Origin of the sequence: Dietzia natronolimnaea (assembly GCF_002289575.1) — a bacterium.
GTDB classification, from domain to species: Bacteria; Actinomycetota; Actinomycetes; order Mycobacteriales; family Mycobacteriaceae; genus Dietzia; species Dietzia natronolimnaea_A.
On the sequence record NZ_NTGA01000028.1, the window covers coordinates 1 to 57671 of the forward strand.

General features: G+C 69.7%; 49 protein-coding genes (1 of these 49 running past the window's edge). 21 read left to right on the top strand and 28 right to left on the bottom strand.

Going from position 1 to position 57671, the window contains the following annotated elements; translation table 11 throughout:
- Positions 1-59: 59 nt before the first annotated feature.
- Positions 60-596 carry a nuclease-related domain-containing protein gene (locus CEY15_RS14830; protein WP_245847643.1) on the bottom strand — a complete coding sequence of 179 codons (537 nt, stop codon included), beginning with the start codon at positions 594-596 and terminating at the stop codon, positions 60-62.
- Positions 597-1294: 698 nt separating this feature from the next.
- Between CEY15_RS14830 and CEY15_RS14835 the strand changes: the two genes are divergently transcribed.
- Both CEY15_RS14835 and CEY15_RS14840 read left to right on the top strand, forming a co-directional pair.
- Complete coding sequence (locus CEY15_RS14835) at positions 1295-2545, top strand: LLM class flavin-dependent oxidoreductase (RefSeq protein WP_095719083.1); 1251 nt, start codon at positions 1295-1297, stop codon at positions 2543-2545.
- On the top strand, positions 2542-3243 hold the full coding sequence (locus CEY15_RS14840; RefSeq protein ID WP_095719084.1) for a CE1759 family FMN reductase: 702 nt from the start codon (positions 2542-2544) through the stop codon (positions 3241-3243). The genes CEY15_RS14835 and CEY15_RS14840 overlap by 4 nt, the downstream gene beginning before the upstream one ends.
- Before the next feature lie 54 nt (positions 3244-3297).
- Here the strand turns inward: CEY15_RS14840 and CEY15_RS14845 are convergent, their stop codons facing one another.
- From CEY15_RS14845 to mca, 7 genes are all read right to left on the bottom strand, one after another.
- Positions 3298-4350: a beta-mannosidase gene (locus CEY15_RS14845; RefSeq protein ID WP_095719085.1), complete on the bottom strand. Its 1053-nt coding sequence runs from the start codon at positions 4348-4350 to the stop codon at positions 3298-3300.
- 82 nt (positions 4351-4432) lie between these two features.
- Positions 4433-6061, bottom strand: a complete 1629-nt coding sequence (locus CEY15_RS14850) for an ABC transporter (protein ID WP_245847644.1) — start codon at positions 6059-6061, stop codon at positions 4433-4435.
- 14 nt (positions 6062-6075) lie between these two features.
- Positions 6076-7542: a glycosyltransferase gene (locus CEY15_RS14855; protein WP_095719087.1), complete on the bottom strand. Its 1467-nt coding sequence runs from the start codon at positions 7540-7542 to the stop codon at positions 6076-6078.
- Positions 7527-8864: a hypothetical protein gene (locus CEY15_RS14860; RefSeq protein WP_095719088.1), complete on the bottom strand. Its 1338-nt coding sequence runs from the start codon at positions 8862-8864 to the stop codon at positions 7527-7529. Before CEY15_RS14860 ends, CEY15_RS14855 begins: the two co-directional genes overlap by 16 nt.
- Entirely contained in the window at positions 8864-10780 is a 1917-nt protein-coding gene (locus CEY15_RS14865) for a hypothetical protein (protein ID WP_095719089.1), read from the bottom strand. The genes CEY15_RS14860 and CEY15_RS14865 overlap by 1 nt, the downstream gene beginning before the upstream one ends.
- A gap of 98 nt (positions 10781-10878) precedes the next feature.
- Positions 10879-11193, bottom strand: coding sequence for a hypothetical protein (locus CEY15_RS14870; RefSeq protein ID WP_176475138.1), 315 nt, complete (start codon positions 11191-11193; stop codon positions 10879-10881).
- Positions 11190-12113, bottom strand: a complete 924-nt coding sequence (gene mca / locus CEY15_RS14875; RefSeq protein ID WP_095719090.1) for a mycothiol conjugate amidase Mca — start codon at positions 12111-12113, stop codon at positions 11190-11192. Before mca ends, CEY15_RS14870 begins: the two co-directional genes overlap by 4 nt.
- Positions 12114-12228: 115 nt before the next feature.
- On the opposite strand from mca, the gene CEY15_RS14880 reads away from it, so the two are divergent.
- The 6 genes from CEY15_RS14880 (at position 12229) to CEY15_RS14905 (ending at position 19413) form a co-directional block, all read left to right on the top strand.
- The gene (locus CEY15_RS14880) at positions 12229-12681 is read left to right on the top strand and encodes a DUF4307 domain-containing protein (protein ID WP_017835773.1); all 453 of its coding nucleotides are present in this window, start codon (positions 12229-12231) and stop codon (positions 12679-12681) included.
- Between the two features lie 122 nt (positions 12682-12803).
- Positions 12804-13301, top strand: coding sequence for a transcription elongation factor GreA (gene greA / locus CEY15_RS14885; protein ID WP_017835774.1), 498 nt, complete (start codon positions 12804-12806; stop codon positions 13299-13301).
- A gap of 90 nt (positions 13302-13391) precedes the next feature.
- Positions 13392-15632 carry an AAA family ATPase gene (locus tag CEY15_RS14890; RefSeq protein WP_095719091.1) on the top strand — a complete coding sequence of 747 codons (2241 nt, stop codon included), beginning with the start codon at positions 13392-13394 and terminating at the stop codon, positions 15630-15632.
- On the top strand, positions 15629-16972 hold the full coding sequence (locus CEY15_RS14895) for an McrC family protein (RefSeq protein WP_095719092.1): 1344 nt from the start codon (positions 15629-15631) through the stop codon (positions 16970-16972). The genes CEY15_RS14890 and CEY15_RS14895 overlap by 4 nt, the downstream gene beginning before the upstream one ends.
- The gene (locus tag CEY15_RS14900) at positions 16969-18165 is read left to right on the top strand and encodes an SGNH/GDSL hydrolase family protein (protein WP_095719093.1); all 1197 of its coding nucleotides are present in this window, start codon (positions 16969-16971) and stop codon (positions 18163-18165) included. Before CEY15_RS14895 ends, CEY15_RS14900 begins: the two co-directional genes overlap by 4 nt.
- Before the next feature lie 27 nt (positions 18166-18192).
- On the top strand, positions 18193-19413 hold the full coding sequence (locus CEY15_RS14905; protein ID WP_017835778.1) for an acetyl-CoA C-acetyltransferase: 1221 nt from the start codon (positions 18193-18195) through the stop codon (positions 19411-19413).
- A gap of 631 nt (positions 19414-20044) precedes the next feature.
- Here CEY15_RS14905 and CEY15_RS14910 read toward each other — a convergent pair.
- On the bottom strand, positions 20045-20908 hold the full coding sequence (locus tag CEY15_RS14910; RefSeq protein WP_095719094.1) for a Bax inhibitor-1/YccA family protein: 864 nt from the start codon (positions 20906-20908) through the stop codon (positions 20045-20047).
- 250 nt (positions 20909-21158) lie between these two features.
- On the opposite strand from CEY15_RS14910, the gene CEY15_RS14915 reads away from it, so the two are divergent.
- Positions 21159-21893, top strand: a complete 735-nt coding sequence (locus CEY15_RS14915; RefSeq protein ID WP_217987107.1) for a PadR family transcriptional regulator — start codon at positions 21159-21161, stop codon at positions 21891-21893.
- A gap of 81 nt (positions 21894-21974) precedes the next feature.
- Here CEY15_RS14915 and CEY15_RS14920 read toward each other — a convergent pair whose 3' ends face one another.
- From CEY15_RS14920 to CEY15_RS14940, 4 genes are all read right to left on the bottom strand, one after another.
- Positions 21975-22802: a hypothetical protein gene (locus CEY15_RS14920; protein ID WP_095719095.1), complete on the bottom strand. Its 828-nt coding sequence runs from the start codon at positions 22800-22802 to the stop codon at positions 21975-21977.
- Positions 22799-23515 (bottom strand): ABC transporter ATP-binding protein, encoded by a 717-nt coding sequence (locus tag CEY15_RS14925; protein WP_245847645.1) that lies wholly within the window; start codon positions 23513-23515, stop codon positions 22799-22801. The genes CEY15_RS14920 and CEY15_RS14925 overlap by 4 nt, the downstream gene beginning before the upstream one ends.
- A gap of 1 nt (position 23516) precedes the next feature.
- Positions 23517-23912 carry a GntR family transcriptional regulator gene (locus tag CEY15_RS14930; RefSeq protein WP_095719097.1) on the bottom strand — a complete coding sequence of 132 codons (396 nt, stop codon included), beginning with the start codon at positions 23910-23912 and terminating at the stop codon, positions 23517-23519.
- Positions 23913-24337: 425 nt separating this feature from the next.
- The gene (locus CEY15_RS14940; protein WP_095719099.1) at positions 24338-24874 is read right to left on the bottom strand and encodes a hypothetical protein; all 537 of its coding nucleotides are present in this window, start codon (positions 24872-24874) and stop codon (positions 24338-24340) included.
- Between the two features lie 121 nt (positions 24875-24995).
- Between CEY15_RS14940 and CEY15_RS14945 the strand changes: the two genes are divergently transcribed.
- The 4 genes from CEY15_RS14945 (at position 24996) to CEY15_RS14960 (ending at position 29640) form a co-directional block, all read left to right on the top strand.
- Positions 24996-26354, top strand: coding sequence for a flavin monoamine oxidase family protein (locus CEY15_RS14945; RefSeq protein ID WP_095719100.1), 1359 nt, complete (start codon positions 24996-24998; stop codon positions 26352-26354).
- Positions 26355-26406: 52 nt separating this feature from the next.
- The gene (locus CEY15_RS14950; RefSeq protein ID WP_217987108.1) at positions 26407-27426 is read left to right on the top strand and encodes an AraC family transcriptional regulator; all 1020 of its coding nucleotides are present in this window, start codon (positions 26407-26409) and stop codon (positions 27424-27426) included.
- Positions 27427-27523: 97 nt separating this feature from the next.
- A complete protein-coding gene (locus CEY15_RS14955; protein ID WP_095719102.1) occupies positions 27524-28756 on the top strand; it encodes a hypothetical protein in 1233 nt (410 codons plus the stop codon).
- On the top strand, positions 28753-29640 hold the full coding sequence (locus CEY15_RS14960) for an SDR family oxidoreductase (RefSeq protein ID WP_176475139.1): 888 nt from the start codon (positions 28753-28755) through the stop codon (positions 29638-29640). Before CEY15_RS14955 ends, CEY15_RS14960 begins: the two co-directional genes overlap by 4 nt.
- A 360-nt stretch (positions 29641-30000) precedes the next feature.
- Here the strand turns inward: CEY15_RS14960 and CEY15_RS14965 are convergent, their stop codons facing one another.
- Complete coding sequence (locus CEY15_RS14965; RefSeq protein ID WP_095719104.1) at positions 30001-31209, bottom strand: sterol desaturase family protein; 1209 nt, start codon at positions 31207-31209, stop codon at positions 30001-30003.
- A gap of 75 nt (positions 31210-31284) precedes the next feature.
- Positions 31285-32838 carry an MDR family MFS transporter gene (locus CEY15_RS14970; protein ID WP_095719105.1) on the bottom strand — a complete coding sequence of 518 codons (1554 nt, stop codon included), beginning with the start codon at positions 32836-32838 and terminating at the stop codon, positions 31285-31287.
- A gap of 173 nt (positions 32839-33011) precedes the next feature.
- On the opposite strand from CEY15_RS14970, the gene CEY15_RS14975 reads away from it, so the two are divergent.
- From CEY15_RS14975 to CEY15_RS14995, 5 genes are all read left to right on the top strand, one after another.
- On the top strand, positions 33012-33890 hold the full coding sequence (locus tag CEY15_RS14975) for a helix-turn-helix transcriptional regulator (protein ID WP_245847646.1): 879 nt from the start codon (positions 33012-33014) through the stop codon (positions 33888-33890).
- Between the two features lie 320 nt (positions 33891-34210).
- A complete protein-coding gene (locus tag CEY15_RS14980) occupies positions 34211-35245 on the top strand; it encodes an iron-siderophore ABC transporter substrate-binding protein (protein WP_095719107.1) in 1035 nt (344 codons plus the stop codon).
- 56 nt (positions 35246-35301) lie between these two features.
- Positions 35302-36303 carry a FecCD family ABC transporter permease gene (locus CEY15_RS14985; RefSeq protein WP_095719125.1) on the top strand — a complete coding sequence of 334 codons (1002 nt, stop codon included), beginning with the start codon at positions 35302-35304 and terminating at the stop codon, positions 36301-36303.
- Complete coding sequence (locus CEY15_RS14990; protein WP_217987109.1) at positions 36303-37412, top strand: FecCD family ABC transporter permease; 1110 nt, start codon at positions 36303-36305, stop codon at positions 37410-37412. Before CEY15_RS14985 ends, CEY15_RS14990 begins: the two co-directional genes overlap by 1 nt.
- Complete coding sequence (locus tag CEY15_RS14995; RefSeq protein WP_095719108.1) at positions 37409-38254, top strand: ABC transporter ATP-binding protein; 846 nt, start codon at positions 37409-37411, stop codon at positions 38252-38254. The genes CEY15_RS14990 and CEY15_RS14995 overlap by 4 nt, the downstream gene beginning before the upstream one ends.
- 242 nt (positions 38255-38496) lie before the next feature.
- Here CEY15_RS14995 and CEY15_RS15000 read toward each other — a convergent pair whose 3' ends face one another.
- Positions 38497-40485 (bottom strand): hypothetical protein, encoded by a 1989-nt coding sequence (locus tag CEY15_RS15000; protein ID WP_095719109.1) that lies wholly within the window; start codon positions 40483-40485, stop codon positions 38497-38499.
- Between the two features lie 92 nt (positions 40486-40577).
- The gene (locus CEY15_RS15005; protein ID WP_245847647.1) at positions 40578-41876 is read right to left on the bottom strand and encodes an ATP-grasp domain-containing protein; all 1299 of its coding nucleotides are present in this window, start codon (positions 41874-41876) and stop codon (positions 40578-40580) included.
- 221 nt (positions 41877-42097) lie between these two features.
- Between CEY15_RS15005 and CEY15_RS15010 the strand changes: the two genes are divergently transcribed.
- Positions 42098-42826 (top strand): hypothetical protein, encoded by a 729-nt coding sequence (locus CEY15_RS15010; RefSeq protein ID WP_095719110.1) that lies wholly within the window; start codon positions 42098-42100, stop codon positions 42824-42826.
- A gap of 397 nt (positions 42827-43223) precedes the next feature.
- On the opposite strand, the gene CEY15_RS15015 is transcribed toward CEY15_RS15010, so the two are convergent.
- The 8 genes from CEY15_RS15015 to CEY15_RS15050 all read right to left on the bottom strand — a co-directional run bounded on the left by CEY15_RS15015 (position 43224) and on the right by CEY15_RS15050 (position 53523).
- Positions 43224-44387 carry a Wadjet anti-phage system protein JetD domain-containing protein gene (locus tag CEY15_RS15015; RefSeq protein ID WP_095719111.1) on the bottom strand — a complete coding sequence of 388 codons (1164 nt, stop codon included), beginning with the start codon at positions 44385-44387 and terminating at the stop codon, positions 43224-43226.
- Positions 44387-47773 (bottom strand): ATP-binding protein, encoded by a 3387-nt coding sequence (locus tag CEY15_RS15020; RefSeq protein ID WP_095719112.1) that lies wholly within the window; start codon positions 47771-47773, stop codon positions 44387-44389. Before CEY15_RS15020 ends, CEY15_RS15015 begins: the two co-directional genes overlap by 1 nt.
- The gene (locus CEY15_RS15025) at positions 47766-48341 is read right to left on the bottom strand and encodes a DUF4194 domain-containing protein (RefSeq protein WP_017835802.1); all 576 of its coding nucleotides are present in this window, start codon (positions 48339-48341) and stop codon (positions 47766-47768) included. Before CEY15_RS15025 ends, CEY15_RS15020 begins: the two co-directional genes overlap by 8 nt.
- Entirely contained in the window at positions 48338-49771 is a 1434-nt protein-coding gene (locus CEY15_RS15030; protein WP_095719113.1) for a DUF3375 domain-containing protein, read from the bottom strand. The genes CEY15_RS15025 and CEY15_RS15030 overlap by 4 nt, the downstream gene beginning before the upstream one ends.
- Positions 49772-49883: 112 nt before the next feature.
- Entirely contained in the window at positions 49884-50240 is a 357-nt protein-coding gene (locus CEY15_RS15035; protein WP_095719114.1) for a HepT-like ribonuclease domain-containing protein, read from the bottom strand.
- On the bottom strand, positions 50237-50566 hold the full coding sequence (locus CEY15_RS15040; RefSeq protein ID WP_095719115.1) for a nucleotidyltransferase family protein: 330 nt from the start codon (positions 50564-50566) through the stop codon (positions 50237-50239). The genes CEY15_RS15035 and CEY15_RS15040 overlap by 4 nt, the downstream gene beginning before the upstream one ends.
- Positions 50567-50759: 193 nt before the next feature.
- The gene (locus CEY15_RS15045) at positions 50760-52028 is read right to left on the bottom strand and encodes an alpha/beta hydrolase family protein (RefSeq protein ID WP_141244273.1); all 1269 of its coding nucleotides are present in this window, start codon (positions 52026-52028) and stop codon (positions 50760-50762) included.
- A gap of 112 nt (positions 52029-52140) precedes the next feature.
- On the bottom strand, positions 52141-53523 hold the full coding sequence (locus CEY15_RS15050; protein ID WP_095719117.1) for a cytochrome P450: 1383 nt from the start codon (positions 53521-53523) through the stop codon (positions 52141-52143).
- Positions 53524-53681: 158 nt separating this feature from the next.
- Here CEY15_RS15050 and CEY15_RS15055 point away from each other — a divergent pair, with 158 nt between their 5' ends.
- Positions 53682-53957 carry a hypothetical protein gene (locus CEY15_RS15055; RefSeq protein ID WP_095719118.1) on the top strand — a complete coding sequence of 92 codons (276 nt, stop codon included), beginning with the start codon at positions 53682-53684 and terminating at the stop codon, positions 53955-53957.
- A 22-nt stretch (positions 53958-53979) separates the two neighbouring features.
- On the opposite strand, the gene CEY15_RS15060 is transcribed toward CEY15_RS15055, so the two are convergent.
- From CEY15_RS15060 to CEY15_RS15070, 3 genes are all read right to left on the bottom strand, one after another.
- Positions 53980-55218, bottom strand: coding sequence for a methyltransferase (locus tag CEY15_RS15060; protein WP_095719119.1), 1239 nt, complete (start codon positions 55216-55218; stop codon positions 53980-53982).
- A gap of 156 nt (positions 55219-55374) precedes the next feature.
- Positions 55375-55587, bottom strand: a complete 213-nt coding sequence (locus CEY15_RS15065) for a hypothetical protein (RefSeq protein ID WP_141244274.1) — start codon at positions 55585-55587, stop codon at positions 55375-55377.
- A gap of 71 nt (positions 55588-55658) precedes the next feature.
- Positions 55659-55880 carry a hypothetical protein gene (locus CEY15_RS15070; protein WP_176475140.1) on the bottom strand — a complete coding sequence of 74 codons (222 nt, stop codon included), beginning with the start codon at positions 55878-55880 and terminating at the stop codon, positions 55659-55661.
- A gap of 545 nt (positions 55881-56425) precedes the next feature.
- Here CEY15_RS15070 and CEY15_RS15075 point away from each other — a divergent pair.
- Positions 56426-57671, top strand: partial view of an AMP-binding protein gene (locus CEY15_RS15075; RefSeq protein WP_095719122.1) — the 5' portion only. The gene runs 1751 nt beyond the window's last position; 1246 of the gene's 2997 nt are visible here — the first part of the coding sequence; it begins with the start codon at positions 56426-56428; its stop codon lies off the right edge, out of view.

The following is a 57671-nucleotide window of genomic DNA, read 5'->3' on the forward strand; positions in this document are numbered from 1 at the left end:
CTCACCAACCCACCCGGCGCCCACCGCCCCCACCCCGCCTGACAGGGTCCTGATCGGGTTCAGCGTTGCCACGTCGTGGATCGTCTGGCGACCTCGTGGATCGCGTCGATCTCGCGCAATCCCAGTCGCTGCGGCTGCGATGTGAGATATCGCCTGATGCCGCGCCTGGTCACCACCGTCACAGCGCCATCTCTCGGCTGGTTCTTCACGGTGAATCCCCGGCGTGCTCCCACCACCGCAATCACTCCGGTGACCGGCACCGGAAAGCCGACATGCTCCGCCAGCAGACGGGATGCGCGCCTTGCCTCATGCCGACTGTTGCGGATGTACGGAACCCGACTGCCATTGACCATGAAGGTGTCGCCGCCCACCCAGATCGAGGCTTTGGGGTGATTCTTGGAGTTCACGGTGAACACGCCACCCGGTCCGATCACCACGTGGTCGATATCGGCACCCCGCTCCCCCACGCGCACGGCGTGCAGGATTCTCCACCGAGCATCCAGTGCGGCCAGCTGGTCACCGACCGCCTGCTCACCATCAGCACCTATGCGCCACGCGCGCTCGTCCGTCTTCGCATCGAAGACCCGGGCGAACATGTGGCGCACCATTCCCTGCGCCTCCCGTTCGGCGAGAGCCCGCTCGCGGGCGGCCGCCCCCGCGCGAGTGCCCGAGAGATCGTGCCACCTCAGCCCGGATCCGGTTGACGGCGCTGTGGTCAGAGGCGGCGCTGTGGTCAGAGGCGGAACCGGGGCGGTCGCCGCGACCGGCCCCGGCGACAGTGACAGCGGCGTCGGGGATGGCGGTGTCGGGAGCGTCGGTGGCGCCGCTGGGGTCCCGGCTGAAGACGCCGTCGGTGCACCGTTCCCCTGAGGTCGCCGGTCCAACTCTCGCACTGACCTCCCGTCCGGCCGGGCGTCCATGTGGTCCTCGATCGCCTTGCGCAACAGCGGCAGGTTGCTGAGGTCGTCGGAGTGGTAGCGGCCGGTGGCGAGATCGAGGTATCCCAGGTCGGTTCCGCCCGGGGTCGCGGCGTAGAGCCTGTCGTGGCCGAAACGGACCCACCTTCGGACGATCCACTCGGTCACGGCGCCTCCTGTTGCCAGTCGCAGAATCCTCACACCCCGACGCCCCGGTTCGTGGCGGAACGTGCGATTCGTCAAGCCCCCCGAGTGATGTCAAGCCCCCCGAGTGATACGGAATACTCCGCACCCCCCTGCTGTTTGACATGTCAGCAAGTTAGGATGGAACGCACCAACAAGATGGAACGCACCAACAGACTGAAAGGCTCGCCGTCATGCAGTTCGGGATCTTCTCCATCGCAGACATCACCCCCGACCCCCACACCGGGCAGGTGTCCACCGAGCACGAGCGCCTCGAAGCGGTAGTCGAGTACGCGATTCAGGCTGAGCAGGTGGGCCTGGACGTCTTCGCGCTGGGCGAGCACCACAACCCGCCCTTCGTGACGTCCTCCCCCACCACCACCCTCGGCTACATCGCGGGGAAGACCTCGGACATCATCCTGTCCACCGCCACGACGCTCATCACCACCAATGACCCGGTGAAGATCGCCGAGGATTACGCCATGCTCCAACACCTGGCCAGGGGCCGGGTCGACCTGACGATGGGGCGCGGCAACACCGGACCGGTCTACCCGTGGTTCGGTCAGGACATCCGGCAGGGACTGCCGCTGGCGATCGAGAACTACGAGTTGCTCCACCGCCTGTGGCACGAGGACGTGGTGGAGTGGGAGGGCAAGTTCCGGACCGCCCTCCAGCAGTTCACCTCCACCCCGCGCCCGCTCGACGGGGTCGCACCCTTCGTCTGGCACGGGTCGATCCGCTCGCCGCAGATCGCGGAGCAGGCCGCCTACTACGGTGACGGGTTCTTCCACAACAACATCTTCTGGCCGATCCACCACACCAAGCAGATGGTCGAGCTCTACCGCCGCCGCTATGAGCACTATGGCCACGGCGCGGCCGATCAGGCGATCGTGGGCCTGGGCGGTCAATTCTTCGCGCGCCCCAACAGCCAGGACGCCGTGGACGAGTTCCGCCCCTACTTCGACAACGCACCGGTGTACGGCCACGGCCCGTCGCTCGAGGACTTCACCGCCCAGACCCCGCTGACCGTGGGCTCCCCACAGCAGGTCATCGACCGCTACCTGACCATGCGCGAGCACGTGGGCGACTACCAACGCCAGATGTTCCTCATCGATCACGCCGGGCTGCCCCGCAAGACCGTCCTGGAGCAGATCGAGATCCTCGGCACCGAGATCGTGCCGGTCCTGCGCCGGGAACTCGACGCGAAGCGGCCGGCCCACGTGCCGGACGGACCGACCCACGCAGCCCGGGTCGCCGCACGCGACGCCGCACTGGCTGCCGAGGGCGAGCCCGCCTACTCGGACGCCTACCGGTTCGGCACCGGGGACAACTGGACCGGCCTGACGGTCGAGGGCGGACAGCGCGCGCAGGAGCAGTCGCTGGCGCGCGCCCGCCGCACCGAGTCCCGTCTCGCGCAGGCACCGGCCGGAAGGAGCAACAAGTGACCCCCACCCACTCGCCCGACGCCCGCCCGCTGCGGCTGGTCGTGGTCTCGGCCGGCACCTCGGTGCCGTCGAGCACCAGGATGCTGGCCGACCGGCTGACCTCGGCCACCCGTGAGGCCCTGAAGCGTCACGGTCAGGACGTCGACGTGACGGTCCTCGAGGTCCGGGGGCTCGCCCACGAGGTCGTCGACGCCACGCTCACCAGGTTCCCCGGTGACACCCTGCGCGCGGCTCTCGAGGAGATCGGCCGCGCGGACGGGGTGATCGCGGTGACGCCGACCTACAACCAGTCGTTCTCGGGCCTCTTCAAGTCATTCTTCGACGTCATCGACCCCGGAACGCTGGCGGGCGTCCCGGTCGCGCTGGGGGCGACCGGCGGCACCGTCCGGCACTCGCTGGCGATCGACTTCGCGCTGCGCCCGATGTTCGCATACCTGAAGGCCGACGTGGTGCCGACCACGGTGTTCGCGGCGTCCGAGGACTTCGGGGCGGTCGCCCCGGGTGGCGAGGGCGAGTCGCTGTCCACCCGCGCGCAGCGCGTCGGCACGGAACTGGCCGACTACATGCTGCGGTTCGCCGGGGTGGCCCCCGGTGCGGTGGCGCCGACCCGGTCGGATGCGGGCCGGGGCAGGAGGAACGACGACGACGAGTTCGGCGACTTCGTCCCGATGGGCGATCTGCTCGGTGGGGCGAACTGATCCCGTGAGGCTGCCCTGTCTCGCCGGTGCACCCGGCCCCGTGGCGCGCGAGACCTAGTTCCGCGCGATCTGGGGCAGCGCCCGGATGGGGTCATCCGGGCCGATGTCGTAGGTGCACTCGTTCGGCCTGGGGTCGGGCACGAACGCCCACAGCATGGCTCCCGCGGCGCCCATCGCCTCGTAGTCGTCGATGCGGTCGCCGATCAAGTCCGCGCGGTCCTCGAGCGACAGGCAGGAGCCCGCGGCGATCCCGAGTTCGGTCACCACGAGCGGCTTGTCGGTCTGCGCGAGGCGCAATGGCAGGAATCCCGCGTTGTCGTAGTCGTGATACTGGAGCACGTCGACGTACGGGGATTCGGCGATGAGCCTGTACCCGTCGGCCACCAGGCCGCACTGATCCCCACCCAGGAGGCCGGCGGTGATGAGTCGGCCGGGGTCGCGCTGCCTGATCAGCTGCCCCACCTCGTCGGTCCACTCACGCAGAACCTCCGCCGAGTCAGCCGGGCAGGTCCGGTACTGCCAGTGGCAGTCGGCCGTTCCGCAGACCGCGGTCTCGGGCTCGCCGATCGGCTCCCACGCCGCGATCGCCGGCGAGCCCGACCACCGTTCGACCGCGGTCGTGACCCAGTCGCGGTAGCTCAGTGGCATCGCCGTGGGTTGTTCCCAGCCGCCCAGGTACCAGTCGCGGTCCTTGTACTGCTCGTCCTCGCAGGCGCCGTCCTGGCCCACGAGAACCGGGATCACCATCTGATCGTGGCGCTCCGCGGCGGCGAAGACCGCGTCGATCGGGGCGAAGTCCAGGGCCCCGGTGAACTTGTTCACGGCGAGCTGTTGGAAGACGTTGAATCGCGTGGCGGCACCGTCCGGAAGTGAACCGAAGTACGCGTCGAGGTCGACCATCGCGCCGCATCCCCGGTTGACGCTCCAGTCCGTGGCCAGCTGGTAGGCGTTGAGCCCGGTGGGCCACCAGGGTTGGCCGTCGAGGTGGAGTTCTCCTCCGGAGACCGTGGCGCGATGCAGCTGCACCTGAGATCGCGAATCCGGTGGCGCCGCGCAGGCCAGCGTCATGACGAGCACCAGTAGTCCCACGAACGGAGCGGTCTTCATGAGGCGACGATAGACGACCTCTGTTCGAGAATTAATGAATTTTTCTGTGCATTCATACCCGCCGTTCAGACTCGCCGCCGACCTAGTCGAACACCCGCCACAGTCTCCAGGTCGGGCGGTCACTACCGGAGTTGACCACCTCGAACTCCAGGCTGCCGAGCTGGGCCCCGTTCTCGTGGACGGTCGGGTAGCGGAGGTTGAGCGCGTCGGAGGTTCCACGCCCCTCGGCGGGCACCGTCAGCAGGAACTGGACACCGTTGGCCGCCGGGTCGTTGAGGATTTCGACGAAGTCGCGATCCGAGGGGATGACGAACTGTTCGGGCCTGGTGGTGGAGGCGATGATCGGGAATCCGTGGACCGTGTCCATGATGACGGCCCCGTCGGGGAGTCCGAGGGAGTCCAGATAGTCGGCGAGCCGGCGTTCGGTGTCGAACGACGCGACGATGGCCTCCTGTTGCAACCTGAGTTCCGGAGACCTGTCACCCGACTCGGGCAGGATCACGGCGTGCAGGGCGTGCTGCTCCTGGGACAGCGACGGGGACACCATGGCCACCGCGCTGAACGGGACTCCCGCCGCGAGCAGGAGGAGCATTCCCACCGGGACGAGGCGTCCGCCGGCGAGCCGGTCCTGCGTTCTCGCGGTGGCCCGGGGCCCGGGTCGTCGGGTGGTCATGACGCCACCGCGGGGGACGCAGAACACCGCCAGGACCACGAGCAGCGGTATGGCGCTGATATAGAACCTCAGGAACGGGAAGGTCATACCGCGGAGATAGGTGAACACCGCGAAGCCCAGCACCGCCACCAGGACCACCGCGGCCAGCGGTTCGGGGTCCCGACGGCGTACCGCCAGGACCACGCACACCAGCAGGACCACACCGAGCGCCGGGGCGAGCACCACGATCTCGGCCGCCGAGAACTCGAGGGCCGACAGCCCCCCGGTGGAACCCCCTCCGGACTGTTCGAGGATAGCCGCGTTGCCGTAGCGCGAGGAGAACTGCGCGAGTGCGCTGCCGGTCACCAGCCAGCTGGTCGCCGCCCACACGAGGAACGCCAGTGCGGTGGGCGCGGCGAGGATCACGCCGTCGAGAATCGCCGTCTCGGTCCTGCGGCTGCGACGGTACGACACCACCACGACGACGAGGGTCGCGGCGCCCGAGGCGGCCAGCGCATCGTAGCGGGCGAGGTAGGACATCCCCAGCGCGAACCCGGCCACCATCAGATCGTGGACGTCATCCGTGGTCATCCACCGCACCAGGCGGCGCACGGCCCACACCACGAAGAAGACGAACAGGGCCTCGCTCATGCCGTTCGCGCCGTAGTAGACGATCATCGGGTGCAACCCGAAGACCAGGGTGACCCCCCAGGTGAACCAGGCCGGGCACCGGCGTTCGGTCGCGAGAGCGTGGATCTGGGTGACCGCGGCCGCCATCGCCGGCGCGCTCACCGCCACCGCGGTCAGGCTCCACCTGGTGAGGCCCGGGAACCACCCGGACAGACTGACCAGCGGGAGCTGGGCGAGCGCGGTGAGCGGGGTGAAGATGAATCCGATGGCCGCCAGGTGCGGGTCTCTGGACAGCAGCGCCGCCCGGGTGTCGGCCACGCGGCTCAACGCATCGCCCTGCAGGTAGTTGGCACCGAGGGACAGGTAGAGCCCCACCGCCAGGTACAGCAGCGTGAACGCGCAGAAGACGGCGACGGGACGGGATCTCACGAGGCCAACCCGTGTCATGACGCCAACCCGTGCACGGTCTTCTCCCAGTAGGAGGGGTTGGCGAACAGCTGGTAGGTCCCCTTGATCGCGGCGATCGACATGAGCACCCAGTACAGCGGGACGGTCAGGCACGCCCACCACAGCGCCGCGTTGCCGGTCTCCCGGCACGCGATGAAGTTCGAGTAGAGGATCGTCGAGTTGCCCAGGACGAGGCAGATCAACGCGGGGAAGTACACGTAGGCGGGGAAGACCTGCGCGATGATCGCCGGCTGACCGAGGATCCAGGACAGGGTGATGAGCCAGAACACCATGTTGAGGCAGGCGATCACGGGGGTTCCCGCCAGCAGGGTGGTGAAGCGGAACATGCTCACCGTGCCGAGGGTGCGCCACAGCCTGATCGGCTGACGCATGTGCACCAGCCAGGTCTGCAGGTACCCCTTGTACCAACGCGAGCGCTGCCTGATCCAGTTGATGGGGTCGGGATTGGCCTCCTCCAGGGTGGTGGAGTCCAGCACTGCCGTCCGGTGTCCGCGCGCGGCGATTCGCACCCCCAGGTCGGCGTCCTCGGTGACGTTGTACGGGTCCCACGCGCCGATCTCGGTCAGCACGTCCGCCTTGATGTGGTTCGACGTGCCGCCCAGCGGGATGGGTGAGCTGGACTTCATCAGCCCGGGCAGGAGGAAGTTGAACCACAGGGCGTAGTCCGCGGTGAACCACGCGGTGAGCATGTTCTGCGACCCGTTGTGGAACGCCAACTTGGCCTGGACGCACACCACGTCGTCGTCGAGCTCGGCGAAGGCCACCGCCACGCGCCGGAGTTGGAGGGGATCGGGGCGGTCCTCGGCATCGAAGATCGTGATGATCTCCCCGGTGGCGTAGTGCAGGGCGTAGTTGCAGGCCTTGGGCTTGGTGCGGGGATCGGCCGGGGGGATCCGGAGGATCCGGCACACCTCCCCCAGGCCGGCCGCTTCCGCGGCGTCGATCGTCACGTCGTCGTCGGCCTCGAGCAGTAACAACACCTCCAGCTTGTCCGCCGGGTAGTCGATCGAGCTGACGGCGTCGATGAGGTCGCCGATCACCTCCGGTTCGTTGTAGGCGGGTACCAGGACCGTGTAGGTGGGCAGGTCGGAGTCCGTCACGGCGAGGGCGCGATCGTCCTCGACGTGGAGGATCGACTCCCGCGCCAGGCCACGGCTGAGCAGGAGCAGGCGATCGCCGAGCGTAATGAGGTAGACCGCCGTGCTCACCGCCGTCAGTGCGATGAGGGTCGGGGTGGTGGCCAGGACCAGGGCGAGGATCAGCACGGCGATCCCGGCGAGCCCGGCCCACTTCTGCCACGGCACGAACGGCACCGCCGCCGAGGCCAACGGGTCGCGTTCGAACAACCCGTGCACGGCGTCGTGGAGCGCGGCCTCGCTACGGCTCGCGTCCGGATCGGCGGACTCGGAGGTCGCCGCCGCGGGATCTACTCGTCCGTCCACTGCGCCTCCACGAGATCGGTCGCGAGCTCGGTCAGCATATCGAGGTCCTTCTCCTGGGGGTCTGTGTCGATGACCGCGCCGGCGCCGCGCAGCAAGAGGTTGAGCAGGCGGGAGAACGACCGGGTGCCCGGGACGGCCGGGGGGAACTCGGCGTCGAACTCGTGGTTGTCCACGGTGATGAGCGTGACGCGTTGGATCCTGTCCCCCGCCCGTGTCCAGATGAACGACATCACGCTCCAGGTGAGTAGGTTCTCGTCGTCGATCACCGTCCGGTACCGCGCGGTGACCCCTCGATTGAGTGGCAGCTCCCGGGGCGGGCTGACCCGTGCCGAACTGAGATCGAACATCATCTCCAATGGGAACACCTCCAGCACCCCGGGATCCTTGACGGTCAGCGTCTGCACCGCGGCGACCCTGGGGCGCAGGAGTTCGTCCCAGTCCGCCCGGACACGCGTCGCCCTGATCATCTGGCGCTCCAGCGTGGCGGACGGCCCGAACATCCGCTCGGCCCACGGGTAGTCGATCGTCTCGAGCTCCTGCCAGCCCGGGGGGAGTATCTGCCCCGACCCGCTCGAGGCGTCGGGCCCCAGGGACAGTCGTTCATCGATCCCCGCCGGCAGCGGCGCAAGGGCGAGGAGCACGGCCACGACGGTCACCAGAGGTGCGCTGCGCCACGCCTCACGCGGAGAGACCACCAGCGAGGGCAGGGGTGGACCACCCGACCGTTGACCATTTCCTGAGCCGGCCCCGCGGAGGCGGCGCAGTGCCGGTGGACCGAGGATCGCCAACGGCCCCACAGACACCACCAGCACCATCACCAGCACCTGAGCCCACCGGTCCCCACCCAGGGCGAAGACGAAGAGTCGTAACGCACCCGGAGTCGCGACGGTGAGCAGCAACCAGGAGGGCCAGTACCGGAAGGTACGGCGTGTCCCGAAGAAGAACACCGACCCGCCCAGGAGGAAGAGCCAGGCGGCAACGAGATCCAGATGCAACAGGACGTAGCTGTCCGCGTACCTGGGCAGCACGAGCCACTCGATCATCAGCGCGATCGCCAGGATGATCGTCCCCGCGATCTTGTCGCTCTGCCGGTCGTGGATGGGCAACTCCGGCCGGCGCCGCAGGTGGAACGCCACCGCGGTCAGCACGGCGCCGACGGGGGCGGCGAGAACGACCTCGCTACCGGAGCCCGCCATCACCTCCCCGGCGATCCGCGCCCACGTCTGCCAGAACCCGGCGGCGGCGAGCACCACGAGCAGCGCCCATCTCGCGACGTGGTCCGCTCCCTCGCCCAGGACGACGCGGCGAACAGGGGCGGACATCAGCGCCGCGGGCTGACCCGACGGCGCCGGGTGACAGCCCAGACGATCCCGGCGATCGCGGCCCCCGCCAGCGTGACCGCCAGACCGATGATCAGCGCGGTACGGACACCGCCGGTGTCCTCGTCCTGGCTGACGTCCACATCGACCGCCTCGGCCGTGGACAGTTCGACCGGCTCCCGGTCCGGCGCGGTGAACAGGACATTGCCGGCCAACATCGACCACCGACCCGGTTCGGCGTCCAACCATTCCAGGGTGCGGTCGAGCTCGGCCGACCCCGAGTTCGTCGAGGCCACCAGGAGCGCTCGGTCGCCGTCCTGGACCACCTGCATCGACGCGAAGTCCACGTCCTCGTAGAACCGCAGGGTGGCCGGCTGGCCCTCCCGCGCTCCCATCACCTCCAGCGTGCGGCCCCCGGTCAGGGTCAGGGGCAGTTCGAGATCGGACGGGACGGACTCGGACGTCACGAGAAGTCCCGGAACGTCCCCTTCCACCAGGGTGTCGGTACTGACCCACTCGGGCAGCAGAGGAGTGGCGGACAGCGTCTGCAGTTCGGCGAGGATCGCCACCGCCCGTGCGGTGTCCTCCAGCGAACCGCTGCCGGTGGCCACCTGCAGGCGGGGCAGGAGCGCCTGGGGCAGGGAGCCGAACCCGGCGGGAGCGGGGGTAGCCGGGTCGGAGAGGCGGATCCGGGAGGATCCGTCGATGATCATGGTCAACGGCTGGAGGATTCCGCACGCCGCGCCCGCGCCCGAGGTCTGCAGAGAGACGGTGATGTCGGTGTACCGGTTCAGCGCGCCGGCGGGCACGGTCACGGTGCGGTCGAAGGACCCGGTCGGGTCGGCGGTCCAGGAGTCCAGCACCGTCTGACCGGCCGAGGCCACGAGCAGGCCGCTGCGATCGGCCGGGGGCGGCGAGTACGACCCCACCAGATCGACCGCCACGTCCCCGGTGACCTGGCCCAGGCTGGTTTGGTCCAATCCGAAGCCGGCGGTGACGGAACCGACCGACCGCGCCGAGCGCGATCCCAGTCCGAGTTCGTCGAGGGTCGCCTCGGTCACCAGCGCGCGGGGCGCCGGGGTCGACGAGTCCAGGGTGGCCGAGCCCGCGACCGCGAGTGACCACAGATCGCTCGTCACCGACCGCATCTGGCGACCGAGGCTGGCGGAATCGCCCGTGATCTCCACGGTGGGGACGGCGTCGTCGGTCAGGTCGATCCGGGACTCGTCGGCTTCACGGATCTCCGCTCGGCGGGTGAAGGGCGAGGCCTCCGGAGCCCTGGACCCCGACGCAGGGAGCACCTCGATCTCCAGACCCGTCCGCCCGAACCTCGACGAGGCAAGGAGGGCCAACGCGGCAGCGGCCTCCGACTCGGCGAAGGTCGGCTCGTCCGGGAGGTAGATCTCCAGTCGCTCCAGGACCGGAGGGACGAAGTCGGCCAACACAGTGGGGGCCTCGGGCTCGCCGGCGAAGTCGACCTCGGTGTCGCGCAGCTCCAGGGGCCGGTCATCCCAGTCCGGGCAGGCCTCCCCGCGGGAGTGCAGGACGGTCCGCAGGGTGAGGTCCAGCACGCCGTTGAGCACCCGCCCGCGATCGAGCGGGATGGTGACGCGCTGCGACTCGACATCGGGACGCAGGTCCTCCCGGGCCAGTAACAGATCTCCCGACCACGCCTCGAGCTGCCCTCGATCGAGGTCCACGGGGAGCTGCACCGTCGTGCTCATCGTCCGGGGACTCAGACCCTCGGGGACGGGGATCGGGACCGCCACCTCGGCGCTCCGGTCAGGGAACTCGAGCACCTCCGCGACCCCGAGTGTGGGCCCGTCGACGACGGTCTGGGCACCGGCCGGGGTCGGGGCGGCGAGGGCGACGGCGAGCAGGAGGCAGGCGGGAACACGGACTGCGGGGGGCGCGGACACGGGTCATGACACTACCGGGCGTCCGGGCTCGTGACCTGGGATCCGGCCGCGCCGTACACCCACTCTCACCTGTCAGAGGCGGTAGGCCGCAGCGACGGTCAGCGGGGGTCGGCGGGGGCGCCCCCCTCGACCCCCGCACGGTCAGTGCCCTCGTCGGCCAGCTGGTCCGGCTCGGGATGATCGGTGTCGAAGGTCTCGGGCAGGTTCTTGATGTGCTTGTTCATGTTGCGGATCAGCAGCACGGTGGCCACCAGCAGCAGCAGGACCACCGGGATCCCGATCGGCGAGGCCTTGCCGAACTCCGGCCCCATCGGATGGTCGTTGTACCCCGGGGTGCCCGGCGACTGGTTCTGTGCGAAGACCATTGCCGCCTGGTGCGCCAGGATCTGGACGTCCGGTCCCAGAGTGATCATCGCGGGTCCTTCGCTGTGCTCGGTCCGACCGGCAGCGGGACGTACGGGTCGACGCCCTCGAACAGGTCTGACTCGTATTCTCCCTCAGCTCGCGCCGGTACGGCCACCCGGCTTGCCGCGAGTTCGAACTCCTCGGTGGGCCACACCCGCTGCTGCATCTCGACCGGGGCGGCGAAGAACCAGCCGTTGGGGTCGATCTGCGTGGCGTGGGCCAGCAGCGCCGAATTGCGTTGCTCGAAGTAGTCGGCGCACTCCACCCGGGTGGTCACCCGCTCCATGATGTCGGGACGGTCGCCCCAGCGAGAGAGGAACTCGGCGAAGTGCCGGACTCCGTCGCGCGCGAACAACTCCTCGTCGAGAAGTTCCAGACGGCTCTTGGGGAAACCGTGCGTGTAGTAGACCTTGGCCACCGCCCACGGCTCGCCGGTCCCGGGGTAGCGGGCGGGGTCCGCTGCGGCCTCGTAGGCGGCCATCGACGCCGAGTGCACCTTCAGGTGATCCGGGTGCGGGTACCCGCCGTTCTCGTCATAGGTGATGATCACGTGCGGGCGGAACTCCCGGATCCGGGCGACCAGGGAGCAGGTGACCTCGTCGTCGTCGGCAAGCGCGAAACATCCGGGAGGCAACGGCGGCAACGGGTCACCCTCGGGCAGACCCGAGTCCTCGAAGCCCAGCCAGTGGTGCTCGACGCCCAGGATGTCGGCCGCGCGGGCCATCTCCCGGCGTCGCACACCGACGAGGTCGGCCACGACGTCGGGGCGGTCCATCGCGGGGTTGAGGATGCTCCCCCGTTCCCCGCCGGTGCACGTCTCCACCAGCACGGTCACACCCTGGGCCACGTACTTGGCCATGGTCGCGGAGCCCTTGGACGCCTCGTCGTCGGGGTGGGCGTGCACCGCCATCAGCCGGAGACCGGCCATCGTCGCACCTGCCGTTCTTCAGAGCTCGGGGATCGGGATGACTCATTCTATGGACACACCGGGCACCGGTGCCCCCGGGGAGGCCCGTCCACCGCCCCCGGATACCCTGGGGACCATGAGTGAGGCGAGGTCGGACGTGGCGCCGCAGGCGGCGGGGACCCCGCCGGCCGGGCGGTACGACGACTCCGGATCCGGCGTGACGGGCAAAGTGGTCGCGGGATTCCTCGTCCTCCTGGTGGGCGCCCTCGTGGTGGCCGGCGCCGTCGCCGGCTACCGGCTCAGCTCGACCCCCACGATCTCCGCCGAGGTGATCGGCGTGACGGTCGTCGACGACTCCCGGACCGACGTGGTGATGACCGTCACCCGAGACGACCCCGGGACAGCCGCGTACTGCATCGTCCGCGCCCAGGACCAGACCAAGGGCGAGGTCGGCCGGCGGGAGGTCTACGTGCCCCCGTCCGCGAACAGCGCCATCCAGGTCGACATGTCCATCGCGACCTCCGCCCGCGCGTTCGTGGCCGACGCCTACGGCTGCGGTGACGACATCCCGGACTACCTGCGCAGGTAGGGCTTCTGCGGTCCCGCAGCAGGTCACCGCTGTGTTAGCATCGTCCCATCAGCACGGCTCCTTTCGCGGGGCCGTGTTTTTCGTACAGCAGCACACACACGAACAGATTGGAGTGCGCTCTCATGGCGAACGACACCCAGGGCTACTGGTTGACCCAGGATTCGTACGACCGCCTCATGGCCGAGAAGGAGGCGCTGATCGCCAACCGTCCGGTCATCGCCGCCGAGATCAACGAGCGACGCGAGGAGGGCGACCTCAAGGAGAACGCCGGGTACCACGCCGCCCGCGAGCAGCAGGGCCAGGAGGAGGCCAGGATCCGGCAGCTCGACGACCTGCTGGCCACCGCCCAGGTCGGCGAGACGCCCACCGAGACCGGCGTCGCCCTGGTGGGCTCCGTCGTCCGCGCGTACTACAACGGGGACGAGGACACCAAGGAGACGTTCCTCGTGGGCACCCGCGGTGAGGGCTCGGGCAAGGACGACCTCGAGATCTACTCCCCCGATTCCCCCCTGGGTCGCGCGATCCTGGGCGCGAAGGTCGGCGAGAGCCGCGAGTACACCACCCCCAACGGCAAGTCCGTCTCCGTGACGATCGTGACCGCGGAGCCGTACCAGAGCTGACCGGCCACGACGGGCCCGGTGGTAGGTTTTCCACGTCCATCGGGCCCGGGTCGACCAGCCCGATCCCGCGCCGGCGTAGCAGGAGTCCACGTGACAGACGGTTCCCATGACAGGCCACCTGGCCCCGCACCGAAGATCGAGGCGGCGGCCGAGCAGGTCCTGGGACCGGCCCTGCGCACCGGGCAGTCACCGTTCGACGACGAGCTCTACACCTGGACCCCCGAGGTCGCCGAAGAGCTGGTCCGACGCCTCGACGGAGACGCCGAGGAGCACACCGGCGCGGACGCCGCGGGCTCCACTCGCTCCCCGGTCATGCAGGCGCTCCACGACCAGCTGGAGGGCGCCCCGCGGCCGGTGGTGCTCCTGGCGGCCGAGTTGCTCTACATCCAGCAGCTGCCCCTGTCCACGGTCACCGCGCGCCTCAAGCGGGGGCGGATCCGGGACGTCCTGTCCTGGGTGGACGACGCGCCGAAGATCCCCGACGCGCTCGACGAGGCGCTCGGCGAGAAGGGCCCGCTCACCGGTGGCCTGGGGTTCAACGTCCAGATGCGCGAACACCTGCGGTGGTTGTGCACGTTCATCATCCACTGGGCCGAGTTGGAGTCGGCCGAGCGGGACGCGGCGCTCACGGACCCGTGGGAGTTCCAGCGCGCCGCCCGCTCGACGCCCGGGGACTGGCGGGCCATCCGCTACAGCCTGCAGTATCTCGCCTGGCCCGGGTACTTCCAGCCGGTCGTCAAGCACGAACACAAGACCCGGATCCGCGACGCCTTCGCCGAGCTGATCGGCGGGCCGTCCGGGATCGACGAGCTCGACATCGACCAGGACCTGCACCGCATCGCCGAGACCCTCACCGCCCAACTCGGGCAGCCCGTCGACTGGTACCGCGGAGCGATCGCCAACCAGTGGCAGCGCCACCGCGACGACCACTCCCGCCGCGCCTGGCTGGTCCGGCCCGGTCGCGGCGGCGTCGGCCAGGCCGGGCAGTGGGTCGCGCAGAACCGGATCGCGCTGCCCGCCTCGCACCTGCCCCGCATCCCCGCCCACGCCAGTCGGCTCGAGGTGTCCCAGGCCGTCGAGCAGGGCTATCCGCACCTGGACTACCAGGCACGGTTCCAGCTCACGGCCGAGCTGCACACCTTCCTTTCCCGGATGAGCCCCCAGGACGTGGTGGCCACGGTCGCCGACGCCAAACTGCACCTGGGCACCCTCACCGACGACCTCGGATACGTGGAGGACGGCGGCCAGCAACTCGAGCGCTCGGTGCGGTGGCACTCGGTCACGCTCGACCTGGACACCCTCCCCAGCCCGCTCTCGGAGCTGATCGGCGAGCCCGGCACGGTCGTGGATCTCACCGACGGTCTCGACGCGCTTCTCGCGGCCATGCACCCCGGCCGGCACTCCGCCGAGTCCCAGGTGGCAGAGGCCCCGGGCGCCGGAACCGTGCCCACCCTCCCCGACATCACCGACGAGCTCGCCGACAGCCTGCACATGCCGCGCAGGGAACTGCAGGAGATCGTCGACACCCTGCAGGAGCGGCAGCAGATCGTCTTCTACGGGCCCCCCGGCACCGGCAAGACCTACCTGGCGCAGGAGCTCGCCCGCTTCCTCGCCGGCGCCGACGACCCGAGCCGCGTCCAGCTCGTCCAGTTCCACCCCAGCTACGCCTACGAGGACTTCTTCGAGGGCTACCGGCCCACCCTGACCGAGTCGGGCCAGCCTGGTTTCGCCCTGCAGGCCGGGCCGCTGCGCCGCCAGGCCGCGCGCGCCACGTCGGACTCCGGCCGGGAGCATCCGAGCTTCCTCATCATCGACGAGATGAACCGGGCCGACCTGGCCCGCGTCTTCGGCGAGATGTACTTCCTGCTCGAGTACCGCGACCGCACGGTCCTGCCGCAGTACAGCCCCGACACCTCGTTCCGGCTGCCGCGCAACCTGTTCATCATCGGCACCATGAACACCGCCGACCGGTCGATCGCCATGGTCGACGCGGCCATCCGCCGACGGTTCGCGTTCATGGAACTCCACCCGGACACCCCGCCCGTCGCGGGCGTGCTGCGGCGGCACCTCGAGGCCCGCGGCGAGACCACCGAGCCCGCCGACCTGCTGGAGGCGCTCAACTCGGAGATCGACGACTCGGACCGCGACCTGCGCATCGGGCCGTCGTACTTCATGAAGGACCGGGCCACCGAACCCGGTGGGCTCGAGGCGATCTGGCGGTACGACCTGCTCCCACTGCTCGAGGAGCACTACTACGGGCGCCTGTCGCGAGCCGAGGTCCACGAGCGCTTCGGGCTCGCGACACTGCGTCGGAAGATCGGCCGGGCGTGAACTCCTCCTCGGCGGGCTCCGCGGCGTCGGAGACCATCGAGTTCGACGAGTTCGACAGACGCGGCCGGCTCGTCACCCTGAGTTGGGAGGGCGCCCAGCACCTGTCCCAGACCCGGCTGGTCGAGGTATTGCCCGCCGGCCGCGACACCTGGCGGCTGATCCCGTGCGGCAGCGTCGGCTCGGTCCGCGTCGAAGGGCTGGCCGTCAGGGTCCTCCCGGCGGCCAACCTCGGCCTGACGCAGTTGTTCTTCCTGCTCGACCACGCGGCCGAGTCGGCGTTCCTCCCGTCCGCCGTCGCGGCGAGAGACGACGACGAGCTGTGGGTCTCCGTGGCCGAGTCCATGGCCGCGTTGGCGCACCAGGCCCTGTCGTCCGGGCTGCTGCGCGGGTACCGCAGGGTCGACGAGGCACTGACCACCGTGCGCGGCAGGATCCGCCTGGGCGACCAGATCCGCCGCCACCCGGGCATGACCATCCCCCTCGAGGTCACCTACTCGGAGTTCACCCCGGACATCGCCGAGAACCGCATCCTGCGCACCGCCGCGCACCGTCTGCAGTTCCTGCCCGACCTCCCGGACGCCACCCGGCGACGGTTGGCGATGGTGGACGCGCGGCTCGCGGACGCCACGCTCATCGGCCAGGGCGCCCCTGTGCCCGCCTGGACACGCACCCGCCTCAACGCCCGGTTCCAGAACGCGCTCGCCCTGGCCGACCGGATCGTGCGCCGAATCTCGGTGGAGGTGGAGGACGGCCACGCGGCGTCGGCGGCCTTCGTCACCGAGATGCCGGCGCTGTTCGAGCGCTTCGTGGAGGCCGAACTGACCGCCGCCCTCGACGGCTGTGGTGGACGGGTGCTGCAGAACCCCGTCGTCCATCTGGACACGGGTATCGAGCAGGGAGACGCCGGGGACGCCGGGTCGACCGGTGCCGCCGGCGGCAGGGCCGGTCGCCACAGCGCGCCCGCCCCTGAGGGCGATCACATCTCCGTCCCCACCGGGCTCGTGTACGAGGTCGACGGCCGCCCCGTCACCACGTTTGTCCCCATGTATCCCACCGACCGCCGGGCCCGCGCCGCCGAGCACTACCGCCTGCTCGCTGCCTGCACCGCACTCGGGGTGGACCGGGCATTCCTGGTCTATCCGGCCCAACGCCGCAACGACGCACCGCAGCCGCGGCGGATCGTGCACACCGACATCTCGATCGTCGAGTATCCCGTCGACCTCTCGATGGGGCCCGACGAGGCACGCAGGACTATCGTCGAACTGTCAGAGGAGGCCCGCGAGCTCGCGGCGCCCGGCCCCGCACGCCACGGCACCGGAGGGAGACGCCACGCCAGATGACTGACGCAGATGATCCGGTACGCAAGATCGTCGTCAACCTCGCCCTGGTGGCCGTGGGTTCGGTCGGCGCCTACCGTGGCGCGTACGAGCTCCTGGCCCAGCAGGCCAGGACCGCCCGGCGGGTGATCCCCAAACCCACCTCCCGGCCCTTCGACGGCGACGGCCTCTACCGGCCCGGGGCCGTCACCGCCGAGCCGTGGCGGCCCGGCATGACGTGCGATGTCCACATGGTGATCTTCGGCGACTCGCTCGCCGCCGGCCTGGGCGCGGACTCCCCCGGCGAGCTTCCCGGCGTGCTCCTCGCTCGCGGCCTGGCGGAGGAGGCCGGGTGGAACGTGCGGTTGAGCATCAAGGCGATCGTCGGCGCCACCTCCAAAGGGCTCGCGGGCCAGGTCGAGGCCATGCAGATCGCGCACGGCGATCCCGACATCTCGGTGATCCTCATCGGCGGCAACGACGTCACCGCACGCAATGCGATCGGCCCCTCGGCGCGACGGGTGGGCGAGGCCGTCGAGGCGCTGCGCGAGGGTGGTTCGCACGTGGTGGTGGGCACCTGTCCTGACCTCGGGACCATCAAGCCCGTCCCCCAGCCGCTGCGATCGGTCATGGCCACCCTCAGTCGACGCCTGGCCGCGGCCCAGGCAGTCCAGGTCCGCCGGGCGGGCGGGGTGCCCGTCTCGCTGGCCGAGGCCCTGGCCCCGGAGTTCCACAAACGCGGGGAGAGCCTCTTCTCACCCGACCGCTTCCACCCCAACTCCGCCGGATACGAACTCGCCGCCGGACTGCTGCTGCCCGCCGTGTGCGTGGCGCTCGGGGTGTGGGACGAGGTGCCGGAAGAGCAGCTGCCCCACAGCGCCGACGAGGCCGCCGAGTCGCTGGAGGCCGCGGAGAGCGCCGCCGACGATGCGGAGACCGCCGCCGCGTCGGACGCACACGACCCGGACGACACGCAGCGCGAGTCGGTCGTGGCCAGGCTGACCAAGCGCCTGACCGACTTCGTCCGGACCCACGAGGACGCGGACGACGCCGACGAGAACACGTACCTGCATAATGAGGACGTGGACGGCGACCCAGAGAGCACTGGAGATGCCCGCGAGGCTGCGGACACCCTCCGCCGCCGGAGCCGGATCCTGCGGCTGGCCCGCCTCCCGCGGGACCAGTCGGACTCCGGTCACCCGATCGACCACACCTAGCACTCAACTGCAACGAAGGAGCTTTCCATGCCGGAAGCCGTGATCGTCTCGTACGCCCGCTCCCCCATCGGGCGCGCCAACAAGGGGTCCCTCGTGGGCATCCGCTCCGATGACCTCACCGCCCAGATGGTCAAGGCCGCGCTGGACAAGGTCCCGTCGCTCGATCCCACCCAGATCGACGACCTCATGCTGGGCTGTGGCCTGCCGGGCGGCGAGCAGGGCTTCAACATGGGTCGCGTCGTCTCCGTGCTCGCCGGCCTGGACACCGTCCCCGGTACCACGGTCAACCGCTACTGCTCCTCCTCGCTGCAGACCACCCGCATGGCGCTGCACGCGATCAAGGCCGGCGAGGGCGACGTGTTCATCTCCGCCGGTGTGGAGACCGTGACCAACTTCGCCAAGGGCACCTCCGACCACTGGCCGGACACCCACAACCCGATCTTCGCCGACGCCGAGGCCCTCACCGGCACCCGCGCCGAGGGCGGCGCCCCCACCTGGACCGATCCGCGTGAGAACAACGCCCTGCCGGACGTCTACATCCCCATGGGCCAGACGGCGGAGAACGTCGCGCAGATCACCGGCATCACCCGCGAGGAGCAGGACCACTGGGGCGTGCGGTCGCAGAACCGCGCGGTCGCCGCCGTCGAGAACGGCCACTTCGCCAACGAGATCACCCCGGTCACCATGCCCGACGGGACCGTGGTCTCGACCGACGACGGCCCGCGGCCCGGCACCACCTACGAGAAGATCTCGCAGCTCAAGCCGGTCTTCCGGCCCGACGGCACCATCGCCGCCGGTAACTGCTGCCCGCTCAACGACGGCGCCGCCGCGCTCGTCATCATGAGCGACACCAAGGCCAAGGAGCTCGGCCTCACCCCGCTCGCGCGCGTGGTGTCCACCGGCGTCTCGGGCCTGTCCCCCGAGATCATGGGCCTCGGTCCGGTCGAGGCCGTCAAGAACGCGCTGCGGATCGCCGGCAAGTCGATCTCCGACATCGACCTGTTCGAGATCAACGAGGCGTTCGCCGTCCAGGTGCTCGGCTCCGCCCGCGAGCTCGGCATCGACGAGGACAAGCTCAACATCAACGGTGGCGCGATCGCGCTGGGCCACCCGTTCGGCATGACCGGCGCCCGCATCACCGCCTCGCTCATCAACAACCTGCAGGCGGCGGACAAGCAGTTCGGCGTGGAGACCATGTGCGTCGGCGGCGGCCAGGGTATGGCGATGGTGCTCGAGCGCCTCAGCTGATCCCGGCCCGCGCGGCCTGCTCTCGCGCGCCCCGGCGGCCGCGCCCCGGCGGCCGCGCCCCGGCGTCGAGAAGAGCGTTCCGGACACGTTTCCCGAGAGGAAGTGTCCGGAACGCTCTTTTCGTTGGGTATGCCCCACTCGCGTCGCTGGGTGGACGCGCCTCGCTCGCCGGCGCGACCGAGCGACCTTCATGAGAGACGTCGACGACGCCCGGGCGTGCCACTCCCGCCCCAGGGGTGATCAGGGAGTGCTCCGGCCGGACCGGTCGGCGCTGAACTGTCTCATAGGCGCCTTGCCGCCCCGGCGGCGACCGTCCCGACGTGCCCGCCTGTCGGCAATTCACGGCGGCCCCTCGGGTTCCGCGTTCTCTATGCCCGCCTCGGACCCACATGCGAGTCGTGATTGGTCCATTCCGGACGCGCAACCCGGACTACGGGGGCCGCCTCCCGCCCCGCTCCGCGCTGTTCGCCAGCGCCTCATCACCTCAGCGCCTCATCACCTCACCGCCGCCTCGCTCCAGCACCCCGCGCCCGAAGCGCCGACGCCACCCGGATACCCGCACCCCCGAAATGCCGGCGGCCCCGGCTCCCCTGTCGGGGGCCGGGGCCGCGGGCGCTACCGCTCGCGCTGATCAGTCGCGGAAGTAGCTCATCAGGCGCAGGATCTCGATGTACAGCCAGACCAGGGTGACGGTCAGGCCGAGCGCGACGCCCCACGCCATCTTGTTGGGGGCGCCGGCGCGCACGAGGCGGTCGGCGTTGTCGAAGTCGAGCAGGAAGCTGAACGCGGCGAGGCCGATGCACAGGAGGCAGAAGCCGATCGCGATCGGGCCGCCGTTGTACAGCGGGTTCGAGCCGCCGGTGAAGAAGCTGAGCAGGATGCTGCCGAGCGCCGCGAACAGCACGCCCACGATGGCGGCGGTGAGGAAGCGCGTGAACTTGGGGGTCACGCGGACGGCGCCGGTCTTGTAGACGAACAGCATGCCCACGAACACACCGATGGTGCCGAGGATCGCGGCGCCGACCGCACCGAGGACGCCACCACCCTGGATGTCGGCGGTGAACAGGTACGTCGCCGCGCCGACGAACAGGCCCTCGAGCGCGCCGTAGGTCAGCGTGATCGGCGCGGAGTCCATCTTCCGGCCGAAGGTGGCGATGAGCACCACGACGAGGCCACCGATGCCGCCGACGAGCAGCAGCGGGAAGAGCAGACCGGGGTTGACGCTGATCATGTAGAACGCGATCACGCCCACGATGCTGAGCAGTCCCAGCGTCATGGCGGTCTTGGTGACGACGTCGTCGATCGTCATGGGCCGCGTGTCCGCCTCGAATTGCGGATGGGCCTGGGGGGCACCGTACCCGGCCTGGGCACCGAAGCCCTGCTGGCCGTACTGGCCTTGCTGGAAGGTGGCACGGCCCGCGCCACCGAGCTGGGTGGCGCCACGCGCGCTGTCCTGGGACAGAGAGCTGAAGACCGGATTGCTACTGCTGCGCATCGAGGTCCCTTCGGATTGTCGGGGAAGGTCGTGTAGCGAGAGTCCCCGCCGGGTCACCGACGAATCACTCGTACTGGGTCAACGCGTGGGCACACCTGAGTGTTCCCCGCATTGATTCTTATCTTGCCTGACAGGTGGACCGCTCCACGCAAACGGCACTTAGCGATATGTCGTTGACATTCTTACGCCTGTCGCGGATACTTCTAGACAGACGGGAGCCGACCAGGCGCCCAGATCGGAAGGAGTCGCGATGAACATCGACGACGCATACGGGCCGGACGACTTCGGCCCATCGGCAACACCGGGCGGGGGCGGACATCCCCGGCAAGGCCGCCGACCCGGCCGTCAGCACGGACACCACAGGGGCCGTCGTCACGAACACGGTGGCGGCGCGGCGCCGTTCGGCCCGGGAGGGCCCGGCACGCCGTTCGGGCCGGGCGGACCGTTCGGGCCCGGCGGACCCTTCGGCCCGGGAGGGGCCTTCGGGACGTTCGATGACGGTCCCGGGATGCGGCGCGGCCACCAGCGGCGACGACGGCGAGGTGACGTCCGGCACGGCGTGCTCCTGCTCCTGGCAGAGGGGCCACAGAACGGATACGGGATCATCCGCGAACTGGCCGAGCGAAGCGGGGGCACCTGGCGTCCCAGTTCGGGCGCGGTCTACCCGGCGCTCTCGCTGTTGGAGGACGAGGGTCTCATCGGTCCCGCTGACGACGCCGGGCCCAAGCACTACCAGCTCACCGACGCCGGGCGGGCGGAGGTCGACCAGCTCGCAGATCGCCCGGCCCCGTGGGTCGACGCCACCGAGGAGGCCACCTCCCGACTGGGCGGCGACGCCGACCTCTGGAAGGCCTTCGGGGAGGCCGCCATGGCCGTGCGGGCGGTCGTCCAGACCGGCGACCCGGCCGCCGGCGAGGCGGCCACCCGCGAACTGGTCGGCTTGCGCAAACGCCTCTACGGGCTCCTGGCTGAGGCCGGGGACTGACGCGGGTGGCGGGCCCCGGGCGTCTGTGCCCGGGGCCCGACTCGTATCAGGCCCCCGATCCTTATCAGACCCCCACCCCTGTCAGACCAGGGCGACCTTGTAATTCCACGAGCGCGCGGTGCGCCACAGGCAGTACGCCACCAGCACTGCCGACGCGGCCACAAAGCCGACGGGCATGACGTCGTTGCTCGCGGCCGCACCCGCGGCCACCTCGCCGAGAATGTCGAAGCGCACGAACTCGAGCGAACCGCCGGCGTCCATCGCGACACCGAACGGCAGCGCGAGCATCGCCAGTAGCGACAGCACCTGGGTGGCCACGTAGACCACGACGAACACCACGACCGGCCCGCCGGCTCCCAGCGCTGCCAGGCGCCGCTCGTGCCCCACCGAGACAGCGAAGTAGTAGTAGACGGGCCAGATCAGGAACGAGGAGAGGCCAGCGATCAATCCGGCGGCGATCATCCACGGCGGCGCGGCCGTGGTCACCGCGGCCCAGGTGTCGGACAGGAGAGAGAGCGACGGCGAGGTGAGCCCCGAATGCAGGGCCGCCGCCCACCAGGCCACCAGCGCGAGCCCGGCGGTGAGGACGAGCGCGGCCAGCGAGGCAATGATCGCCCACACCAGCCTGACCCAGAAGATCGCCGACCCGCGGACGGGGATCGAGTGCGTGAAGTACCCGGTGCGGCCGTATCCGGTACGCCAGTAGTCGGCGGCGAGGACCAGCTGGACGGCCGGGACCGCCACGACCGCGGCCAACACCCCCAGGGCCATCCCGAGCTGGGAGAGAAGGGGCCACCCGGCGGACCCGAGCAGGCTGCCCAGGACCCCGATCAGGGCGATCATGCCGAGAGCTGTCCCGAGCGCCCCACGAGTGCGCAGCCACTCGTGCTTGAGCAGTGTCGTCGTCATCGGTAGGTCTCCTTGAAGATCTGATCGAGGCTGGCGGAGTGCTGGCCGCGGAGGTCGTCGGCGTCGCCCTGTAGCAGGACACGGCCGTGCCGCATCATCACCGCCGCGTCGAGGATGGGCTCCAGGTCGTGCACCAGGTGCGTGGATATCAGGAGCAGGGAGTCCTCGGAGAGGTTGCGGAGGATCCCGTCGAGGATCAGCTGCCGCGCAGCCGGGTCGACGCCCGAGATGGGCTCGTCCAGCAGGAACACCTTCGCATCGCGGGACATGGCCAGCGCGATCTGGACCTTCTCGCGCATGCCCTTGCTCATCTCCTTGAGCCGGGCGGATTCGCTCAGACCGAAGAACCCGATCAGGTCCCGGGCCTTCTCGGTGCGGAAATCGGAGAAGAAGTCGGCGTAGAGCTCGAGGCAGTAGCTCACCCGGGCGGAGTCCGGGAGGAAGCTGGTGTCGGGCAGAAAGGAGACGATCGCCTTGGACTCGGGGCCGGGCGCGTGGCCGTCGATCCGCACGCTGCCGGAGTACCCCGAGAGCACGCCGGCGAGGATCTTGAGCAGGGTGGTCTTACCGCAGCCGTTCTCGCCGAGCAGTCCCACGATCTGGCCCGGAGTCAGGCGGAGGTCGAGCGCGTCCAACGCGGTGGTGGAGCCGTAACTCATGGTCAGCCCCGAGGCCTCGACGAGTGTAGTAGCGGCGTTCTCGACGATGCTCACGTCAGACACCTCCGTCGTGCGCATGGGCAGTGGTGTGGTCATGGTCGTCCCATCTCTTGTCCAGTAGTTCTCGAGCCTTGTCCTGCGTCATCCCCAGTCCGCGGACCCGGCGGATGAACTCGTGGGCGGCACCGGAGGCGAGGTCGGCGCGGACCTCGTCGATGCGGGCGTCGTCGGAGGTGACGTAGCGCCCGCTGGCCCGTTCGGACCGGCACAGCTCGAGCCGTTCCAACTCGGCCAGCGCCCGCTGTGCGGTGTTGGGGTTGACGCCCAGGTCGGACGCCAGTTCGCGGACCCCGGGCATCCTCGCGCCCGCCGCCCACTCCCCGATCACGATGCGTCGCGAGAACTCCTCGACGAGCTGCACCCAGATCGGAGATGAGGTGTCGAACTGCATCGCGCCCCCATCCGTGTTGCTGTATTAGGTGCTTAATACAGTGACACTCATCGGCAGGGGAGTCAAGACTCGGCCGGTCGCGCGCCCGTTGTGGATACCCCTAGTGGTATGTATCCTCGATCTCGAGGTCCAGGCGATCCGACCGTTCGCCTCGAAACCTCGCGATGACCCCGCGGCCACTCGCGCCGCACCCTGTGACCACTAGGAGTACGACCATGTGCCGACCGGCCACCTGTAAGACCTGTGGAAAGACGACGTGGGCCGGGTGCGGCATGCACGTCGACCAGGTGATGTCACGCGTTCCCGCGGCCCAGCGGTGTCCCGGGCACGCCCAGGCTCCCAAGGAGGGGTTCGTGGCGAAGCTGTTCGGGAGGTGACCGGTCGGCCGGTACGGCCGGCGCCGATGACCGAACGGTGACGCCGGCTCAGTGCGTCAACGCGACCTTCACCGCCACGACGGTCGCGGCGACGACCGTGAGTGCGGCAGCACTGAGGAGCCACGTCCGGCTGGGTCGCTCACCGTTGAGTCGGCCGATCACAAAGACGACGCCACCGATCCGAACGAGCACGGTGATCTCCGCGAGCAGAATCGCGGTGCCGTGCTCGAGCACCCCGATCCAGCCGACCGCGAGGATGAGCGACGGCAGGACCGCCGAGCTCAGGATCGGCACCGAGTTCCGCAGTTCGGCGAGCCTCTCGGCGCGGCTCAGCGGTTCGCCCTCACGCACACCGTGGCCCACCGCCTCGGCGAAGACGTGCGCGATGAACGTCGACAGCGCGGTGCCCAGCACGATCGCGATCCCCACGTACTTCTCGGTGTGGACGATCGGTACGAGCGCCGCGAGCACCAGGATGTTGCCGTAGATGTAGGCGCTGATCCGGCTGGCCGCGTCGCCACGATCGAGCGGCTCGCCCCGGGAGAGCCACGAGTTGCGCGGCAGGGAACGCCTGTCCGTATCCATGCCGACAAGGGTGGCAGACGGTGGGAGTCCGTCGCATCGAGTTCGCCGTCCTGCCCCGGGCCACCGGGTGCGCGGAATACTGTGGGCGTGCCTGGGATTCGAGGGCGTGGAGAGGCTCGGTATGGACTCAGCGGTAGACGTGGTGGTCGTGGGTGCGGGGATCGCCGGCCTGGTCACCGCGCGTGAGCTGACCCGGGTGGGCCACGACGTGGTGGTACTGGAGGCCCGGGACCGTGTGGGCGGCAGGCTGCTGGGCGCCACGCTCGCCGGAGGGCAGTCCATCGAGGTCGGGGGGCAGTGGGTCGGCCCCACCCAGCACCACGTCCTCGCGCTGATCCGCGAGCTGGGACTGCAGACCTTCCCCACCCACGTCGAGGGTCGGAACATCGCCGAACTCGGCGGTACCAGGGCGGAGTACACCGGCCGAATCCCAAGGTTCGACCCCGTCACCCTGGCCGATATCGCCCAGACCCAGTGGCGGCTCGACCGGATGGCCGCCCGCATCCCGCTCGCCGAGCCGTGGTCCGCGCCCGGCGCCGAGCGCCTTGACTCGCAGACGTTCGACACCTGGCTCCGACGCGCCGCCCGCACCCCGCGGGCCCGCGGGTTCTACCGGCTGCTTACCGAGGCCGTGTTCTCGACCGGCCCCGAGGACCTGTCCGCGCTGTGGGCGGCGTTCTACATCGGCTCGGCCGGCGGTTTCGACGCGATGATCGACACCGCCGGTGGAGCGCAGCAGGACCGCGTGGTGGGCGGGGCGCAGACGATCGCGATCGAGATGGCGCGCCGGCTCGGTGACCGCGTGGTACTGGACAGCCCGGTCACCGCGGTCGAGTGGGACGCCGGTTCCGTCCGCGTGCGAACCGGCCACCACACCGTGAGCGCGCGCCACGTGGTCATCGCGGTGCCGCCGCCGCTCGCGTCGAGGATCCGCTACTCCCCCGGCCTGCCGGGCGACCGCGACCAGCTGGTCCAGCGGTTGCCCATGGGGCGGGTGATCAAGGTCAACGTGGCCTACTCCGAGCCCTTCTGGCGCGCCGACGGGTGGAGCGGTCAGGCGAACAGCGACACCCGCGCGCTGGGCACCGTCTTCGACAACACCCCCCACAGCTCGGAGGGCGGCGGTCCCGGGGTGCTGGTCGGGTTCCTCGAGGGCCGACACGCGGACCGTTGCTCGCGCATGATGCCCGCCGACCGTCGGACGCAGGTGCTGGAGGATCTCGCCGGGTACTTCGGCCCCCGGGCCCGCGACCCCGTCGACTACATCGAGCGCGACTGGGCCGAGGAGGAGTACAGCCGCGGGTGCTACGGCGCGTTCGCCGCGCCCGGGACCCTGACCCGCTTCGGCCCCCACCTGCGCCGCGCGGTCGGCCCGATCCACTGGGCGGGCACGGAGACCGCCACCCGCTGGGCCGGGTACATGGACGGGGCCGTCGAATCGGGCCGTCGGGTGGCCGGGGAGATCGGTGTGCCCGGGTGAACAGCCCGGAGCCCGTGGTCACCTCGCAGAACGGCCGCACCCGGGTGTCGGCGTGCAGCCGCTGATCCGCACCGCCAGCCTGCGCGGCTTCGCCCCGCTGGTCAGCGAGCTCGGCGGGGATCCCGAACAGCTGCTCCACCGGTACGGCATCTCGACCGAGGCCCTCGCCGGCGACGACGGGCTCATCTCTATCACCGCGCACGACCAGATGCTCGACGCCGCCGCTGCCGAGCTCGGGTGCCCGGATCTCGGGCTGCGGCTGGCCGACCGACAGGACATCTCCATCCTCGGCCCGGTGGCCCGGGCGGTCCGCCCCAGCGCCACCGCCACCGAGGCGCTCGAGTGCGCGGCGCGTTTCCTCTTCGTCCACAGCCCCGCGCTGACGATCGGCGTCGACGACGACCCGTGGAACCGGCGCGGAGTGATCGCCCTGACCTACCGAAAGCAGCTGTCCGAGTCGCCGTACTCCCCTCAGGCCATCGAACTGGGGCTGGGCCTGTTCCACCGGATGGCGGTGCAGTTGCTCGGGCGCAGTCCCGGTCTCCGATCCGTCGAGCTGACCCACGGGCCGCTCTCGCCCGTGGACCGCTACCTGGACTTCTTCGGCGCCGACGTCAAGTTCGACCGCCCCGTGGCCGCGCTGTGCGTCGAGCGCAGGATTCTGGACGCCTCGTTCGCCACCGCCGACGAGGAGGTCCGACTGGCCGCCCTCGATCACCTGGCGGGCACCTACTCGGACCCCGCCCACTCGATGGCCGGTCGGGTGCGCCGGGCTGTGGGCGAGCGCCTTCCCGGGCGGGTCCCGCCCCTCGCCGAGGTGGCGGCCTCGCTCGCGATCCATCCGCGGACCCTGCAGCGTCACCTCGTCGTCGAACACACCACCTACGGCCAGGTCGTCGACGACCTGCGGCGGGACCGGTCACACCGTTTCATCACCACCACCGACCTGTCCTTCACGCAGATCGCCGACCTGGTCGGTTTCTCCGAACAGTCCACGCTCAGCCACGCCGTGCGTCGGTGGTTCGGCGTCTCACCCGGCGAGCTCAGGCGCCGGTCGAGAGTGTCGCGCTGACACAAGTGTCGCGGCGCCGGGCACCGGATCCTGGAAGTACCCGTCAGAGGCATGGCGCCGGGAGATTCACGGCGCCCGGAGGAGTACAGGAGCGGTGATGCTGCGCGAACACGAGTGGGGCGACCGAGAACTGCAGGAGCCGGACCTGCGAGGCCGAGACCTGGGAGACCATGACCTCCGGGACCGGGCGCCGCAGGAACAGTCCTCCGAGCAGATGCTCGAGCGGATCGGCGCGCGCTCGATCCCCGAGTTCGACGGCGTCCACGACGTGTGGCCCCGGGGTGAGCGCCTGCGGGCCGTGCGTGCGGCGGCCGCCGAGTACAAGACGCGGTTCGTGCAGCAGGGGCAGGTGCGGGCCGTGCAGTCCGTGGACGTGGCGGCGGCGCCGTACCCGGTCAAATACGCGTTCAACAACGCGGTCTCGGTCCCCAGCCTGCCGCTGATCACCATGATCAACAGGATGATCGTGGTGCAGTACGACGACTGGAACGGCCGCCCCCGCACCCTGGTGTTCGAGCCGACCGTCCCCGCCGGGTCCGCCGAGGCACCCTTCTACGACAACCTCCAGGCGCTCGTCGACAAGGTCCCCGGTGGCAACCTCGCCGTCAAGCTGATCCTCAAGTACTTCAACGAGCCGGACCAGGCGCTCGCCAAGGTCGGGCTCACGCCGCAGGACGTGGACTTCTGCACGTTCGACCACCTACACGTGCAGGACCCCCGCATGATCCTCGGCTCGACCGAGGTGATCCCCGGGGACACCGCGCCCCGCGCGCCGCTGTTCGGCGACGCCAGGCTGCTGGTCCACCGGCGCGAACTGGCCACGCTCGAGGACCTGCACCCCATGCAGTGGGCCTGGTACGTCGCCGGCGGGCTCGGCGGGGTCGACCGGTCCCGGTTCGCGGTGTTCGACGGGGACATCGAGCTCGGCGCCGGTATCGCCCTGATGTGGACCCCCGGACACACCGACGGCAATCACTCGCTGGTCGTCAACACCCCCGACGGCGTGTGGGTGTCCTCGGAGAACGGCATCTCGCTGGACAACTGGCAGCCGGAACTGTCCCGGATCCCGGGCGTGCGGCGGTACCAAGAGAAGTTCGGTCGGGAGATCTGCCCCAACGCCAACACCCTCGAGGACTCCCTGGACCAGTACGACTCCATGATCAAGGAGAAGACCATGGCGGACGCCTGCCCCGGCGACCCGCGCTGGCTGCAGATCCTGCCCTCCACCGAGCTCGTGTCGTGGAAGCGCTTCTGGCCCGTCGTGCCCACGTACTGCCACGGCGGCATCTCCTACGGCCGGATCCGCTCCGGACTGGGAAGCGAGAAGTGACGACGACGAGGTCGCGCAGCGCCCTCGTGACCGGGGCCGGTCGCGGGTTGGGCAGGGAGATCGCCGAGATGCTCGCCGATCGCGGATACCGGGTGATGGTCACCGACGTCGACGCCGACACCGCCGCCGCGGCCGCCGCCGAGATCGGAGGGGACGCCACCTGGGCGGCCGTCGACGTCCGCGATCACTCGCAGGTCGAGGCGGCCCGGGATGCGCTCGTCGAACAGACGGGGGGCGTGGACGTATGGGTCAACAACGCCGGGGTGCTCCTCACGGGTCCGGCGTGGGAGCAGAGCGAGGAGCAGCGGCGACTGCTCATGGAGGTCAACACCCTCGGGGCGATCAACGGCACCGTTGCCGCGATCGACGCGATGCGGGGCCGGGGTTCCCGCAGCGGTTCCGGCGGCGGGCGCAGCGGCGGCCAGATCATCACGATCGCCTCGCTCGCCGGGATCTCCGCCGTGCCGGGTGAGGCCGTCTACGCCGCCTCTAAGCACGCCGTCATGGGGTTCAGCACCAGCACCGCCATCGACCTGCGGCTCGAGGGGATCCACGACATCGCGATCTCCTGCATCTGCCCGGATGGGATCTGGACCCCGATGCTCTACGACAAACTCACCGACCCGCAGGCCGCCCTGTCCTTCTCCGGGTCACTGCTCCAGCCCGGCGACGTGGTGCGCGCCGTGGGCAGGGTGCTGGACTCCCCCCGCCTGGTGAGGTCCGTGCCGGCGTGGCGCGGAGGACTCGCGCACCTGGGGGCGAGCTTTCCGCGACTGGCCGTGGCGGGCCTGCCCCTCATGGCGGCCCTGGGACGCCGGGCGCAGCGCCGACTCCTGGCGAACCCAGAGCGTCAGGACCCCGCGCCGAACCGGGCTGCGAGGTAGGGAATGAGCCCCATGCACTCGGGTGTCAGCGCCAGACAGGACGCCTCACCAGGACCAGGGCCGAAGAGATAGCGCAGCGGATTCTCGATCGAGCCGATGGGAAACACGATGTCGCTCCTTTATGAACTCGAGAGCGGTGCCTTACTTGCGAAATCGGACCTTACCGGGCACCCGTTACCGCTCGGGACCGTACGCGGCCCGGGGCGATACGGCTCACCATCAGAAAGTGGTCCGGTTGCGGGGGCGTTGGGGGAACACCAACGATCGAAGAACTCTTCCCTCAGGCGCCTCCCGCGGGATCACACTCTCTGACCTGCGGTGCCCTGAACGGCCCGCGCAGGGCACCCCAGGTCAGCGACACTACGCCCGTCGCGCCCCCGCCCATCCCGGCCCGCGCACCAGGTACCCGACCCGGTCCGTCCACGTCTCGGAGCGGAACACGTCTCGAGCGATCGCGACCCACTCGTGCGTGGCGATCCGCAGCGGGTTGAACGTGTCGATGTTGGTGGTCAGCCCGTAGACCACCTCCTCCCCCTCGAGTTCGTGGGTGCCGAACAGTCGGTCCCACACGATGAGGATGCTGCCGTGGTTCCGGTCCAGGTACTCGCGGTTGCTGCCGTGGTGCACGCGGTGGTGCGAGGGCGAGTTGAACACCTTCTCCAGCGGCCCGATGGACCGGATCACCGCGGTGTGGATCCAGAACTGGTAGATCAGGTTGATCGCGCGCGCGTCCTGCACCAGCGCCGGCCGCACGCCCAGCAGCGAGAGCAGCCCGTACGGCACATAGATCGTCAACGCCTCGGCCACCGGCTGGCGCAGGGCGGTGGAGAGGTTGTAGCGCTCGCTGGAGTGAGGCACCACGTGCATTGCCCACAACCAGCGGCTCTCGTGGTCGAAGCGGTGGTTCCAGTAGTAGATGAAGTCCCACCCCAGGATCGCCACCGCGTAGGCGAGCGGTCCCGTGCCGAGGTCGAGCGGGGAGAACCGGAAGAGCTTGGATCCGGCCGTCTCCGCGCTCCACAACGTCGAGACCGTGACGACCGCCGAGGCCACCGCCGTAACCGCCGACCCGCCGGTGATGCGTCGTAGCGCGGGCGGCACCTGGACAGCCTCACTCGTGGGCACCTGCACTCTTCCCACGGCGGGCACGTGCGCGGACCCCGCAACGGTCGACGGGTGAGAGGCGGGGACCTCGTCGTCGTCGTTGCCCGGTCTCGCGCCCACACCTGACGCCACCCGCGACGGCACCGCGCCCGCCTCGAGCAACCCCGTGGTCCAGGTGCGCCGCCACACGTCCCCCGCCGTGGCCACCGCCGCCGCCGCGAGCGACAGACCCATCAGCGCCTTGGCGTACCGGCCGGTCCGGGGGGTGACCGGGGCGAGCAGCCTGCCCGCGACGTACGGGGCCACGAGGCTGCCCACGCCCATCGAGAGGCTGGCCATGGTGTCGGCGAACTCGTAGTCGCCGGCCCGCTCACCCTCTGCCGGATTGCGGGACTGCCACGCGTACTCGGCTGCCATCGCCGCGATGAAGCCGGGGATCGCCAGGACCGTCAAATCGATCTTCACGAGCCTAAGGATATGACGTGGGTCACTCCTAGGCGAGACCGGGATGGCGCTGCCGCCGAGGAGGCGCCCCGCCGGCTACGGCGAGACGGACTCCTCGGCGTCGGCCGCTACCGCCGGCCCCTCGGTCTGCGCGGTGTTGCGGACGAACCACGCGCCCACCACGGTGATGAGCGAGATGATCGCGCCCACCACCAGCGCGTTGTGGACGCCGGTCATCTGTGCGGCCACGTCGCCCTGTCCGGACTCGGCGCCGGCCACGATGCCCAGCGTCATGACGGTGATGAACAGCGCCGTGCCGGCCGCGGCGGCGACCTGCTGGAGCGTGTTGAGCAGCGCGGAGCCGTGCGGGTAGAGATGCGGCGGCAGGGATCCCAGCGCCGAGGTGAGCAGCGGCGAGAACAGCAGCGCCAGGCCCACGCTGAGGATCATGTGCCACACCACGACGATCGCCAGCGACGACTCGGCGGAGAAGAACAGGTACATGCCCCACAGGCCGGCGGCCGCCAGGATCGACCCCGGGATGATCAGCGGGCGCGGTCCGATGCGGTCGAAGAGCCGTCCGACAAACCAGCCGAGCACACCCATGAGCAGACCGCCGGGCAGCAGCGCGAGGCCGGACTCGAGGGTGGTGGTCCCCAGGATCTGCTGCATGTACAGCGGAAGCAGGATGAGGGTGCCGAACAGCGCCATCATGGACAACAGCATGAGCGTGAGGCTGACGGTGAAGGTGCGGTACGTGAAGGCGCGCACGTCGAGGAGCGCGTAGTCCTTGAGCGAGAGCTGCCGCCAGACGAACACCGCCAGTGCGGCCACGCCCACGAGCACGGGCACCCACGGGGACACCAGCGCGTTGTCGTTGGCGGCCTCGCCGAAGGAGCTCAAACCGAAGATCAGGCCCGCGAAGCCGACCGCCGAGAGGATGCCGGAGAGGATGTCGAGCGGGATCGGGCGGGTGGCGGTGACGTTGCGGATCAGCGCGGCGCCGGCCACCAACGCGAGGAGGCCGATGGGCAGGACGAACCAGAACATCCAGCGCCAGCTCAGCACGTCGAGCACCAGACCACCGACAGTGGGGCCGATGGCCGGGGCCACGGCGATCACGATGGAGATCACGCCCATGGTGCGGCCGCGACGGTCCGCGGGCACCACGTTGAGCACGGTGGTCATGAGCAGCGGGATCATGATCGCGGTGCCCACGGCCTGCACCACCCGGCCGGCGACCAGGACCACGAACACCGGGGCCAGCGACGCCAGGAGGGTGCCGAGGGTGAAGGTCGTCATGGCGATGATGAACACCGTCCGCAGCGGCAGCCGCATGAGCATCCACCCGGTGAACGGGATGACCACAGCCATGGTGAGCATGAACGCGGTGGTGAGCCACTGCGCGGTGGCCGCGGCGACGGCGAACTCCCCCATCAGCTCGGGGATCGCGACCGACATGATGGTCTCGTTGAGGATCACCACGAACGTCGCGGCCACGAGCAGCGCGATCAGCCGCGTGGTGGCGGCGGGCAGCGGCGGCGAGCCCAATGCCGGGCCGGGCTGGGTGGGGCCGGGCTGGGTGGGGTCGGGCTGGGTGGGATCGGGATGGGCGGTAGACGATGCAGCAGAGGATGACTCAGTGGTCACGGGAATCCTTAGACATTACGGGTCGAGACAAAAGGTAAACCCGGCGAGGCGTCAGCGCCTGCACGGGAACTCCAGCACTGTACGCCAGTATCCCCGACAGGCTTGCTGATGTGACCACCATTACGGGGCGGCCGGATCAGCGGTCCGGCGAGCCGGTGGGGCAGAATCGATTCATGACCGGGACCAGCACCGCGCGACGGGGCGACGTGGAGACGCGCACCCTGCCGATCTACGCGGCGGGCGACGCGGTGATGCCGTTCGCTATCACCGGCATGGACGAGCTGGTGGCCCGCGACATCGAATGGGAACCGCACTCCCACCCCACCCACGAACTGCTGTGGAACAGGTCGGGGGCGTCCACCGTCACCATCGGGGCGCGCACGTGGTCCATCACCCCCTCTGTCGGGCTGTGGATCCCGGCGGGCGTGCTCCACTCCGCGGCCACCCCGGCGGGCACCTGGTACCGGACCGCGCACGTCGACGTCCGCACCGACTCGCCACTGCCGACCGAGCCCGTCGCGGTGGAGGTGACCCCGCTGCTCACCCTCCTGCTCGAGCGCCTGGTGGACCAGACTCTGGGGACACGGTCACGGGAGCTCACCGAGCAGATGGTGTTCGACCTCCTCGAACCCTCACCCCACGCGCTGCTGGTGCAGCGGCCGGACTCCGAGCTGCTGCGCCCGATCGTCACGGCCCTCGAGTCCCACCCCGGTGACGACCGGTCGCTCACCGAGTGGGCGGCGCGGCTCGGGGTGAGCGAACGGACCGTGACCCGGGCGTTCCGGGCCGAGACGGGACTGAGCTTCGGCGCGTGGCAGGCGGCCTTCCGCGCCCAGCACGCATCGGTCCTGTTGGGCAGTGGCGTACCGGTCGACGAGGTGGCCGAGCGCGTGGGCTACCGCTCGGCGAGTGCGTTCGGGGCGGCCTTCCGGCGGACCACCGGGCTCACCCCGGGGCAATTCCGCCCGGCCCCCATCTCCGCCCCCGGCCACGCCACCCTCTCCGCCCTCGCCTCGGGCCGCACTCGGTTGGCGGACCAATCCCCCCAGTAGGCGGACAGGATTCGCGAGAGGAATGGGCGACAGCGCGCGATATGTCCGCCAGACGGGTCCGCATGTCCGCCAAGCGGCTGGGAGCGCAGCACCGGTAGGCACCCCGGCCGGAGAGGCCCCGGCGACCGCGAGCCTGTCCGATTCGCTACACCCGGCGTCCTGATCGAGCGATTGCGCCGCACCGCCGTGCGGTCGTAAGGTCTTAGGCCAGCCTCACCTAATGGTCAGCCCGCGTCGGGTACGTCGATGCGGCTCCCGGGTGGGTCCTGCCCTGTTCGTCCTGCCCTGTTCATCTTCTCCAGAATGAGAGAGCCGCCCTGATGCGTTCTCGCGGTGTTGTCCCCTTCCTGATCGCCACCACGGCCGCCCTCGTGCTGTCCGCGTGTGGCTCGACCGCCGATTCCGACGAGTCGACGGGCGCCGCCGCGTCCGGCGGGTCCGGGTCGTTCCCCGTGGTGATCGAGCACGCGCTCGGCACCACGACCATCGAGGAGGCGCCCGAGCGGGTGGCCACCGTCGCGTGGGCCAACCACGAGGTGCCGCTCGCCCTGGGTGTCGTCCCGGTGGGGATGGCCGCGGCGACCTTCGGTGACGACGACGGCAACGGCATGCTCCCGTGGGTCGAGGAGCGACTCGAGGAACTCGACGCGGAGCCCCCCGTGCTGTTCGACGAGACCGACGGGATCGACTTCGAGGCCGTCGCCGACACCGACCCGGACGTCATCCTGGCCGCCTACTCGGGGCTCACGCAGGAGGACTACGACACCCTGAGCGAGATCGCCCCCGTCGTGGCGTACCCCGAGGAGGCGTGGGCCACCTCGTGGCGCGACACCATCCGCTTCAACTCCATGGGGATGGGCATGGAGGCCGAGGGCGACGCGCTGGTCGAGGAGCTCGACGCCGAGATCGCCGAGGCCACGGCCGCGCACCCGGAGCTCGAGGGCACGCGGACCATGTTCCTCACCCACCTCGACCCGACCGACCTGAGCACGGTGAACTTCTACACCGCCGCCGACACCCGGGCCGCGTTCTTCGAGGACCTGGGCCTGGCCACGCCGGCCGCCGTGACCGAGGCCTCGGCGAGCGGCAAGTACTCCGGCAGCATCAGCGCCGAGCAACTGGACCAGTTCGACGATGTCGAGCTGATCGTCACCTACGGCGACCAGAGCCTCGTCGACACGCTGAAGTCCGATCCGCTGCTCTCGCAGATGCCGGCGGTCAAGAACGACGCGATCGTGTTCCTCGACGGCAGCGGCCCGATGGGCACCGCCGCCAACCCCACCCCGCTGGCCATCTCGTGGGTGCTCGACGACTACGTGGCGCAGCTGGCGGAGGCCGTCGGCACCCGCGAGTGAGTCCCCACACCACCGCCCCGTCCGCGCCGGGTGCCGCCACGTCCGCAGTCAGGACGCTGCGGCGCCCGGCGCGGGTCCGGGTGGCGTGGCTCCTGGTGACGATCGCGGTCCTCGTCGTCGTCATCGTCGCCTCGGTGTCCATCGGCTCCCGCACGGTCTCCCTCGATGAGATCCTCGCCGCCCTGGGCGGCTCCGCCGACGGCCTCGGTGAGGCGTCGGTGGTCAAGCGCATCTCCCGCACCATCATGGCGATGCTCGTCGGCGCCGCGCTCGGACTGGCCGGCGCGGTGATGCAGGGCGTGACGCGCAACCCGCTCGCGGACCCGAGCATCCTGGGCGTGACCATGGGCGCCTCGCTGGCCGTCGTGGTGGGGATCGCGTACTTCGGGCTGTGGACCTACACCGGGTACATCTGGGCCGCAATCATCGGCGCCGGGATCGCTGCGGTGTTCGTCTACGCGGTCGGGTCCCTCGGCCGCGGCGGGGCCACGCCGCTCAAGCTCGTCCTGGCCGGCGCGGCCACCTCGGCGGCGGCCACGTCGTTCATCAGCGCGGTGGTGCTGCCGCGCGGGGATATCGCCGGAGGGGTGCGCTCGTGGCAGGTCGGCGGCGTGGGCGGCGCCAGCTCCGAGGCCATCGAGCAGGTGCTGCCGTTCCTCGTGGTGGGCGCGCTGATCTGCTTCCTCGCCGCCCGTCCGCTCAACTCGCTGGCCCTGGGCGACGACCTGGCCGCGGGACTCGGCGAACGCGTGGTCCTCACCAGGGCGGTCGGCGCGCTCGGCTCGGTCCTGCTGTGTGGCGCCGCGACCGCCGTGGCCGGGCCCATCGCCTTCGTGGGACTCATCGTCCCCCACACCTGCCGCCTGCTCGTGGGCGTGGACCACCGCTGGCTGCTGCCGTTCTCCGCGCTCGTCGGGGCCATCCTCGTCACCGCCTCCGACGTCCTCGGCCGCGTGGTGGCCCGGCCGGCGGAGATCGACGTGGGGATCATCACCGCGCTCCTGGGCGCCCCGATCTTCATCGCGATCGTCCGCCGCCAGAAGATCCGGGAGGTGTGATGACGACGACGAGCACCGCCGCGACCTCGGATTCTCCGGCCACGGGCTCCCCGACCACCGGCGCTTTGACCACCGCCCGCCCGGCGTCCGTCGAGCTGATCGCCCGCGGTCGCCGCACCCGCAGGCGCCGGCGGCTGCTCGTCATGGCCTCGCTCGCCCTGGTCGCCGCGGCACTGTTCACCGCCAGCCTCATGGTGGGCAGGATGTTCTATCCCCCGGCCGACGTGCTGGGCGTGATCCTCGGCCACGACGTGGCGGGCGCCTCGTTCACCGTCGGGCGGCTGCGCCTGCCCCGCGCGGTGCTGGCGGTGCTCACCGGCGTCTGCTTCGGCATCGGCGGCGTGACCTTCCAGACCATGCTGCGCAACCCGCTGGCCTCCCCGGACATCATCGGCATCAGCTCCGGCGCCAGCGCGGCGACGGCGTTCGCGATCGTCGTCCTGGGCCTGGGCGGCGCGCAGGTCTCGGTGTTCGCGATCGTCACCGGCATCGCCGTGGCCCTGGCCATCTACCTGCTGGCCTACCGCGGCGGGGTGGTGGGCACGCGGCTCGTGCTGATCGGGATCGGCACCGCCGCCATGCTCAACGCGGCCACCAACTACATCCTCAAAACAGCGCCGCAGTGGGAACTGCAGGAGGCCATGCGCTGGATCACCGGCAGCCTCAACGGTGCCTCGTGGTCCCAGGTGCAGCCGGTGCTGGTGGCGTGCCTGGTTTTCGCCCCGGTGCTGCTGCTCAAGTCGCGCGACCTGTCGATGCTGCGGCTGGGTGATGACACCGCCTCCGCTCTCGGGGTGCGCACCGAACTCACCCGGATCATGCTGATCGTGGCCGCCGTCGGGCTGATCGCCTTTGCCACCGCGGCCGCCGGACCCATCGCCTTTGTCGCCTTCCTGTCCGGGCCCATCGCCGCCCGCCTGGTGGGTCCGCACGGCTCGCCGCTCGTCCCGGCGGCGCTGGTGGGCGTGATCCTCGTGCTCGGCGCCGACCTGGTGGGCCAGTACGCCTTCGGGTCCCGCTACCCGGTGGGCGTGATCACCGGGGTGCTCGGCGCGCCGTACCTCATCTACCTGATCGCCCGCACCAACCGCACCGGAGGCTCACTGTGACCACCGACCACACCCTCCACGCGACCGGCCTCGACCTGGGCTACCGCGACCGCACCGTCATCCACGACCTGGACCTGCAGGTTCCACCGGGGCGGATCACCGCGATCGTCGGGGCCAACGCATGCGGCAAGTCCACGCTGCTGCGGTCGATGTCCCGGCTGCTCAAGCCCCGCGGCGGTCAGGTGCTCCTGGACGGCGAACAGGTGCACCACATCCCCGCCAAGAAGCTCGCCCGCACGCTCGGACTACTCCCCCAGTCCCCGCTCGCGCCGGAGGGGATCACCGTCTCCGACCTGGTGGGCCGCGGGCGCAACCCCCATCAGGGGATGCTCTCGAGGTGGAGCAGGGACGACGACGAGGCCGTGGCCGCAGCACTCGAGGCGACCGGCACGCTCGAGCTGGCCGACCGGGCCGTGGACGAACTGTCCGGCGGTCAGCGACAGCGCGTCTGGATAGCCATGGCCCTGGCCCAGCACACCGACCTGCTGCTGCTAGACGAGCCCACCACGTTCCTCGACGTGGCGCACCAGGTGGAGGTGCTGGACCTGCTGGTGGACCTCAACCGCGACCGCGGCACGACCATCGTCATGGTGCTGCACGACCTCAACCTGGCCGCCCGCTACGCCGATCACCTCGTGGCGCTGGCCGACGGGCGCGTGCACTGCGCGGGCGCTCCCCAGGAGGTGTTCACCACCGAGATGGTGAGCGCGGTCTTCGGGCTCGATTCCGTGGTGATCCCCGACCCCACCTCCGGCCGGCCGCTCATGTTGCCGCTGGGGCGACACGGGGTTCGCGGTGAGCACGGGGTGATGAGCGGGCAGGGCACGAGCGGCCACGCATGAGCGCGGGCCTGCGCGCCCGCTTGGGCTTCCGCGCCCGCTTTGCACGCCCACCCCGCGGGGGTTGCGCGCCCGCTTCGGCTTACGTGCCCTCTCCGCACGGCCCAACACCACTTATGCGCCCGGAATGGTCCATTCCGGACACGCAAGTCCGAGGGCACGCCGCCGGGGCGTACAGCCCAGGAGTCGGGCGGCCGGCCCGGGGAGCTCGACGGCTCACACCAGCACCGTGAGCCGCAGGAGCCTCAGATCTCGGGCAACCGGTCCGCGCCCCAGCTCCCGTGGATCAGGTCGGTCACCCGGGCGATCTCCTCGGCGGAGACGGTCTCGGTCTCGCCGGGCTCCAGGGCGTCGAAGTGGAAGATGTACAGCCGGGAGGCGAACTCCTCGAACGGCAGCGACGACTCGCCGAACCGCTCCCCGTTCCCGGCGGTGCTCACCACCACGCCGTTGCCCCAGTCCTGGCCACTGTCGTTGTTGGGGTTGAAGAAGTAGACGCGCATGGTCTCGTCCGGGTCCAGCGCGGCCCGCAGGATGGTGATGGCGTGCCAGCCCACGAACCGGCCCGAGCTGTCGGTGACGGCGACGCCGGCGGGCTGCGGGTGGATCAGCGGCTGGTTCCCGTTGTGGAACGGGTGGTAGCTGCCGTAGAAGTGCCGCAGGAAGTCCTCGAGACCGGTGAGCCGGCCGGACTCGACGTCCACGTTGATGCGGAACCCGCGCGCGGCCCACCATCCGTGGAACTCGGGGTTGACCCAGCGGTGCGGGTCGCCCTCGCGCTCACTGCACAGTCGGCCCATCTCTGCGTAGATGCGGTCCAGGTGCGGCACCACGAGAAGCGACACCGGGTCCAGGTCCACGGGCAGCGTCTCCGCCAGACCGGCCTCGAGCTCGCGGGAGGACAGCGGGCGGCCCTCGAAGTGCATGACCACCTCGTTGTCCCGCGCCGCCCAGGCGATGGTCTGCAGCAGGTAGTCGGGGTCGTTGTACGCCCACATGGACAGCGCGCGGGCGGACTGGCAGGTGGGGTTGTCGCCCTGCCCCACGCCCAGCGGCTGGCCCAGCATGGACAGCGTCCCGGACAGCAGCCAGATCCTCCCCGGGTGGGCCGGGCCGTAGGCCAGCGCGAGGCGCTCGTTCGCGTAGTCCGACAGGGGCAGGGCCAACAGCCGCCACAGTGCGGGCGCGACGGCCGGCTGGAACAGGATCCCCCGCTCGAGCAATAACGCCAGTCCGTAGACCGACTGCGCGGTCTCGGGGTGAACAGCCGCGTCGATCAGCGCATCGACGAGGCCGTGGAAGCACAGCAGGCTCTCCCGGCCGGTGCTCGACAGGCCGAGCGCCTCGCTGAGCAGGAAGCTGCCTTTCTCAAGCAGGAACCGCAGCAGGACGGGGTGGTAGGCGGAGACGAGGCCGGTGTCGTGCATGGATCGCGCAAACCCGGCGGCCTCGTACTGCAGGGCCCCCTCGTCCATCGACTCCAGGCGGGAGCGGTAGACCTCCACCCCGGGGTCCTCCCGGCTCGCCTCTGTGGTGCCGTAGATACTGCTGATCAGCCGGTCGACGCCGAACCCGCCGGTGCTGGTGTCCACCTCGGGGTCATGGCGTGCCACCGCGATCTGCGTGATGGTCTCCTTGATGTGGTCGACCTGGATCGGGCGTTGGCGCAGGATCCTCCAGATCTCCTCGACCAGCTGGTCGAGGACGGTGTCATAGCCGATCGACTCGGCGATGTGCGTCAGCGACGTGCGGGTCACCTTGGCCATCCGGCCCTGCTGTACCCGTTCGGCCTCGGTGGCCGCGGTGAACAGCAACGCGGCGTTGGTGGCCAGGACTTCCTTGAGGTGCTGGAGGGCCTGTTCGGCGGTCACGTCGGGGTGCGCGTACTCCCCCTTGGCCACGGCGACCAGACGGAGGTCGCTGACGATCTCCATCACCGCCGTGTCCGCGTTGGGGCTGCGGAGCGAGCCCGTGCTCAGCGCCGGGACCAGTGAACTCGGCGAGGCCCAGTCCGTGCCTTCGAACAGGCCTGCGGCCTCAAGGTCCCGGGCCATCGACTGCACGGCCGCGGCGCCGCCGTCCTGGAGCAGGACCAGGCGCAGTCCGTCGAGCACGCGCCGCCGGGGCGTCGTCTTTCCGACGTCTCCTGCCTCGGCGAGGGCCCTGGTCGCGTCGACGAGCGAGGCCACCCGCTTGTCGAGCACTCTCGTCGCGGCGGGCACATCGTCGGCCACTGGCTCATGGTCGGCCACTTGCTGTCACTCCAGATCCACGGGCGACGGTGCCCGTCCTCGGTACCGTACCCACGTCGTCGGACCGGTGGCCGTCAGACGTAGAAGTCGAGTTCCTCCTGGCGCGCCAGGAGGGTCCGCATCTCGTAGGCGTCGTCGCCGAAGAAGTAGACCAGCCCCCAGTGGGTGCCGAAGGCGGTCCGCTTGGTGACCGTCTCCTCGAGCGGTGCGGTGAGCTCGTGGGACTCGAAGTACTCGTGGTCCTCGGTCTCCTCCGGGATCTCGAGAGTGGAGACCACACGCCGCCGGGGGTACACGCCGAAGCAGCCGGCGTGCCCGGTGGCGTCGACGACCTCGCGCGGGAAGAACGAGGTGATCTCCTCCTCGGTGGTCTTGGGGTCGAACGCGAGGACCAGGCCCTGGTAGGCGTTGAAGCCGTAGGCACGCTCGAGCAGCTCGAAGACCTTGAACCCCGGCGGGCGGTAGGCCACCTCGCCGAAGTACATCTCGCCGTCGCTGGTGACGAAGTACTCGGGGTGCACGAACCCGAACTTGATGTCGAAGGTCTTGATCAGCTTCTCGATCTGCCGCGTGATCTCCGGGCGGTAGCGCTCCAGTTCAGGGGAGGCCGGCACGAACACCGAGTAGCCGAGGGTCACGTACTCGGAAATGTTGAGAAAGACGATCTTCCCGATGTGGATCCAGGCCTCGACCGCGAACTCCCAGCCGTCGAGGTGGGACTCCATGAGGACCGGGAACTCCTCGTCGGGGATCGTGTCGACCTCGTCCGGGGTGCGGATGACGCGGTGCCCCAGGCAGCCGGCCTTGTCGAAGGCCTTGAGGTGGATGGGGTCGTTGGGGTCGCCGTCGAGCTTGAGCAGGGTCTGGTTGACGCGCTTGAGAAAGCGGATCACGTCGTCGCGCTCGTGGGCCTCCTCGAAGATCCCCACGCGGATCCCGCCGAGCTGGGCGCGGCGCTTCATCAGCGCCTTGTCGCGCAGCAGCAGCGACTGGCCGTACAGGGTGGGGTTGTCCATGAGCATGGAGTTGATGGCGCCCGCCCACTCCACGGTCTCCTCGAACAGCGGGATCGCCACGTCGACGCCCATGTCCTTGAGGGTCTCGGCGATCTCCATGGACCGGTCGTTGAGCCGCTCGAAGTTCCACGGGACGAACGGGATGTTGTGCTGCCGGCAGTAGTCCTCGGCCCAGTCCGGGGCCACCACGACGTAGCGTCGGTCGAACCGGTCCACCGCGTCGACCGCGTTGGGCGCCCAGCCGAGCAGCGCCACATACCCCTTGGAGGGGTCGCGGCGGGACTCGTTGCCGTCCTGGGTCGCCAGCGAACTCCTGTCCGCCGCAGTGGTGGTCGTGTCTGCTGTGGATATCTGCACGCTGGAACTGCCTCCTGGGTTGGGGCGCGGGCTGGTCGGGCCACCAACCTACCCAAGTGGGCGCTTCGCGTGCCCCGCGAAGCCAGACACCCGGGCTAGAACGCGGGTGTCCCACGTGTTCCCATCCGCCCGGCACTGTGTCGCGAATCACTTCCGGCACCGTCCTCAGCAGCTGTTCAACCGCTCGGGGCCTTTGGGTCGAAAGGACGCATATCTGCACGATGACCAGAAGAACTCTGCCGGTCCTGGCAGCCACCGCACTCGTCGGCTCGCTCGGGGTCGCCCCCGCGACGGCGGGGAGCCTCGGTGCAGGAAGCTCCGGCGGCGACACCACCACCCTCACGGCCCACATCACGGAGCTGAACGATTCCGGCGTCGAGAGCACCGCCTGGCTCTCATTGGAGGGCAACGAGCTCAGCGTCCGCATCGAGAGTCAGGGCCTGCTCGCCGGCGCCCCGCACGCGCAGCACATCCACATCGGTGGGACCAACCAATGCCCCAGTCCCGACCAGGTGGGCACAGGTTTCGAGGGCACGCTCCGCACCACGGACGCCATCGACTCCTACGGCGCAGTCCAGGTGTCGCTGACCACCGAGGGCGACACCAGCCCGGCCAGCGCGCTCGCGGTCGATCGCTATCCCGTCGGCGATGAGGCGTACTCGCGTACGTTCACCGTCACCGACGAGGTGGCCGCCAACCTCCGCAACGGCGAGGGGTCCGTGATCCCGCACGGGGTCGACCACAACGGCAGTGGCGAGTACGACGGCGAGCAGATGTCGGACCTCGATCCGACGTTGCCGTCCGAGGCCACCGACCCCGCCGCGTGTGGTGAGCTGAACGTCCATTCGATGGGCAGCCTGTCCATGGGCAGCCTCGGGGGTTCGCTCGGGTCGATGGGCTCGTCCGGATCCACGGGGTCGCTCGGGCCCTTGGGCTCGTCGGGTTCCTGATCCCTTCAGACTCACCCCGCCGGTCACCGCGGAACCGTAGGGACTCGGTGTCACCGTGCTGAACGGGTGATCGACGGTCGGTGGCGCTGCGAGGGCGCCGCCGACCGCACAGCCCCGCATCCCAACCGAGTCGCGTGGTCCAGGCCCAGCGCCGCACCGATTGATGACGACGAGGCCAGGTGCCGGCCCCTTGTGAGGTGACGACGACGACGTCGCAATCCGCGTGAGCCTCCGCTCGCTGCGATATGAACACCAGCACTTCGGCGGAATGCTTGCTCAGGTCTGAGGCGCGACGAGTTGCCACGGACCGATCTGCTGCGATGGGCATGAATGCATCACATCCGGAGCGTGTTCGGAAGTCCAGCATCGTTACGGGGCATAACCGGTGGCCCTGGGCTCATGCCTCGTCTGGTCGGTATGGCAATCGCTCCAGGACCCAGGCCCAGTCGATCCGCTCCTGTTCCAGCCGGACGCGCTCGCCGTAGCGATCGGAGACCAGGTCGTCGTAGACCGCCGCCTCCGCCGCCGTCAGTCGATCGAGTGTAGCGCTGGTGGGTGAGGACTCCTGTCCCCATCGTCGAGGGTGCGCGTGGAGGGTCTCGAGATCCATGAGGAAGGACCGCACCCTCGGCAGGTGCGTGCGCAGGCGATGGAGGATGGCGAAGCCGTGTGTGTCGAGGTCGCCCCAGTAGTGCACGTCGGCCTCCCGCAGGGCGTCCCAGCGGCCGAGGCGGGCCACGTCGAACCCCTTCCCCCAGATCAACACGCCGTCGTCCGGGAGGGGCAGCGTGAGGTAGGTGACCTCGTTCTCCACGATCACGGCCGTGGTGAAGGACATGCCGAGACCGTCGAGTTCCTCCGGCCGAAGAGACAGTTCGGTGACCGACACCGGTGCGACGGTGCCGGCCATGCGGAACCGGACGTACTCGGGCTTGGTGCGCAGGCCCAGGTCGTGGAGGAACGAGGTGGCGTTGCGTGAGACTCCGAGAAGTCCTGCGAGCACCGTCCGGTGACTCTCGACGACCTTGGTGTCCACCCCAGGGACATCGATCTGCCGCAGGTACCTGCCCGACCCGCGGGAGTCATCGAGCCAGCGGTACGCCGCGAGGATCTGCGGCCACACCTGCGCATGGTCGAGCGCCGCGACGGGTCTGGCGAGCACCCAGTCCCGCACCGGAGCATCCGGGGCCGCTGCCAGCATCTGTTCGAAGATGGTGACCTGTGCCCGGACTCCGAGCAGTGCCCATGCCTGGTCGAACCGGGTCACCAGAGCGTGCGTGGGAATCTGATTGCGTCCGAATTTCCGGCCGCCTACCGCCGTGTACCGCAGCGTGTATCGGCTGCCGTCGCGACTGCCGGCCTCGAGGGCGGCCATCCACTCCTGCACCTCGCCGAAGCGCTCACCGAGCTCAGACGTTCTCGGACCTCCCAGTGGGACCTCGAGTGGAATGAGCGCCTCCCCGCGGGCGAAAGCACGGAGAAGGGTGCCGTCGACCCACCGCCTGTGCACTTTCTCGCGGACCGTCTCCGGTGTGGCCCATTTCCGCGCGCCGGCGACCATCACGCTCCGCCACGCTGGCGGTGGTACTCCTCTGTGGACATCATGACGAGCCTCGAGTATCTGCCCTCCACATTGTCCACGTACCCGATGGAGCGCACATACGGTGCGATCACGTGCACCTTCTGCAGGGGCGTGACGATCAGCAGCTGGATCCCGAGCTTGGCGAACAGCTCGAGGGCGTACCGGGTGGAGGCGTCGGAGCCGCGACCGAACGCCTCGTCGATCACCGCGAAGCGGAAGTCGCGGGCCTTCTCCGCGCCCCACTCCAGGCCGAACTGGTACGCCAGCGACGCGGCGAGGATGGTGTAGGCGAGCTTCTCCTTCTGCCCGCCCGATTTCCCGTCCGAGTCGCGGTAGTGTTCCCACTCCTCGTCGGTCTCGCGGTCGCGCTCCGAGGCGGAGAAGGTGTACCAGTTGCGCACGTCCGTGACTCGCGCCCGCCACGTCTTGTCGGTATCGCTGTGGCCCTCACGGCCGCGTAGTCGCTCGAGGATAGCCCGCACCTCCTGGTACCGCTGCTCGGAGTAGCGGTCGTCGCCACCGAGGGTGTCGTCGGTGACCGCTCGCAGGTCGGCTCGGAACTCCCGCACATCCTGGTTGACCGTGTTCTCCCGATCCAGGCGCACGAAGCGTCCGGGATTGAAGTCGATCGCTCCGAGTGCCTCGTTGATCTTCTCGATCTTCTGCTGGATGTCATCGGCCTGGCGCTGCAGCCAGTTGTGGAAGCCTGCGAGTTCGCGAATGGCGTTCTTCTTGAGCTGCTCCTCGAACTCCGCCATGAAGCGGGGCAGATCGTCCTGGGCCACCTGCGCGTGGAATCGGACGTACTCGCCACGCGCGTCGACCGAGGCGTCCATCTCGGTGGTCTGCTCCGGCCAGCGCCGCCGGATATCCGCCATGGCCTGCTGGAGACTGGTGGTGTAGCCGTTGAGTTCCCGCTGGGTGTGGCCGGTCTCCTTGTCGATCTCGTCGGACATCTGTCGCTCGTCGAGCTCGGCCTGATCTGCGGTCGTCGAACCCGTGCCGCCCTGGCGTGACCGGAGTCGGGGGTAGACGTCCGCGGCCGCCGCGCGGATCTCCGCCGTCAGCTCGTCGAGGCTGCGCCGGTCGCGGTCCACCTGACGGCTCTCGTGGGCGATGCGGCTCTCCCCGCTGCCCTTCGCCTCGCCGAGAATGTCCTTGGTCTGGTCGAGCTCGCCCATCCGGGTGTCGATCTGGGCTACGCGCAGGTCGATCTCGGCCAGCTCGCTACTGCCCTGGAGCAGTCGACGACGCTCGGCATCGGCGGCGTCCGCCCGCGCCCGGGAGTCCTCCCAGTCGAGATCCCGCCACGAGGCATGGTCCGCGACCCGCGAGAGCGCGGTGCGCCGCTCCCCCACCTGGTTCTGCTCCCGCGACACCGACTCGAGTCGGGCCGCGAGCCGCTCGACTGTACGGGTGAGGTCGCCGCGCCGCTCCTGCAGTGCGGCGATCTTCTGCGCGTTGCGCCAGCCCAGCACCCAGCCGCGGGGATCGCTCGCGGACCGCCGGTCGTCCTTGACGTGACGGTTCCTGGACCGCACCTGGCCCTCGCGCGTCACGGCGCGCTCGGCGTACCGGAACTCCTCCACTGTGTCGGCGCAGAGATGGTCGGCCCGGGCGAACAACTCCTTGCTCAGGTACCCACGCAGCGGGGTGTCGGCGATCTCCACCGTGTCGGCGAGCAGCAGTCCGTCGGAATGGGGGCGCTGCAAGGGCAGGTGCCGCTCCGGGACCCGCTCGTAGGTCAGGCGGACCCCCATCTCGCGACCGTCGGAGCGCCGGGCGGTCAGCCGGCGGGCGTTGACCCATTCGGCGACGTCCGCGTAGTACCGCTGCGGCACCAACAATGACACCGCGAATCCGCGCAGCACGCGCTCGGCGGCTCCCCGCCACTGCGCGTGTTCTTCGGACACGTCCAAAAGCTCGCCGGCGAACGGGAGCTCCTCTTCCGACACTCCGAGTTCCGCGCAGAGGGCGGACCGCACCTGGAGTTGTTCGGTCGGCAGGTTGCTGCGGCGGGTCGCGAGGCTGTCCAGCTCTTCCTGCACCTCGCGGAGCTGCGCTTTCTCCTCACCGTGACCGAGGACCAGCGCGTCGTACCGCTCCTTGAGCTCGGCGATCTGCGTCTCGATCTCTGCCTGCGCCCGACCGACCTGGACGGCGAGGTCCGCGAATCCGGCGGCGTCGCCGACCGGGTCGAGGCCGGCCCTCGCGACGGCGTCCTCGAACCGCTCTCGCCTTGTTCTCCGCTCCTCGGCCTGCGCGCCCGCGTCGCGGGCTGCGCGTTCCAGCTCGCCGATGCGGCTACCGCCCGCCTCGGCCCGGGCCGCGAGGAGCTGGTCCCGCTCCGCCCCGAGGGCCTGCGACTCGGAGCGCACCTGCTCCAACTGGGCGGCGATGGTGGTGACCTCGGCGCGGACCCGCTCGATCTCCGCCTGGCGCAGCTCGATCCGCAGTTCGGCGAAGTAGGGGCGGACCGCCACGCGTTCCTCGCGGAGACCGTCCAAGCGCTCGACCGCGTTCTCGTAGCGGGTGATCGACGCGACCAGTGGTTCCAAGGCCTCGAGTTGGGCGCGGGCCCGCTGGACCGCTTCGTAGGACCGGGTGAGGTCCTCGAAGTGCCGGATGATCCCCTCGATCCGTTCGGAGGCGTCCGCGGGTTCGAGCATGTGCGTGCGGACGAACTCGTTGAGATCGCCCACGGCTTTCATCGAGATGGTCTGGTGGAACAGTTCCATGGCCTGTTCGGACCGGATGCCCAGCAGGCGCCGCATGGCACGACCATAGGGCGGGAAGTCCTTCTCCACCGTGGCGCCGTCGCGTCGGAGGCGCTTGAGCAGGTCGCCCAGATCAGAGCCGAAGTCGGTGAAGTGGGACTCGATCGACATCGCCCGGTCGGCGGTGACGAAGCGTCGCCAGGGTTGTCCTGTGGCGTCCAGCTGCTGAAAGACCTGGGCGAGGGTCACCTCGTCGTCGTACCCCTCGTTGACAAAGACGCCGAGTATCACCGAATACGACCGTCGGTCCCGCAGCCCCACCGGTCGCACGCTGCCGGTGGACTCGTTGCGCTCGGTCCTGTGGTGGCCTTCCACGTAGGAGCGCAGAGTGCGTTCCTTGCGCGCGGCGCCCGCAGCCTTGTTGTAGTCGATCCGGTGCGAGGGGAGCATGAGGGTGCTTACCGCGTCGACGAGCGTGGACTTGCCGCTGCCGATGTCGCCGGTGAGCAACAATGTCTCCCCATCCGGTTCCAGTTGCCAGACGCGTTTGTCGAAGGTCCCCCAGTTGAGCACCTCGAGCCGGACCAACCGGAACCCGGGACGTCCCTGTGGAGCGAGGTCGACGGAGGAGAACAGGCCCTCACTCATCGTCTGCACCCCCGTCGGCGTACTCGGCCAGTTTGGCGGAGAAGTCGGACAGTGTCTGACCGTCCACGTAGGCCTTGAGGATCCGGCGCACCTCCCAGGTGTCCCGCCGGCCTCGGAGCTGGCGCAGGAATCCCATCGAGACCAGGCGGTTGATTGACGTGTCGACCTGCTTGAGCACTCGGGCCTCGTCGGTGCTGTGAGCCAGGAAGAGCCGGATCATCTCGATGATCTCGTCCTGGGTGAGCACCAGTTGGCCCTGGTCGCCGGCGGATTCGAACTCCACCATCCGTTTGCGCAGCAGCACCAGCACAAGGCTGTCGGCGTAGGTGAGCGCGCGGCGTCTGATCACACGCGGGAGCGGTTCGTCACCGTCCTGCGGCTCGGTGGTGCGCAGATAGGCGTAGCCCTCGTCGTCGTCTATCACCACGTCGAGCCCGATCACCGCGAAGTGGTCGCGAACGGCGCCACGATGGCGGAGAAGGTCCTCCCATGCGTCCGATTCCTGGTAGACGACGCCCTGCATGAGGCGGATGGCGCTGGTCGCGACCGCCCTCTCGTCCGGGTTCACCGGCGTCTCACCACGACGCGCGGCATCCGGGCCCGCATCGACCGGCCGGCCTCGTCGTACTCGATCACCGTCTCCTCCTGCTCGTCGGTGGTCACCTCGATGTCGTCGGTGTCCAGAGCGAGGTAGCCGACGAGTTCCGCGGCGCCGTGCTCGACGGGGTACATGGTGACGACGTCCTCGAGCAATGCCGTACCGCGTTCGGGGACGAGGTTGCGCAACCTGGCTGCGAGGCGGGCGGGGTCGACGATCACCTGGTCGGCCAACACGGAGGTGTCGACGTCCTCCTGCTCGGCCGGCGGCAGGAGACTGTCCACTTCGGACGCGGGCCGCACACTGTGCAACGGTCGTTCGGTGGGTAGCGACACGTCCACGCCGGCCTGCTCCAACTCGAGACCGAATTCCGGGGGTGCGCCTGTGCGCAGCGCCAACGCGGTCCCTTCGATCTCGCGGACCAGGTCGAGGACGCGACGGTTCTCCAGCCAGATCTGATCGTCGGTGAACCGGCGGAGCTGCTCGGAGATCTGGCGGACGGTCAGCTGGGTGCGCTCGGCGGCCTCGGCCCACCCGTGGTGCACGGTGCGGATGCTGCGGTCCGCCTTCAGCTCATCGATCGTGGTGAGCCGCTCGAGCAGGGCGGAGAGTTCCTCCTGCCCGGACGAGGACAGGAGCATGTCGTAGAACGCCTGGAAGCTGCGTCCCTGATCGGAGGAGTCGATGCGACTACGCCCGCTGACGAGCTCCTCCAGCAGATCGCCCTTGCTGCCCTCCCACGTAGCTATGCGTTCGCGGGCCGAGCGGTCCAGTGCGCGGAAGTTCTCCTCCACCTCGCGGAAGTCGGCGAGGAGTTCGCGGGCGGTGGAGGAGAACTGCTGGTAGCGGTCGCGCACGGCGGTGATGTCGAGCAATCCGGCTTCAGGGTCGGCCTCGATCTGCTCGATCTCCCGCTCGATCTCCTGCTTTCGCCGCTGCAGCTCGGCGAGACGGATCTCCGGGTCGACTTCGGTGCCCTGGGCGATCTGGCGGAGCAGTTCGATCGCGGTCTGCAGTCGCGACTCGGTGCCGACGAAAGGCCGCGCGTGAAGACTCTGGACCCACGAGTACGCCTTCTCCAGCGCGGGTGTGGCGTCATAGTGGATCTCGTCGGTGCCGAGCGGATAGAAGCGACGGAGAAATCCTGAGTCGGTGGACGCCCATTCGGCCAGATAGTCGGCTGCGTCCCGCTTGAACCGCGGGTTCTCGGGATCCTCGCCGTTGCGCAAGTAGAGCTCGTCGTCGAGGGCGTCGATGATCTCCCCCTCCGGGCTGGCACCGTGTCCCTCCTCCACGAAGAACCGGCCGAGAAACGACAGCAGCAGCGGCGCGTGGGTGGCGCGGAGCATCCGCCACGCGGGATGTCGTTCACGCAACGCGTCGATCGCCGCGTAGTCCACACGGTCTCCTCGGGTCAGCGGTCGGCAGGGGTCGTGCAGCCAGTCTAGGAGGGCGGCCGGACACAACTGTCTGGGCGGTCGGTGCGGGCAGCACCCCGCGAGAGGCGTTCCGTCACACCGTGGAGTTCGATTCAGGACCACGCTGGTGTTGACTCAGCGCTTCGGCAAGAGGCGGTAGGTGTGTCTTCACGACGTCTCGCACAATGTCAGCCTCGACACCGAAATACTGGTGAACGAGGATGTTGCGGAACCCTCGGATCTGCGGCCAGGCGATCTCTGGGTGTGCGTCTCTGATCTCGGCCGAGAGATGGTTCGCAGCCTCACCGATGACCTGCAAGTTCCGTTCGATTGCGTCCTCGGCCATGAGGACGAGGTCGATATCATCGTTGTCCGGGCTGTGTACGTACCGCTGGCATCGATAGATAGCCCGCAGGATGTCGTCAATACGCTGATCGGACTCGCGACTCATAACGCGACGCTGTCCTGGAGCGCCGACTCTGAGATCGCTCGCTTAAGTAGTTGCGAGGGGAAGATGTCGATATCGTCGCGGCCGAATAGCGCACGGACTTCCTCCAGCAGACCGGAGGCGCGCATCAGGAGATTGCCGTCGGCCGGGTCCATGTCCACCAGGATGTCGATGTCGCTTCCCGCCTGCGCGGTGCCACGCGCGACCGAACCGAACAGCCTTGGTCTAGTAGCCGCGTACTTCGCCAGGAGCGCACGGAACTCGTCATCACGCGCCTCGATCAGCTCGCGCATTGCGAGCGATTCGGGAGTCGGGGCGGTGCGCGTCATAGCTTCAGGTTACCGGCCGGCCCCGGGAACTGAAGGCCCCCGACCGCAGGAAGCAAGCGAGTCGTGTGAGACCACATTGCGTAGACAGATCAGGTGGTTCCAACTCTCGGATTACAGATCGCACCATGACGAGGACGGCCCGCTCTTCCGGCAGGTCGTACGTGACCAGGACGCTTCCGGCAGACCACCGGTCCTACCGTCCGATCACCGTGTCGAGCCAGTCGAACGCGCGTTGGGAGAACAGCACCGCCGCCCCGGCTTCGTCGTGTTCGCCGGCACCCTCGGCGTTGGTGAACTCGATCATCGTCTTGGGTGCGGTGAGTGCGTCGAAGAAGCTCTGCGCGTCGACGACGCGCGGGTCGTTCTGGCCGACGGTCAGCAACACGGGACAGTCGATGCGGTCCGCGATGCCCACCAGGGTGAACTGCGTCAGATCCCGCAGGTACTCGACCGGGGTCGCGCATCCGTGCGTGAGCATCCCCCGCCCGACCGAGAAGGCCAGGCCCGGGGACTGCTCCATCCCGGCGCGGACCGCCGCGTTGAGGTCGTCGTCGGCCTCCCCGGTGTCCAGGTCGTCGCGGTGATCCTCGGGGAGCAACAGCGCGGCGTTGGCTCCCGGGGCGTACTGCGGGGCGTCGGCGATCACGGCGGCCAGGCGATGCTCGGCGGTGGCGGCGCGGGGCGCGAGATGACCTCCCCAGCTACGGCCCAGCGCCGCGATCCGGGTGGCGTCGACCTCGGGACGGGCGACCAGCCAGTCGACCTGAGCGGTGACGACCGCCTCCCAGTCGTGTCGGAAGTGCAGGTCGCGCTCGACCAGCGCCGCGCCCTGACCGGGGCCGTCCATCATGAGGACGGCGTAGCCACGCCGCAGTGCCGCGACGCCGCCGGCGACGTACGTCTCCTCCATCGTGCCGTCGTACCCGCCCACAAGGATCACCGTGGGGAACGGTCCCGGGCCGGACGGGGTCGCGAGGTAGCCGTCGAGCTCGGTTCCCTCGTACGGGATCGCGACCTGCTGGAAGGGATGGTCCATCAGCTCGGCCGCCCGGCGGAAGGCGTCCCGTTGACGCGCGTTCGCCGTGACGAACCGGGGATCCAGCGGAGGGGCGTACATGAAGACCCCGGAGATCCGGAAGTACGTGGCCGCACGGAGGAAGCCTTCACGAGCGCTCACCCTATGGCCGGCGGTCAGGCTCTCCTCCGCCTCCGCGAGGATCCGTTCCCCGAGCGCGTTCCACTCGAGGTTCCAGGCGTCCCTGTCACCCTCGGGGATTCTGCGGGCGGTGATGAACGCCTCCCCGACGTCGGCTCCGCCCGACGGGATGGTGTCCAGCACGCGCAGGAACTGGCCGTCGAATCCACTGTCCGCGAAGGCAAGCCCGGTGAGGGTTGGGTCCCCGGGACCGTGAGGCCCGTTCCCGGCGCCGGTAGTCGCGGTCGATGCAGTGTTCGTGGCCATGTCCACACCTCGTCGTCACTGGTGGTCATCCCTGGTCAGATCGCCGCCACCATCATCGCTCACCCGATCTCTGTCACGTGCGCGAATCCTTCGTGATGCTGTCGCCCCCGGCTCACCGACGCCGGACGGTGATCCGCCCTCCTCTGTGGGGCGCGAACGCGACGCCGCGGGAGTGCCACTTCTCGTCCCGCTCGGCCGTCGGGATGATCTCGTACATGCTCAGCAGGGTGCGCAACACGACGTCCATCTCCATCGTCGCGAACGCCGCACCGATGCATCGCCGGGTCCCGCCGCCGAACGGCAGCCAGGCCGGCGGTGGCGTGGTGTCGAGGAAGCGGGTCGGGTCGAAGCGCTCGGGCTGGGCGAAGTGCGCGCTGTCGTCGTGCAGCAGCGAGATCGCGACCAACACGTTGTACCCGCGCGGAATCCGCCACGGGCCCAGGTCGAGGTGCGGAGCCTGCACGTGGCGTCCGACGAGATCGATGACAGGCCGGCTGCGCTGCACCTCCAGGATCGTCGCGTGCCTGTAGTCGGTCCCCCCGGCGTCGACCTCGGCGACCAACTCGTCCAGCACCGCGGGGTTCCGGCTCAGCCGCTCCAGCGCCCAGGCGAGCGTCGTCGCGGTGGTTTCGTGTCCCGCCACGAGCAGTGCGGTGAGCTCGTCGCGGATCTCCTCGTCCGTCATGGACGAGCCGTCGTCGTAGGTGCTCTGCAGCATCATGGCCAGGATGTCGTCGCGCTCGTCGAGTCGGTCATCGCGGCGACCCCGGTCGATGAGTGCGTTGATCGCGTCGTCGTACACCTTCTTGTAGCGGGCGAACCGACCGCGCGGGCCCAACGACCCCGCGCCCACCGTTCCCACGCCCACCGTGCCCACGCGCGCCGGCAGTTCCGGGGTGATGACCACCGCCGAGCCGGCCTCGACCATGGGCGGGATGACGCGGCGCAGCGTGACGAGCTCGTCGTCCCGGGCGCCGAACACCGTCCGGATGATGATGTCCAGCGTGATGCGGGTCATCGACGGCATGGAGGCGAACGGCCGGTCGACCACCCACGAGTCGAGCTCGCGCCGGGTCTTCTCCTCCACGACCGCCTCGTAGCCCTTGATGCGCCTGCCGTGCAGAGGCGGGGTGAGCAGCTTGCGGCGCCGACGGTGGTCGGTGCCCTCGAGCGCGAACATCGACTGCTCCCCCAGGACCCGTCCCAGATTGGGGTCGACGTTGGTCAGCGACTCCTGCGGGGCGGTGAACAGCGCCTTGGCCAGCGCGGGGTCGGAGATCACCACCGCGCGCCCGTAGATGGGCAGGTGCACGGTGACGGCGTTGCCGTATCTCGCCTGGAGCCGTTGGAGCACTCTGCGCCGGGCGATGCCGAAGCCCACGCCCTGGATCGACCTGGGCAGCGCGGGTCCGGGCGGGAGCAGGGGTGCGGGATCGTCGCCGGTCAGGCTCGCCTCGGACGCGGCGGGAGCCGTCCTGTCCGTCGTGCTGTCCATGGCGTCGCATCCTCGGCGTCAGGTGGAGGGCGGGGCGCCGTTCAGCCTACGTGCCGGAAATGCGGTGGTGGCCGCAGTTGGTGCGACGACGACGAGGACGTCCCCTACCGCCCGACACCGCACCCAATCCGCCACGACTCCGGCATCGAATCCCGGATATGCACTCCGCTTCACAGTCCCCCCGCCCCACCGACTTCCACGTCGCGGCGGACGGTGCGGACGTGGCAGAGCTCTTCGCCGATCACGATTCGCCAGAGCCGGCGGAGTCCGAACAGTCCGATTCCGAGCGCGGGGACTTCCTCGGTGCCATGCGCGCATCGTGGGACGACTGGATGCCCGTCGCCACCACGGGCTGGGGCGCGGTGGTGCTCATCGTCCCGCTGCTCGCGGTGCATGCCCTCGTCTGGGCATGGGGTGGGCGCCGGCCCCGCTAGTTGCGCTGGCCTCGCTAGGTGCTCAGCCTCGCCCCAGCCGCCACAGGATGGTGCGCTCCTTCGACCGAGCGGCGTGCAGCGGATCGGCACTGTCGGCGGCGCGCGAATGACGTGGCGTGGTCTCGCGGGTCTCGAGCACGGTCAGCCCGGCAGCGTCGATGCGGTCGAGCAGCTGGTCGCGAGTGCGCAGGCCCAGGTGTTCGGCGAGGTCGGACAGGATCAGCCATCCCTCGCCCTGCGGCGTGAGGTGATCGGCGAGCCCGCTGAGGAAGCGGTGCAGCACCTCGGAATCCTGGTCGTAGATCCCCTGTTCCAGGGCCGAGGTCGGGCGGCCGGGAATCCATGGCGGATTGCACACCACCACGTCGGCCCGCGCGGAGACACCCGCGTCGGTGTCTCCCGCCTCGGTGTCGCGCGCCTCGTCGGCCCGCCCGGCGTGGCCCGCCTCGTCGTCATTGGGCCACAGGTCGGCCCGCACCACCGCAACGCGGTCCGCCAGCCCCAGCCGAGTCACGTTGTCCCGGGCGCGCTGCACTGCGCGGGGATTGATGTCGGTCGCGACCACCGCCCGGGCCCCGCGTCGGGCCAGGACCGCCGCGAGCACTCCGGTCCCGGTGCCGATGTCCCACACGACGGGGTGGTCGATGCCCTGCGGCCAGGGGGAATCGGCGACCAGGTCGATGTACTCGTCGCGGGTGGGCGCGAAGACGCCGTGGGCGGGATGGATCCTGGCGCCCAGCGCGGCGACCTCGAGGCCCTTGCTGTGCCACTGGTAGGCGCTGATCACGCCGAGGAGCTCGGGCAGCGAGACGAGGGTCTCCACGCCGACGGAATCGCCCGACTCGTCGGGCCGGTCGACCGGCTGCCCGTACGCGTGGGCGCAGGCCTCGCGCGCGTCGGGCGAGCGGCGCAAGCGGATCGTGTAGTCGGACTCCAGCGGGACGAGGATCTTCCCCAGGATCGCCGCACGCTGGGCACGCGCTTTGCGGTTGGCGAGGAAGACCTCTCCGGGGTCGGTGGACTGCGGTGACCGGGACGCCCGCTTCTCGAGGCGACGGTCGAGGGCGCGCATGAGCTGCCGAGCGTTCTGGAAGTCTCCGCGCCACAGCAGGCTTGAGCCTCTCTGGGCGATTCGGAGAGCCTTGTCTGCGGAGATGTCGTCGGTGATCACGACGATCCCGGTCGGCGCCGGTGCGGCGTTCTCGGAGCGCCAGAAGGCGGTCCGGGGTATGCCGTTCTCCTTCCAGGCGACCGTGCTCATGCTGGGACCAGCGACCGAGCGGGAGAGAGCACAGTGCATCCTTCGAGCAGGCGCACCCTCGCCTCGACAACCGACACGTGAGTGCGCGAAAACCGGAGACCCGTGGGGTCGACTCAAGTGTCTCAGCTCGCCAACGCTGCATCTTAAAAGGCGAGGTCAGGAGAGGATGGCGGCGGCGATGAACGCCGTGCCGCCGCCGACGATGAGCACGGCGAAGTACGTCGCGGCGATGACGACAGGGCCGGCGATCATCGCGATGCCCTCGCGGCGCAACGTGCTCCACGGCGTGATGAGCGCACCCACAACCGCCGGAGTCAGCACCCACCGGATCCACTCGTTGCCCGGGTGCGGAACGTGCCAGATAAACATCAGCCCACTCCACAGAATCGACGCGCACAGTGCCGCGTACGCCGTCCATGGAGCGGTCCTCATCTCGCGGATCACAGTTCGTCCTCGATCGCCAGGAGAAGCACGCCGACCAGAACGAGTGCGCCCGCCAGGCCCGCACATCTCCCGCTGGATATCGCGCGCTCGCTCGTGCGCCACGCAGCCACCGCGCAGACGAGCCCGAGTGCGAGTGAGACGGCGACCCCACGCCGAGGAGCCTCGTCCCCCGACACTCCCAGAACGGGGCCTCCGACTGCCGCTTGAAGCCCGATCATCGCCAGAGGCCATAGCGGCACCGCGACCGCACACGTGACGATAGCGATCCACCACCGAGTGGGATCCGTGTCCGGTTCACCTCCGCCACACAGCCGCCGTCACGGCTGACCAGACGGCTGATCGCCACCGCTGGAGTTCGGGGAGGGGCTCTCGCGAGTCAGGTGCTGCCATGGCCGACTACTTCCCTCGCGTCGTGGGTTCGACCACGGGCACCGTTCTTCGACACGTCGGCTGACACCCGGCCGCCTGAGTCTCGCCGTAGTTCTGGGCATACCCGAGAGCGAACAGGGACGTCATCTGACCTCCTCGTGTGGGTGGCCCTCACCCCTCTACGTGGTCGACGCCGCAACCTTGCCGATCGGTTCCCCGGACCCCGAAGGCGTCGCTTTCAAACCGCTCCGCCGAAGCGACGGCTTATGCGATCGGATAGACGGAGTGGGAGGCGTCGGGCGGCCCGGCGACAGCCGCGGGGAGCCGCGGGTCGCGGGACTATCCGCCGGAGCGGCCCGAAGCCCGTGCGGCACCCTCTACTCTCTTATCCACCATGCCTCCCACCCCTGATGCCGTCTCGGCCGCTCTGAAGACCGCGACATCGTACGTTCTCAACGCGGTCGAGGTCCTGCGCTTCGGCGGCCTGCAGACCGACGAGGATCCCTCGCCGTTCGAAATCGTGGCGCGGCGCCCGATGTTCCGGCTGCGTCGCTACTACCCGCCGTCGGCGGCGAACGCCGAGCTCGACGGTGCCGGAGAGGGAGCGGACGCCCAGCCGCGCCCGCCGATCGTGCTCGTTCCGCCGATGATGATCTCGGCTGACGTCTGGGACGTCTCCCCCTCCACCAGCGCGGTCGCCGCACTGCACGAGGCGGGAATGGACCCGTGGGTGATCGACTTCGGGGCCCCGGACATCGAGGCCGGCGGCCTCGAACGCACCCTCACCGACCACGTGATAGCCGTGAGCGACGCCGTCGACCTGGTCACGACCGCCACGGGCCGGGCGGTGCACCTCGGTGGATACAGCCAGGGCGGCATGTTCTGCTATCAGGCCGCGGCCTACCGACGCTCGCGCGACCTCGAGAGCCTCGTGACGTTCGGCTCCCCCGTCGACTGGCGCGGTCACGCCCCGCTCGGCATACCCGAGGAGGTGGTCGTCACCATCGCGCGCATCGTCGCCGACTACGTCTTTGCTGACCGCCCGCTGCCCGGGTGGTTGGCGTCGACGGCGTTCCGCCTGCTCGATCCGATCAAGACCGCCCGTTCGCAGGTGGATTTCCTGCGCCAACTCCATGACCGCGACGCGCTGCTCGGACACGAACGACAGCGCCGCTTCATCGGTGGCGAGGGATTCGTCGCCTGGTCCGGCCCTGCGATCGTCGACATGATGCGGCAGGTGATCATCCAGAACCGGATGATGGTGGGCGGCTTCGTCGTCGGCGAACACGTGGTCTCCCTCGCCGACATCACCTGTCCCGTCCTCGCCGTGCTCGGTGAGGTCGACGAGATCGGCGTCCCGGCCGGCGTCCGCAAGATCGCCTCCGTCGCCCCGGGGGCCGAGGTGTACGAGTTCTCCGTCCGCGCCGGGCACTTCGGGCTCGTGGTCGGCTCGACCGCCGCCTCACAGACGTGGCCCACCGTCGCCGCGTGGATGGGGTGGCGGGAAGGCACCGGGCCTCGACCTGACGGGATCGCCGAGGTCGAACCCGGCGCCGTGGTCGACTCCTCCCCCACCAAGGCGATCATGCTCGCGGCAGATGGGGCGGTCCAGGTCGCCGGCCTCGGGATCGGCGCCGTGC

Excerpts from the sequence above, each read along its gene's own strand:
- CEY15_RS14830 (WP_245847643.1), bottom strand. The coding sequence starts at position 596 with ATGTTCGCCCGGGTCTTCGATGCGAAGACGGACGAGCGCGCGTGGCGC.
- CEY15_RS14835 (WP_095719083.1), top strand. The coding sequence starts at position 1,295 with ATGCAGTTCGGGATCTTCTCCATCGCAGACATCACCCCCGACCCCCAC.
- CEY15_RS14845 (WP_095719085.1), bottom strand. The coding sequence starts at position 4,350 with ATGAAGACCGCTCCGTTCGTGGGACTACTGGTGCTCGTCATGACGCTG.
- CEY15_RS14860 (WP_095719088.1), bottom strand. The coding sequence starts at position 8,864 with ATGTCCGCCCCTGTTCGCCGCGTCGTCCTGGGCGAGGGAGCGGACCAC.
- CEY15_RS14870 (WP_176475138.1), bottom strand. The coding sequence starts at position 11,193 with ATGATCACTCTGGGACCGGACGTCCAGATCCTGGCGCACCAGGCGGCA.
- mca (WP_095719090.1), bottom strand. The coding sequence starts at position 12,113 with ATGGCCGGTCTCCGGCTGATGGCGGTGCACGCCCACCCCGACGACGAG.
- CEY15_RS14880 (WP_017835773.1), top strand. The coding sequence starts at position 12,229 with ATGAGTGAGGCGAGGTCGGACGTGGCGCCGCAGGCGGCGGGGACCCCG.
- greA (WP_017835774.1), top strand. The coding sequence starts at position 12,804 with ATGGCGAACGACACCCAGGGCTACTGGTTGACCCAGGATTCGTACGAC.
- CEY15_RS14900 (WP_095719093.1), top strand. The coding sequence starts at position 16,969 with ATGACTGACGCAGATGATCCGGTACGCAAGATCGTCGTCAACCTCGCC.
- CEY15_RS14905 (WP_017835778.1), top strand. The coding sequence starts at position 18,193 with ATGCCGGAAGCCGTGATCGTCTCGTACGCCCGCTCCCCCATCGGGCGC.
- CEY15_RS14910 (WP_095719094.1), bottom strand. The coding sequence starts at position 20,908 with ATGCGCAGCAGTAGCAATCCGGTCTTCAGCTCTCTGTCCCAGGACAGC.
- CEY15_RS14915 (WP_217987107.1), top strand. The coding sequence starts at position 21,159 with ATGAACATCGACGACGCATACGGGCCGGACGACTTCGGCCCATCGGCA.
- CEY15_RS14920 (WP_095719095.1), bottom strand. The coding sequence starts at position 22,802 with ATGACGACGACACTGCTCAAGCACGAGTGGCTGCGCACTCGTGGGGCG.
- CEY15_RS14930 (WP_095719097.1), bottom strand. The coding sequence starts at position 23,912 with ATGCAGTTCGACACCTCATCTCCGATCTGGGTGCAGCTCGTCGAGGAG.
- CEY15_RS14940 (WP_095719099.1), bottom strand. The coding sequence starts at position 24,874 with ATGGATACGGACAGGCGTTCCCTGCCGCGCAACTCGTGGCTCTCCCGG.
- CEY15_RS14945 (WP_095719100.1), top strand. The coding sequence starts at position 24,996 with ATGGACTCAGCGGTAGACGTGGTGGTCGTGGGTGCGGGGATCGCCGGC.
- CEY15_RS14955 (WP_095719102.1), top strand. The coding sequence starts at position 27,524 with ATGCTGCGCGAACACGAGTGGGGCGACCGAGAACTGCAGGAGCCGGAC.
- CEY15_RS14975 (WP_245847646.1), top strand. The coding sequence starts at position 33,012 with ATGACCGGGACCAGCACCGCGCGACGGGGCGACGTGGAGACGCGCACC.
- CEY15_RS14980 (WP_095719107.1), top strand. The coding sequence starts at position 34,211 with ATGCGTTCTCGCGGTGTTGTCCCCTTCCTGATCGCCACCACGGCCGCC.
- CEY15_RS14990 (WP_217987109.1), top strand. The coding sequence starts at position 36,303 with ATGACGACGACGAGCACCGCCGCGACCTCGGATTCTCCGGCCACGGGC.
- CEY15_RS15010 (WP_095719110.1), top strand. The coding sequence starts at position 42,098 with ATGACCAGAAGAACTCTGCCGGTCCTGGCAGCCACCGCACTCGTCGGC.
- CEY15_RS15015 (WP_095719111.1), bottom strand. The coding sequence starts at position 44,387 with ATGGTCGCCGGCGCGCGGAAATGGGCCACACCGGAGACGGTCCGCGAG.
- CEY15_RS15020 (WP_095719112.1), bottom strand. The coding sequence starts at position 47,773 with ATGAGTGAGGGCCTGTTCTCCTCCGTCGACCTCGCTCCACAGGGACGT.
- CEY15_RS15035 (WP_095719114.1), bottom strand. The coding sequence starts at position 50,240 with ATGAGTCGCGAGTCCGATCAGCGTATTGACGACATCCTGCGGGCTATC.
- CEY15_RS15040 (WP_095719115.1), bottom strand. The coding sequence starts at position 50,566 with ATGACGCGCACCGCCCCGACTCCCGAATCGCTCGCAATGCGCGAGCTG.
- CEY15_RS15045 (WP_141244273.1), bottom strand. The coding sequence starts at position 52,028 with ATGGCCACGAACACTGCATCGACCGCGACTACCGGCGCCGGGAACGGG.
- CEY15_RS15050 (WP_095719117.1), bottom strand. The coding sequence starts at position 53,523 with ATGGACAGCACGACGGACAGGACGGCTCCCGCCGCGTCCGAGGCGAGC.
- CEY15_RS15055 (WP_095719118.1), top strand. The coding sequence starts at position 53,682 with ATGCACTCCGCTTCACAGTCCCCCCGCCCCACCGACTTCCACGTCGCG.
- CEY15_RS15060 (WP_095719119.1), bottom strand. The coding sequence starts at position 55,218 with ATGAGCACGGTCGCCTGGAAGGAGAACGGCATACCCCGGACCGCCTTC.
- CEY15_RS15065 (WP_141244274.1), bottom strand. The coding sequence starts at position 55,587 with ATGTTTATCTGGCACGTTCCGCACCCGGGCAACGAGTGGATCCGGTGG.
- CEY15_RS15070 (WP_176475140.1), bottom strand. The coding sequence starts at position 55,880 with ATGATCGGGCTTCAAGCGGCAGTCGGAGGCCCCGTTCTGGGAGTGTCG.